This is a genomic window from Lachnospiraceae bacterium (assembly GCA_025758065.1).
In the GTDB taxonomy this organism is placed as follows: Bacteria; Bacillota; Clostridia; order Lachnospirales; family Lachnospiraceae; genus Enterocloster.
The window spans coordinates 948,358-1,006,028 of record CP107199.1 but is presented as its reverse complement, the minus strand read 5'-3'; the positions used below and the strand labels follow the sequence as shown (position 1 = coordinate 1,006,028).

Below are 57,671 nucleotides of genomic sequence, written 5' to 3'. Positions count from 1 at the left end.
ATATTTATGAAGATCGCAATGGGCAATGATCATTCCGCAATTGAACTGAAGAACATTATCAAGGAATTTGTAGAAAGCAAAGGATACGAGGTGATCGATCTGGGAACCAACAGCACAGAAAGCTGTGATTATCCTGTTTACGGCGAGAAAGTAGGCCGTGCAGTAGCTTCCGGCGAAGCTGATCTGGGTATTGCTATCTGCGGTACCGGTGTAGGCATCTCTTTAGCAGCAAACAAGGTAAAAGGCATCCGTGCCTGTGTATGCAGCGAGCCATATACTGCAAAGCTTTCCAGAATGCATAATAACTCCAATGTACTTGCATTTGGCGCAAGAGTTGTAGGCAGTGAGCTGGCTAAGATGATCACAGAAGCATGGCTGGATGCAGAATTCGAAGGCGGCCGTCATGAGCGCCGTGTCCAGATGTTAATGGATATTGAAAACAGATAATGGATGAACTTTGCGCTAAAACGCACAATAACTGCAAACGATCAGGCGTTCCGAATAAGATCAGGTTTCGGAACGCCTGAAATTATATAGGGAAGAGATCATTATTATGGTAGATGTAACCTATTTTAACATGCTCTTAAATATTGGGCTTCTTGTACTGATCGCGGCTCTTCTTACGAATCTGGAGTTTGTCAGGACGCTGTTTTTAGAGGAACAGAGCAGTATATTTTCAAAAACAGCACTTGCGGTGATCTTTGGTATCATCAGTATCGTATCTACATACACAGGGACGTACACAGATGGGGCGATCATCAATACCCGTGTGATTGGTGTACTGGCAGCAGGACTTTTAGGCGGACCCTATGTGGGGATGTTAACAGCACTGATCGCAGGTATTCATCGATATCTGTTTGATATTGGCGGTTTTACAGCTGTATCTTGTGCTGTGTCTACTTTGGTTGAAGGGATTTTGGGGTCTGTATTTTCTGCAAGGTTTAAATCAGGGAAAATGAAGCAGGCAGAAATCTGTGTTTTGACAGCAGCAGCGGAAGTGGGGCAGATGGTCATTATCCTTCTGATCTCAAAACCTTTTGATGCAGCCTGGCATTTGATCCGTCAGATCGCTGTTCCTATGATTATGATGAATTCTTGCGGTATGCTTATTTTCTTAAGGACCTTTGATATGGTATTTATCCGGAAAGAAGGGCAGTTTGCAGAAAAAATGCGCCTGTGTTTCGGGATCGTGGATCAGAGTTTGCCACATTTGAGAAAAGGCCTCAGAAGTAAAGAAGATATGGAAGCAGCTGCACAGATTATTTTTCACTCAATCATCTGCTCGGCAGTTGTGATCACAGATATGGAAAAGATACTTGCGATCCGCACCAAAAAAGCCTATGAGTGTCTGGCAGATCCAGGTTTTCTTACACCTGTGTTACAATCGGTCACAGATCTGAAACCTACGTATTTTCAACAGGCAGATTTTCCTGACAATATGAAAAATGTGTTAAAGGATCAGATTATTGTAACGGCACCATTGTTAGAAGGAGAACATGCCATTGGCGGGCTGACAATTGTGCTAAAAAAGCGCAGGCATGCTGTACAGATGGACTTAAAATTCATGGAAGAGCTTGCAAGGCTGTTTTCTACCCAGCTGGAATTATCCAATCTGGAATACCAGAAGAAACTTCGCAGGCAGGCAGAATTGAAGGCACTGCAGTCCCAGGTAAACCCTCATTTTCTTTATAATGCTTTAAATACGATCTCCTTTATCTGCCGTGAAAACGCTGAAAGAGCACGGGAGCTGTTGCTTACTCTTGCTTCTTATTACCGGCAGACACTGGAAAATGAGCAGTATATGTTAAACTTACATACAGAGCTTTATCATATAAATACATATCTGGAGCTGGAGAAAGCCAGATTTGAGGAGAAACTTCAGGTGACTATGGATATAGAAGAAGATTTTGACTGTATGGTACCTTCCTTTATCCTTCAGCCTCTGGTGGAAAATGCCATCCGCTACGGAGCTGATAGAAATGGGATTCGTACGGTTATGATCTGTGCCTGTTATGCAAAAGATACCTATGGGCATAAATGCGTTCATATTGCAGTAAAAGATAACGGAAAAGGATTTCCAAAAGAAATGCTGGAGCAGTTTTACTGTGGAGAAAATGGAAACAGAGTAGGACTTAAGAATGTACACGAGCGTTTAAAGAGCATTTACGGAAATGAAAGTGGCCTTCTGCTTCAGAATACACAAGAAGGTGCCTGCGTTTCTTTTGACATACCAGAAGCAACACATGCAGAATAACACTTGAAAAGGGAAAAAGCCAGAAAAAGAGGAGAAAACAAATGAAAATAGCAGTTGTTGATGATGAACGTCCGGCAAGAAAAGAACTGATCAGCCAGATTTTAGATATAAAACCGGATTGCATTGTAAAGGAAGCAGACAGTGGCGGGAGCGCTTTAGAACTATTTAATAAGGAAGATGATTTTGATATGCTTTTTATTGATATCAACTTAAATGATATGGAAGGAACAACTTTGGCAGCAACGGTAAAAAAACTTTTTCCCCAGGCAAAGATTGTGTTTGCTACTGCCTATTCCCGCTATGCAGCCAAGGCATTTGAAATGGAGATCGATGATTATATTTTGAAGCCTTTTGATCCGGACCGGGTACGTCATGTAATTGAAAAATGTATGAAAGATCCTGAACAAAGCAAAGAACAGGCAGAGGCAGTCCGGGGAATAGCAGTGGGGGCATCTGTCAGGATTCCGGTCCAGGTAAATCACAGCATCCGTTTTTTAGATATATCTCAGATCATATATGGGGAAACACAGGGGAGGGGGACACTGCTTCATACAAAAACAGGAAGCTACGAGGTAAATCAGTTGCTAGGTGATCTGGAGAAAAAGCTGCATCTATATGGCTTTTTCAGGATTCACAAAAGCTATTTGGTAAATCTGGAATGCATTACGGAAATATTTCCGTGGACAAGAAATGGTCTTGCTCTGAAATTAAAGGGATATGAAAACACAGTTCTTCCTGTGGGAAGAGAAAAGCTAAAGACTTTAAAACAGATCTTAAACATATAATACGGACCTGGCTGCTGTTTATTCCTTCAGGATTGCCGTTTATGTATGACAGACTGCCGTTCATGCAAAAACTCTTTTAAAATTGTTTTTATTGAAGTACAATGAGGACGCTCAAAGAAAAAAATGGGCAAAATAAACAATTTATAAGGAGGGGACATATGTTAAGTTTTATCATTTGTCTGGTTTTGCTGATCGGAGGTTATTTTGTTTACGGCAATATTGTAAATAACATTTTCAGCCCCGATGATCGTGAAACGCCGGCGGTAAAGATCAATGATGGTGTAGATTATGTAGTCATGCCTCAGTGGAAATTGTTTCTGATCCAGTTATTAAATATCGCTGGATTAGGACCGATCTTTGGTGCACTTCAAGGCGCACTCTGGGGGCCTGTGGTATTTTTATGGATCACATTTGGTACTATCTTCGCTGGTGGTGTCCATGATTTTTTCTCTGGTATGATGTCTGAAAGAAATGATGGTGCATCTATCTCCGAAGTATGCGGTATTTATCTGGGACATCTGATGCAGAATGTAATGCGTGTATTCAGTGTAGTACTTCTTGTTATGGTAGGTACTGTATTTGCAGTAGGACCTGCAGGTCTTATTGTGACATTGTTTGGAAACAGCGGTGTAAGCGGACTGGCAGCCAATAAAGAATTGTGGCTGTGGATCATTCTGGCTTATTACTTTATCGCAACATTCATTTCCATTGATAAGATCATTGGTAAGATATACCCGATTTTTGGTATCTGTCTGATCATCATGGCACTGGGCGTTGCATTTGGTATTTTCACAAAACCGGAATATACGATCCCAGAGATTTGGACTAATTTTAGAAATATGCATCCAAGTGCAACTCCAATATGGAGCTTTATGTTTATTACTGTTGCATGCGGTGCAATTTCCGGTTTCCATGCAACACAGTCTCCGTTGATGGCACGCTGCATGAAGTCAGAAAAGCAGGGACATTTTGTATTCTATGGTGCCATGGTATGCGAAGGCGTTATCGCGCTGATATGGGCTGCAGCTGGCTGTTCCCTGTATGAGGTAACAGGTGGATTAAATACAGGTCTTGCTGAGATCATGAAGAATGGTCAGTCAGCAGCAATCTATGATGTATGTAAGAAAACAATGGGTGGTGTTGGTATTGCCCTCGCAATGTTAGGTGTTATCGCATGCCCGATCACTTCTGGTGATACAGCATTCAGAAGTGCCAGACTGACACTGGCTGACTGGTTTAAGATCGATCAGAAACATTGGAAAAATCGCTTATATTTGTGTGTTCCGCTATTAGGTATAGGTGCTATTGTTGGACATATGGATTACAGCATTGTATGGAGATATTTCAGCTGGACCAATCAGACGCTGGCTATGATCGTTTTGTGGACTGCAGCAATGTATCTGTATAAGGCAAAAAAGAATTACTGGATCGCAGCAGTACCTGGCACTTTTATGAGTGCGGTATCCATGACGTATTTCTTCTGCGCACCAGAGTGCCTGAATCTGGGGGTTGGTGTTGCATATCCGGTCGGTTTGATCCTGGCAGTTGTATTCCTGGGGATTTTCCTTCATGCAACAAAGAAACAGCAGCAGGCTGCATAACTATAAAAGATGTATAAAAAAGGGAGGCGGATCGGTATGTTCTTAAAGCCGCAAAAACTTGGAAATGATGGATTATCTGAAGAAGAGCTTCTGGCAGACCGGAAAAACTGCAAAAAGATCGGTCCCTGCGGGGTTGGTAAAAAGGCACTGTATCTGAACAGCTTTTATATTGACCGCCAGTATTATATACCGGTCAGATCCGTTTCCCGTGTTTTTAAGCGTGTTGCTATGAGCAAAGGAGGATTCAGCGGGAAAGGTATGTTTGCTACGATCCCTTATCTGGTAGTTGTATATGAGGATGGTAAGGAAAAGCAGTGTAACTTTAAATATGAAGATCAGGTGGACATATTTCTTTCATGGATCCGGCAGGATTTTCCCCAGATCAAAACAGTCAGTCATGCAGCGGAAGTCCGCATGGCAGAAGAAGAGAAACTAAAGAGGCAGAAAAAAACAGTACCACTAAGTGAAAAAGCAGGGGAAACAGTAGAACAGCTGCTTGAGGCAAAAGAGTATCTGGAACAAAAACCAGTGCTTTTTACAGAGCTTTCCAATGCGGCCCGTAAAAAACGTACATATGAACAGACAAAACCTTATTATAAATGGGGAGCGTTATTTTTCGTTCTTTTAGGTATAGCAGCTTTGACATACGGTGTTATTTCCCTAAGGACGCAGGCACCTTTTGCAGTATGGTTTGTTTTGTTTGGTATTGCAGCGATCTTTCTTTTTTCTGGAGCCAATGTAATGCCGACCAGCCGCAATAACCGGGAAGCCATTGAAAGCCGGCTTGCAGCAGCAGAAGAGGCAGTGGAAAAATATGGCAAAGATTATACTAAAGGAATGCAGATCCCATTTCGTTATCTGCATCCTGTTACTCTTCAATGGATGATCCAGGTGATCTGTCAGGGACGGGCAGACAGCCAGATAGCAGCCTTGGAACAGGTAAAAGCAGACCTGAAACAGGTTAATTCCCAGGTTCAGGTATCTCAGGAAGAGTATGATGAGATTATGGCCATAAAGCCATTGTTTCTTATAAATGATTATCAATAAATATTTCCAGCGGGATCTGTCTTGACAGAATCCCATCTGTTCTTTATACTGAAAACTGTATTAGGCAGAAGCCTTGATCCACGTCTGTTAGGGAAAATTCCCTGACAGGCGTTTTTTTTGCCAAAGCATATGGAGAACACGCCAGTGGCGCGTTCACTGATTCAGGAGGAGGTTACGATGGAAACAAAAGCAGAAAACTGGAAAGACCATGCACAGAAAGCAGGTTCCCTGGCTGTGGTCATATTGGGAAATATATTGTATGCACTGGCTGTGAAACTGTTTTTAATGCCGGCGGGGCTGCTGACAGGCGGAACTACAGGTATTGGTCTGGCATTAAACCGTACCTTTGGAGTGCCGGTAGCTTCTTTTGTATTTATATTTAATGTGACCATGCTTCTTATCGGCTGGAAGGTTATGGGACGTAAATTTGCCCTTACAACGGTTGTGAGTACCTTTGTTTATCCGATCGCCCTTGGATTTTTTGAAAAGCTTTTCGGCGATCTTGTATTGACACAGGATCTGTTTTTATGCACTGTTTTTTCGGGACTTGGCATTGGCGGTTCATTAGGGATCGTGATCCGTGCAGGCGCATCTACTGGTGGTATGGATATTCCCCCTCTGGTGCTGAACTATTATTTCAAGATCCCGGTCTCTGTTTCCATGTATGTGTTTGACTTTTGCATCCTTTTGGTCCAGGCAGTAGGAAATCCGCCGGAAAAGGTACTTTATGGTCTGATCCTGGTCATGACCTATACACTGGTTTTAGATAAACTGATGTTAATGGGAACTACCCGTACAGAAGTAAGAGTCATCAGCGAACATGCTCAGGAGATCCGCGAAGCCATCCTGGCAGAAATGGACCGGGGCGTGACAATGTTATCTGGTGAGACCGGCTATTTAAAGAAGCAGACCCAGATGATCTTCAGTGTGATCTCCAACAGGGAAGTGCCAAAGATTGAAAAACTGATCCATACCATCGATCCTGAAAGCTTTATGGTTGTGAACCGTGTCAGTGAAGTCAGCGGACGTGGATTTTCCATGAAAAAACGGTATAGATAAAAATATACAGATAAAAAGCCGGAAAACAGGATTAAACCTGTTGACATTTTGCCGCAGGTTGTGTTATTTTAAGTTCAGATATCAGGGAGTAGTTCACACCGGTTTTTGGTGTTGTGCTGGTCGTCATCACGCAGCAGGATAGTGAAGATACATTAGACCTGCAGCCGGACAGTACATATGTAAATGGAGCGAGACTTTTATTGCATATTTTTTGTGCAATAAAAGTCCCGCTTTTTTGATTTTAAAGGAACTTTTCCTGGCATACTAAAAGATGTCCTCTCGGAGTCTTCTCATAAAATCAGGTACAAAAAGATTCTGGGAGAACATAAAGAAGGAGTGGAGCATTATGACAGAAAAAAATATGTGGAACCTGTCGCCTGAAGAGGCATTAAAGGCCTGTCAGACATCAGAACAGGGACTGACTACAGAGCAGGCGGGAAAAATACGTCTGGAAGCAGGAGAAAATATGCTCAAAGAGGGCAAAAAGAAAAGCCCGTTTCAGGTCTTTTTAGATCAGTTTAAAGACCTGATGGTAGTGATCCTGATCGGAGCAGCTATTATATCCATGTTTTCCGGAAATGAGGAAAGTACCATCGTTATTTTCGCTGTCCTTGTAATGAATGCAGTCCTGGGAACCATACAGCATGTAAAGGCAGAAAAATCACTGGCGAGTTTAAAACAGCTGTCAGCACCGGCGGCAAAAGTAATAAGGGATGGCATAAAACAGGAAATGCCGGCCAAAGATGTGGTGCCGGGAGATATCCTGGAATTAGAAGCAGGAGATATGGTAGCTGCAGACGGAAGGATCCTTCATAATTATTCCCTTCAGGTAAATGAAAGCTCCCTTACAGGAGAATCTACCAATGTAGATAAGCAGGAAATGGCCCTGGAAGGGGAAGTGGCGCTGGCAGACCGCACCAACATGGTTTATTCCGGAAGCCTGGTAGCATACGGAAGAGCTACTGTCCTGGTCACAGCTACAGGTATGAATACAGAGATCGGTAAAATAGCCGGACTGATGAACAGCGCGCAAGAGCGGAAAACACCCCTTCAGAAAAGTCTGGATCAATTCAGCGGGAAGCTGGCAGTGCTGATCATGATAGTCTGTGCGCTGGTGTTTGCTCTTTGCATGTTCCGGAAAATGACTCTTCTGGATTCACTGCTTTTTGCAGTGGCTCTGGCAGTAGCAGCCATACCGGAAGCCCTGACTTCCATTGTGACCATTGTCCAGGCCTTTGGTACCCAGAAAATGGCAAAAGAAAATGCTATTATCAAGAAGTTAAAGGCCGTAGAAAGTCTGGGCTGCGTATCTGTGATCTGTTCTGATAAAACAGGTACACTGACCCAGAATAAAATGACGGTCCAGCAGGTGTATGTAGACGGAAAAGTCATAAATGGCATAGACATGGATATTACTGACCAGACCCAGAGGTATCTGCTTTATGATGCAGTGCTTACCAATGATTCCAGCATTGTAGATGGAAAAGGCATTGGAGATCCTACAGAATATGCTCTTCTTGAAATGTTCCGCAATATACAGGTACTTCCGGAAAGCTATTTAGGAAAAATGGGGGTTCATGAGGATGCCCTGCGAAATGTGATGTGCCGTATGGAAGAGGTTCCTTTTGATTCAGACCGGAAACTGATGAGTACAAAATATTATATCCACGGTGTTCCTACGATCCTTACAAAAGGAGCTGTGGATGTGCTGCTGGACCGCTGTGTTAATGTGCGCTACAGTGACGGCATCCGTCCGATGACAGAAGAAGAGAAAGAAAAGATCCGCCTGGAGAATCAGAAATTTTCGGAAAACGGACTTCGTGTGCTGGCATTTGCCTATAAAGAGTCAGAAGAGGTTCTGTGCGTGGACACGGAATGCGGCTATACCTTTTTAGGACTTATTTCCATGGTGGACCCACCAAGACCGGAGTCTGTAAAGGCAGTGGCAGAGGCCGCCCAGGCAGGTATCAAAACGGTTATGATCACTGGTGACCATAAGGTAACAGCTACCGCTATTGCCCGCCATATTGGTATTTTCAAGGATGGTGATATGGCTCTTACAGGAATGGAGCTGGATGCTCTAAGTGATGCAGAGCTGGATGAAAAGATCGATAAAATATCTGTTTATGCCAGAGTTTCACCGGAAAATAAGATCCGTATCGTAGATGGCTGGCAGAGGCGCGGAAATATTGTGTCTATGACCGGTGACGGCGTAAATGATGCCCCGGCATTGAAGAAAGCGGACATTGGCGTAGCAATGGGCATCACAGGAACGGAGGTTTCCAAGGATGCTGCAGCTATGATCCTTGCAGATGATAATTTTGCTACGATCATCAAGGCGGTTGCAAACGGACGTAATGTATACAGAAATATTAAAAATGCAGTGCTGTACCTGCTTTCTGGAAACACAGCTGCTATTTTCACTGTACTGTATACATCCCTTATGGCACTGCCAGTGCCGTTTGCCCCGGTTCAGCTGCTGTTTATCAATCTTCTTACGGATTCGCTGCCGGCTCTTGCCATCGGCATGGAACCGGCAGATGAAGGTCTTTTAAGAGAAAAGCCAAGAGATCCTAAAGAAGGTCTTATGACAAGGGATTTTATGATAAAAATGGTATCCCAGGGTGCAATGATCGCAGTTGCAGTCATCACCGCTTTTTATCTGGGCTTAAAAAATGGTGGTGCGGCTATGGCTTCTACCATGGCATTTTCCACGTTGACTCTGGCAAGACTGTTCCATGGCTTTAACTGCAGAGGCAAACAGTTCATTTTTAAGATGGGCTTTACCACTAATCCTTACAGTATTTACGCATTTGCGGCAGGAGCTGCATTCCTTGGACTGGTTATTTTTATTCCGGGATTGCATGGACTGTTCCAGATACAGACTATGCCTGTAACAGCTATGGTCCAGGTGGCAGTGCTGGCTTTTATTCCTACAGCCATTATCCAGTTAAGACGTAAGATCATAAATGCGTAAAGCAGTGAGTGATCTGATGTCAATGGTATCAAATAAGGAAAAATGTAAAAAAATGTAAAAAATGTGAAAAACTACTTGAAACCCACTTGAAAAGTGGGTAATATAAAAGGCAGCCGTTTTATGGGCTGCCTTTTATACTTTTGCGCTTTTGTGCGAAATGGGCAAAAAGAAAGCGCTTACAAAAAATAAATTGTGCAAATTACAGGAAAACACTATTGACATTACAGAAAATAAGGTCTACAATGACTATAATAATATTACAAAGAATATTAAAAAGAATATCAGGAGGAACAGTAAAATGACAAAGCGTGAAAGAGTAATTGCGGCAATTGAAGGAAAGCATGTAGATGCGATCCCATCATCTTTTTCCCTGCATTTCCCAAAGAATCAGGCAGTGGGTGATGAGGCAGTAGCTGCTCATTTAAAATTCTTTAAAGAGACCGATACAGATATTGTAAAGGTTATGAATGAGCATTTGGTACCTTACTATGGAATGATCCGCACTCCAAAGGATTACTATGAACTGATCCCATCTTTCAGCAGAAATACCAATATCATTGAAGATCAGATCGAAATGACCAAGAAGATCTTAGATGGCGCTGATAAGGATGCTTTTACCATGGGTACCTTACATGGTATGTGCGCTTCCGGTATCCATCCATTAGAGAGAATGGGTGAAGGTTACAATTACGATCAGGTTCGTCAGATGCAGGTAGATTTCCTCCGTTGGGATGAGAAAAAGATGTTAGATTCTATGGAGAGGATTGCTGATGGTATGTGTATCCTGGCAGAAAGATACATCAAGGATGCAGGTGTTGATTCTGTATATTACGCAGGCTTAGGTGCAGAGACCAGATGGTATACAGACGAAGAGTTTGCAAAATGGATCAAGCCATTTGACTTAAAGATCATGAAAGCCATCAAAGATGCAGGCGGCTACTGCTTCTTACATATGTGCAAGAGTGGACTGAACATGAAGAGATATGATGAGGACTACGCTGCACTGTCTGACGTTGTAAACTGGGGTGTATATGAAGCTCCAATGAGCCTGGAAGATGGCAAGAAGCAGTTCCCTGGAAAGACCATCCTTGGCGGATTAGAGAACCGCAGTGGTGTTCTGGTAGATGGTGATGAATATGACGTAAGAAGAGAAGTTATTAAGGTTGTTGAAAACTTCGGAAGAGACAGCTTTATCCTTGGCGCAGACTGCACACTGGCAACAGAGCAGGATCTGAAGCTGGTAAGAGCTGCAGTAGAGCAGGCAAGAAGCTTATAATACACAGATCTTAAGTTAAAGCATGCAGTTGGTTTTGGCCCCGGTATCCCAGGAAAAGAGAAGCGTTTTGGCACAGAAAGAGGCGGTGCCCATCAGGCAGATGAATATATTGAGATTGAACATTTAAAGAAAGCTTTTGAAATTTATGTAGAAGCCATCAAAAAGCTGGATGAAGTAGTTGACTGATCAGAATATATTTTTCTGGGAACTTGACAAAACAGGCTTTTCAGTGGAAAATAAAACATTGGGTGCGAAAGCATTACTAAATCGATCGTAATGTAGGGGAATGTATGCAAAAAGAAACTTTAAAAGAGAGAGTTTATAGAGGAATCTACGAGGCTGTAACAAATGGCGAATATAAGTCAAATGATATTCTTACGGAAAATCAGATGATTGAAAAGTTTGGTGTGAGCAAGTCACCAGTAAGGGAAGCACTGGTAGAACTCTGTAAAGATGGGATTTTAACAAACATTCCCAGAATGGGTTACCAGGTACGGGCTGTTACATTAAAGGAGATCATTGATATTCTGGAATTCAGAGTAGATGTAGAACTTGGGGGATTGAGAAAAAGTTTTCCGATCCTTACAGAGGAAAATATAGCCATGCTCCGGCAGATCGCAGAAAGGCACTCGGCAGATGTAGACCGGGTGGTATTTAAAAACTGGCAGAGGAACTATGAATTCCATACCTATCTGTACTCATTAAATAATAATGTTTACGGCTGTGAGGCATTACAGCAGATGATACACCAGTGTTCACGCTACATTTCCCAGTATTTCCTGTCTGCATGGCAGCGGAAGAATGAGTCCAATGGCCGTTATCATATAGCTGTTGTAGATGCATTGGAAAGACGGAATATTGACGAAGCATGTATGTACCTGGAAAAGGATATACTGGCAGTCAAAGAAGAAATCCTAACGCTGCATTCAATGAACATGTAATGAGCGCAGGGAAAAACAAGCGTCTGCGCAGCAGACATTTGTTTTTCACAAGCCATTAACGAAGATCCCGCCTGCGAAAGCAGGCAGTAGAGCACGCCAGTGCGTGGATCTGAGTATAAAAAAATGAGCGCAGGGAAAAACAAGCGTCTGCGCAGCAGACATTTGTTTTTCACAAGCCATTAACGAAGATCCCGCCTGCGAAAGCAGGCAGTAGAGCACGCCAGTGCGTGGATCTGAGTATAAAAAAATGAGCGCAGGGAAAAACAAGCGTCTGCGCAGCAGACATTTGTTTTTCACAAGCCATTAACGAAGATCCCGCCTGCGAAAGCAGGCAGTAGAGATCTGAGTATAAAAAAGCTCCAGTCCAACCGGACCGGAGCTTTTTTCAGGAATTTCTTTTTATCAAAGCGGATCAGCCAAAGTATCTCTTTAACAGACCCTCGAATGCTCTGCCATGACGAGCTTCATCTTTAGCCATCTCATGAACGGTGTCATGGATCGCATCCAGGTTAGCTGCTTTTGCTCTCTTAGCCAGGTCAAATTTACCAGCAGTAGCGCCGTTCTCAGCAGCAACTCTCATTTCCAGATTCTTCTTGGTAGATGGGGTAACAACTTCACCTAACAGTTCAGCAAACTTAGCCGCATGCTCAGCTTCTTCGTAAGCTGCCTTCTCCCAGTACAGGCCGATCTCAGGATAGCCTTCTCTGTGAGCAACACGAGCCATAGCCAGATACATACCAACCTCTGAACACTCACCTTCAAAGTTAGCTCTTAAATCAGCCATGATATCTTCTGGGGAACCCTGGGCAACACCTACTTCATGTTCACATGCCCAAGAGATCTCATCAGCAGCCTGCTCTTTGAACTTGGAAGCAGGAACGCCGCACTGTGGACATTTTTCAGGTGGATTTTCTCCTTCATAAACATAACCGCATACTGTACAAACCCATTTCTTCATAATGATATTCTCCTTTTCTCTTTTAGATTAAATTTAATAGTATAGGAAACCAGATTTTTCTGGTCACCGTAATATTTTTTCTTGTAATCAATAATAGTAATGATTACTGATATTAATATAATACATTTCTTTTAAATTGTCAAGAGAAATTCTCATTTATTTCTCTTTTTATCCAGTGCTTTTTAGCTGCTTTTTTTAAGAGTATTTTCCGTCTTGTCTTTTTCCATGCACTGATAGCAGTGGCCATAAAATAAAATAGAATGGCTGTCGATCTTTCCGGGGGCTTTTGACTGGACAGAAGCATTCAGACCGGTCATCTCATCCAAATCGATATCGTAGACCTGTCCGCATTCCCTGCATACAAAATGATAGTGAGGTGCGGCATTTCCATCGTAGTGATCCGGACCGTTTCCGCAGGTCAGTTTCAGGATTTCACCCGTCTCCACCAGCAGGTTCAGGTTTCTGTATACAGTCCCCAGACTGATATTTGGAAATTCTTCGCGGATGCTGGCGTATAGGGCGTCTGCCGTGGGATGATCGCGTCTGCTCATCAGGTTGGCTTTGATGGATTCTCTCTGACGGCTATACTTTAATGTTTTCATAGGCGTCTCCTTAATGATAAAACTTAATAACAATAATTGTTACTGTTTTAATATAACAAAAAAGAAAGGAAAAGTCAAGGGGGAGATTTCCTTTCTTTTGACAGGCAGCTGTAACAACAGGATGATTACAATAAATTGCAGACAGATGCCAGGGAGTTATACATCTGTACTTAAGGGCAGTCCGGCAGCGGACGGAATATGCTCCAGGGCAGTACGGATAAACTCATGGGTTGCCCGGGACATGTAATGTCCTTTGTGATATCCGATGGCCAGTGTACCATGGGCTCTTGGGTAGTTTAAAGAAAACAGGTTAAGACCTGCCTGTTTCATCAGGGAGTCATGGTAAGCCTTTAAGTTTTGTTTGGAGGACATGAACATACGGGGATAAAAGGTGATCCCCATTCCCTGTACACTTAAAGCAAGTACTGTTTCAATATTTTCTGTTTCCAGTACAATGTGTGGAGTGATCTGCGTATCTTCAAAGAGCTCGTCTGCAATGGTACGCACCCGGTTTCCTTTTTTTAACAGGACAAAGGGGCAATTTTCTAAAAGCCGTACGTCAGCAGACTGGTACAGTTTTTTCTTGATCTCTTCAAAACGGTCCGGATAGGCCTTGTGGATCACTTCGTCGGGAACAATTAAAAGGATCTCTTCCCGGCAGATGGGTACAGTAGCTACATTTTCCGCTGTAAAAGGAAGAAGGTCGATCATCAGGTCAATATTTCCGTGGAGAAGGTCATTTGCCAGTTCACTGGAATTTCCCTCCACCAGATGCAGTTCAATTCCCGGAAATTCCCTTTGATAGGTAGGAAGGATCTCAGGAAGGATAAAACGTCCTCTGGTATGGGAAACACCAATAGAAAGCTGGCCGGTAGAGAAATCCTTAATATCAGAGATTTCCTTATAGGTCTCGTCTTTTAAGTCCAGAAGCTGTCTGGCCCGGGTCTGAAGGGCCTGTCCCGCATAGGTCAGTGTCAGTGGTGAAGTACGGTTAAACAAAACAACGTCAAATTCCTTTTCCAGGTTGGAAATATGGTTGCTTAATGACTGCTGGGAGATATAAAGGCGTTTGGCAGCGCGGGTAAAGTTTAACTCTTCGGCAGCTACCAGAAAATATTCCAGGTTCAGAAAGTTGATCATAGGGCAGTGTTCCTTTCGGCAGCTTTTCGGAATGCTTCATTTTCAGCAAGGAGCTGTTTTAATTTTGGAATATAGGCGGCAGCTTTTTCTAAAGAAGTATTGACGATCAATTCTTCAGGAAAGCCGGTTTCCTCTAAAAGTGCATGAGCCAGAGTATGATTTCCCACATCTGCTTCGCAATGGGCGTCACTGTCAATGATAATAGAAGTGCCATAGCGCATACACGCTGTTAAAAGCTCTTTATAATTTTCTCCTGCACCTTTGCGGGCACCTAAAGGATTTAAGGAAGCATTATTTACTTCCAGCAATTTATGGTTTCTGGCGGCTGCCTTTGCCACTTCTGCCCAGTCAGCAGGCAGTCTGGAATCATCAGGATGTCCTATGATATTTACATAAGGATTTTCCATTACATTCAGATAAGCCCGTGTATAATCGGCAACAGAGCCGTTATTGTCAATACAGGGAGTGTGAAGGCTGGCAACTGCATAGTCGATCTTCTTTAAATAATATTCACTCAGATCTATATTTCCATCAAAATCCAGGATGTTCAGTTCCGCGCCCATAAGCACAGGCACACCCCGGATCACTTTTGGGATCACCTTAAAATTGGTAAAATAAAATTCGTGGCAGGTGCCTGGCATAGCAGGGGCATGTTCCGTACAGCCGTAAAGTGCCAGTCCATTATCAGCTGCAGCCTGTGCCATTTCATATAAAGTATTGTAAGCATGGCCACTGGCAATAGTATGTGTGTGAAGGTCTAAAATATCTTTCATGGATGTAAAATACCTCTTAAATTAGAAAATTATATGTTTTTTGGAATCTTTCTGTACTGAATCAAGTATAGCATAGCAAATTAAGGGAGAAAAGGGCGAAAAAAAGAAAAAACTGACGCAATTTTCCAAATAAAACGGTGGAAATATAAGTGCCATATAAGATATAATGTAATGAGTGAAGGGAAAAACAAGCGGCTGCGAAGCAGACATTTGTTTTTCACGAACCATTAACGAGTGAACCCGTCTGCAAAGCAGACAGTAGAGCGCAGGTTCATAAGTTACGCTGGAAAATAGAATGGCGGAGGAAAAAATAATGAGTGAAGAAATGAACAAACAGCAGGAAGCAGAAGTAAAAGCAGAGGCACCGGCAGAGACCATGGAAGATTATGCAGCAGAGCTGGAAGCTTCTTATAAGGCATTTGATGAAAGACATTTTGAGCTTCCGGAGGCAGATGATGCAGAAGGGGAAAAGTGGGCAGAGTTTGCACAGATGATGGCTGATCGCACCATTGTAAAGGTTAAGATCACAGAAGCTGTAAAAGGCGGTGTTGTCGCATTTGTAGATGAAGTAAGAGCATTTATCCCGGCATCCCAGTTATCTGCAGAGTATGTTGAAAAGCTGGAAGACTGGCAGGGAAAGAGTATTGAAACAGTGATCATTACCGTTGATCCGGAAAAGAAGAGACTGGTGCTTTCCGGCCGCGAAGTTGAAAAGGAGAAAAAGGCAGAAGCACGCAAAGAGCGTCTGGCTCAGTTTAAGGCCGGAGATGTAGTAGAAGGAACCGTAGACAGTATTAAAGATTATGGTGCATTTGTAAAGCTTGCAGATGGCATTGATGGACTGGTACACATTTCCCAGATCAGCACCCAGCGTATCAAGCATCCAGGCGCAGTTTTAAAAGAGGGACAGACTGTAAAAGTAAAGATCTTATCTATTGCAGACGGAAAGATCAGTCTGAGCATGAAGGCTCTGATCCAGCAGGAAACTGAGGAAGAAGAACACGAAACATTTGATTATAAAGAAACAGCCTCTGCTACAACAGGACTGGGAGATCTGTTAAAAGGACTGAAGCTGTAGAAAGGGGCCTAAATGTCAGTGATCCCCAAAACCAGTGATCAGGTGGACCAGTGGCGGTCGGTGATGTTTCTTTATGATTCGGCTTTAAAGAAGCTGAATACGAAAATAGAAATATTAAACAATGAATTTGTAAACCGCTACGATCATAACCCGATCGAACATATTAAATCCAGACTGAAGACAGCAGACAGCATTGTAAAAAAGCTGAAAAAAGACGGATGCGAAGTGACCATCGACAATATGATGAACCATTTAAGCGATATTGCCGGTATCCGCATTATCTGTTCTTTTACTTCTGATATTTACCAGATTGCAGAAATGATCGCGGCCCAGGGTGATGTTACAGTGATCCATGTAAAAGACTATATTAAGAATCCAAAGCCCAACGGATACAAAAGCTACCATATGGTAGTAACCGTACCGGTCTATCTTACAGATGGGCCGGTAGAAACAAAGGTGGAGATCCAGATCCGCTCTGTAGCTATGGATTTCTGGGCCAGCTTAGAGCACAAGATAGCCTATAAGTTTGAAGGCAATGCACCGGAAGGATTGCTGCACGAGTTAAAAGACTGTGCAGATGTGGTAGATATGCTGGATAAAAAGATGTTTTCTTTGAATGAGGCGATCACCGCCTATGCAAAAGAACATCAGGAGACAGACCCGGATCGGGAACAGATATGAAATTATTTTTGAAACTTACAGATGAAGTGATCAAACAGAACCTGCGCCAGCTGGTATTATTTACGTTTTTATACCGGCTGGTCGCAGGTATATTCTATATTAAAACAGTAAACAGTATTTTAAGGTTCTCACTGCATATGGCGGGGTACAGCTACCTTACCACAGGCAATCTGAGGGCTTTTCTGCTGCGCCCTGTTACTGTTTTTGCTGTTATCTTTATCCTGTTTTTAGGAATGGCATTTATGCTGATCGAAACAGGAGCCATGATAACAGCCTATCATTCTTCTATTTATTTAAGAGGGATAAATGTTGTATCCGTTTTTTTAGGCGGAATGGGAGCAGCAGTGAATGAATTTCGGAAAAAAAACTGGCGGCTGTTATTTGCTGTCCTTGGAAATTATATTTTGATGAACTGCTATTTTCTTGTGCGTATACTGACTCGCATGAAACCGGTAAATTTCGTATTATACGAAATCTTACATACCGCAGGGACCAGAATGGCACTGGTAGTGGGAAGTGTCTTTCTCACTGTTTTTTCTGTACCTGCCATGATGGTATTTTTTGCCTGTATGCTGGAACAGAAAAATTTTAAGGACGGGATTGCAGAAAGCAGGAGGATCTTAAAAGGAAAATGGCCAAGGGCCGTACTGCTTTTAGTAGTGTTAAACCTGTTTCTTATTTTAGGACTGGTCCTTACATACGGTGTAGTGATGGTGATAGCAGCGGTCCTGGTGACTTTATTTGCAAAGGCTTATACAGCCACAGCTGTAATGGCCACAGTTAGTTACCGCATTGAATGGCTGCTGCTGTTTATAGGTTCTGCGGTGGCAGTTGTAACAGATTTTGGCGCAATGACGGTATTGTATCATCAGTTTGGCGGCGCGTCACCGATCCCGGTAAATGAATACGATTTTCCAAAAAACCAGGAAGGTTATTCCAGAAAACGGTGGTTTTTTACATTGACAGCTGTTCTTTCAGGAATTTCTGCTTTTATGGTCTTTGATATGGTGTACAATGGAAATTCCCCGGATCAGGCGATTTTGTCCCAGGTGGAGATCACAGCCCACAGAGGCAGTTCTAAACATGCTCCGGAAAATACCATGGCGGCGATCAAAGCAGCTATTGATGAAATGGCAGATTACAGTGAGATTGATGTGCAGCTGTCAGAAGACGGTGTGCCTGTGGTCTGTCATGACTTGAACCTGGCCCGTGTGGCTGGTGTGGACGTGTCCCTGAAAAACCTTACCTTTGACCAGCTGGAGCAGCTGGATGTGGGAAGCCATTTCAGTTCCCAGTTTGCAGGAGAGAAGATCCCGTCTCTGGAAGAGGTTCTGGAAGCCTGCAAAGGACATATCCGCTTAAATATCGAATTAAAAAGCATAGGCGCGAAAAGCCCACTTCCTGAAGCGGTGGCAGAAATGATCCGGAAAATGGAAATGGAAGATCAGTGTGTGATCACTTCAGTTTCCCTGGATTATCTGAAACGCATAAAGGAAGCAGAGCCGGAGTTAAAGACAGGTTATATTCTGGCTGCAGCCTATGGCTCTTATTATAAAAATGAATTTGTGGATTTTATCAGTATCCGATCCAGTCTGGTGACAAAAAAACAGATCCAGGCAGCTCATGAATACGGTAAAGCGATCCACGTATGGACGGTAAACAGCCGTTCGGAGATTGAACAGATGGCTCTTATAGGTGTGGATAATATTATTACCGATTATCCTGCAAGAGCAAAAGAAGTGCTGTATCAGCCGGATGTGGCGAAGAATTTATTAGCATATATCCGGATGGTGATGAAATAGGAGGAAAATACATTGAGAGCAGTATTGCAGAGAGTGGCCAGAGCAAGTGTCACAGTAGAAGGAGAGGTTCTGGGAAAAATTGGAAAAGGATTTATGATCCTGTTAGGCGTAGAAGATGCAGATACAGAGGAGATCACCGACAAGATGGCGGACAAGATCTGCAAGCTGCGTATTTTTGAAGATGAAAATGGAAAAACAAATTTAAGCCTGGCAGATGTAGGGGGAGAATTACTGGTGATCAGCCAGTTTACGCTTTATGCAGACTGCAAAAAGGGCAACCGCCCAAGCTTCGTAAAAGCAGGTGCGCCGGATATGGCAGAACGTTTATACGAACATTTTATGGACCGGTGCAGAAACTATGTGGATGTAGTGGAAAAGGGGCAGTTTGGCACAGATATGAAGGTGGAGCTGTTAAATGACGGACCATTTACGCTGATGTTGGAAAGTGAGCAGCTTTTTAAATAAACGGCGCGGTCAATAGAAAGGACAGTTATCTTAGAAAGGACAGTCATGGAACTGGTGTTATATTACAGTACGGGAGATCCCCGAATGAAAAAACAGGAAATGATGATGAAAAGCGTTCTGGTGCGTATGGGAGTGAAGATACGCAATGTGGCCCCGGACCAGGTGATGGAATCAGTAGGATATCTGGCAGGTGTACCGGGCTTTGAAAAAAGGGAAGTATTACAGCAGCCGGAAGCAGAAGAAAAAATACCCCAGATCACAGAGCAGATGCTGGTAATGAAGGACTTTACCAGCCGGCGTATTGATACTTTGCTTTTGAATCTGCGTAAGGCGAAAGTGCCGAAGATCAATTTAAAAGCTATTGTTACAGAGCAGAATGCAGGCTGGAGCTTTTATCATCTTTATGAAGAGATCGGGGAAGAACACCGCAGGATGAATGGAGGCGCACAGTAATGGAAAGTCCCACCAGGCAGAGGCAGCTTGAAGAACTAGATCAGGTAGAGCTTTGTACCCGTATTTTGTACCAGTCACGGAATGAATTGTATGTAAATATGCATTTTCTGGATGTATCTTTAAGCAGTCTGGGCTTTGAAGCAGACTGGAACAGAAAGGGGATCGCCTGTGACGGGGCAGTGATCTATTATGGTCCTGCATTTATTTTAGACCTTTACAAAAAGGGGCGTCAGGTGGTAAACCGTTATTATCTCCATGCATTATTCCACTGTCTGTTCTGCCATCTGTATACAAGAAAAGGCAGAGAGAAGGAAATGTGGGATCTGGCCTGTGATATTGCCATGGAATCTGTACTGGATGGAATGTATGAAAAATGCATCCACATCCCCCAAAGTCCTTTGAGAAGAGAAACTTATCTGCGTATCCGCAGGTTTTTAACGGGAAACAGGACCGCAGGTGCTTCCAGCGAGGAGGAACGGAATATCGTTCTTACAGCTGAGCGGGTCTATCATGCCCTTATGGAAATGGCTCTTCCGGAGAGAAGATTACGCCAGCTTCAGGCAGAATTTCATTTAGATGACCATGATCTGTGGGAGCAGGAAGCAGATCCATCGGCTGCCATGACCAGGCAGAACCAGTGGAATGACAACAGGGAGCGGATGCAGACCCAGATGGAGACTATGGGATCTGAGGAAGAGTCAGAGAATGAACAGAGCCTGCTGGATTCTATTCAGGTGGAAAATGAAGAACGGTATGATTACCGGCAGTTTTTAAGGAAATTTGCGGTCCTGCGGGAAGAAATGCAGACAGATCCGGATTCCTTTGATCAGGCATTTTACACATACGGCCTTTCCCTTTATGGGAATATGCCTCTTATAGAACCTTTGGAGACCAGAGAGGTGCAAAGGATCGAGCAATTTGTTATTGTCATTGATACCAGTATGTCCTGCTCAGGGGAGCTGGTACAGTGGTTTTTAGAGGAAACCTATGATGTGCTTTCCCAGTCGGAGACTTATTTCAGAAAAGTGCAGATCCATGTGATCCAATGTGATGACAAGGTGCAGTCAGATGTGGTCCTTACCTGCGCTGATGACCTGAAATCCTATATGGAGCATTTTCAGATCAAAGGATATGGAGGAACAGATTTCAGACCGGCTTTTGAGTATGTAAATACTTTAAAGGCAATGGGGCAGTTAAATGGGCTGAAGGGACTTATTTATTTTACAGACGGAAAAGGTATTTATCCGGTGGCGGCACCGGTTTACGATACGGCTTTTGTGTTTATCAGGGAGAGGTTTTGCGAAGAAGGGTTTCCGGCATGGGCTATGCGGGTAGTGTTAGATGATAATGAGTGCAGGCAAAAACAAGCGGCTGCGTCAGCAGACATTTGTTTTTGACAAGCTATTAACGAGCAGACCGCCTGCGTAAGCAGGCAGTAGAGTGCGCCAGCACGGGGTTCGTGAGTATAAAGAAAGGAACAGATCCAGTGAATATTAAACGAGCGAAAGAAGAGATAAAAGATACCATTGCAGCTTATCTTTTAAAAGATGAGTTTGGAGAATATAAGATCCCGGCGATCCGTCAGAGACCGGTACTGCTTATCGGCCCCCCTGGAGTAGGAAAGACCCAGATCATGGAGCAGATCGCCAGAGAATGTGAGATCGGCCTGGTGGCTTATACCATTACTCATCATACACGGCAAAGTGCAGTGGGACTGCCCTTTATCCAGCATAAAATTTATGGTGGGAAAGAATATTCTGTTACAGAATATACCATGAGCGAGATCATTGCTTCTGTGTATGACCGCATACGGGAAACCGGTTTAAAAGAAGGTATTCTTTTTATTGATGAGATAAACTGCGTGTCAGAGACGCTGGCACCTACCATGCTCCAGTTTTTACAGTGCAAGACCTTTGGAAGCCATAAGGTGCCGGAAGGCTGGATCATCGTGGCAGCGGGAAATCCGCCGGAATACAATAAATCCGTCCGGGAATTTGATGTAGTCACATTGGACCGTATTAAAAAGATCATCATTGAACCAGATCTGGCAGTATGGAAGGAATATGCTTATGCCCAGAATATCCACCCGGCGATCATGTCTTATCTGAATATCCGTCCCCAGTATTTTTGCACAGTGGAAACTACTGTAGACGGAAAAAGGTTTGCCACTCCAAGAGGCTGGGAAGACTTGTCCCAGCTGATCCAGGTATATGAGTCATTGGGGAAGAAAGCGGACAGGGATGTAGTAGGACAATACCTGCAGCATCCTAAGATCGCCAAGGATTTTGCCAATTATCTGGAGCTTTATTATAAATATCAGGATCAGTACCAGGTAGATGAGATCCTTTCCGGCACAATAAGAGAAGAGATCTGTGATAAACTGGATAAAGCTTCCTTTGACGAGCGTATGGCGGTAACAGGTCTGCTTCTTGCAAAGCTGACGGACGGATTCAAGGCATTAAAGCTTATGAATGCAGAAATGACTCTTTTGATGGCACAGTTAAAGCAGTTTAAAAAAGAATCAGATGGGGCAGATGTTCATGGGCCGGCTCCGGTCATGATCTTAGAAAGCATCGGTGCTGAGTTAGAAAGCATCCGTATCCATAAAAAAGAGAGCGGACTTTCAGACCGCACACAGGACCGTATCTACCGGAAGGTGAAAGAGGCATTGGAGCAGTACGTACAGCAGATGAAGGCATTGTCCTTACAGGAGAAGGAGGATAGCTGGAACTGGCTGCGGCAGCAGTTTATGGAAAAAAGCGATGCCTATGAGGAGAAAAAGGAGTCCTGCGGTAAACAGTTAGAGCATGCCTTTGACTTTATGGAAGCAGCCTTTGCAAATGGTCAGGAACTGGTGATCTTTGTGACCGGTTTAAATACTGGGGAAGCCAGTGTAGAGTTTTTAAAGGAATATAATTGTGAACGTTACTACCGCTATAACAGAGAGCTCCTGTTTGATGACCAGGAGAGCAGAATGAAAGAAGTGCTTGAAAAATGATGATGAAAAAAGAGAAAACAGCAGGGAAAGCAAAAACTGTGGGGACTCTTTTTACAGGGGATGATCTGAAAAAACTGATCTTTCCTCTGATCATTGAGCAGATACTGGCGGTTTCCGTTGGTATGGTGGATACTATGATGGTTTCCAGTGCAGGAGAAGCAGCTACTTCCGGTGTTTCTCTGGTAGATATTATCAATGTACTTATTATCAATATTTTTGCTGCTGTGGCAACTGGCGGTGCAGTAGTTACATCCCAGTTTCTGGGACAGAAGCGAAAAGATAAGGCATGTCAGTCGGCAGACCAGCTGATCCTGGTAACAGGAGTGGTTGCGCTGGTGATTATGGCTTTAAGCATTCTGCTGCGCTGGCAGATCTTAAACCTCATTTATAAGGGTGTTACAGAAGAGGTAATGAAAAATGCAGTGATCTATCTGACTATTTCAGCCATTTCTTACCCGTTTTTAGCTGTGTACAATTCCTGTGCGGCGCTGTTCAGGTCTATGGGAAATTCAAAAATATCCATGCAGGCGTCTATTATCATGAATGTGATCAATGTGATCGGCGATGCACTGTTTATCTTCGGATTCCACTGGAGTGTGGCAGGCGCTGCAGGTGCGTCACTGATCTCCCGTATGATCGCCTGTTTCATTCTTATGTGGAGACTGAGGGATCCGAAGCTGGACATCCGTATTGGCACGACTAAAGGTGTAAATATGCGTATGATAAAGCAGATCCTGCATATCGGTATTCCTAATGGCATTGAAAACAGCATTTTCCAGCTGGGTCGTGTGCTTACAGTGAGTATTATCGCCATGTTTGGTACGACACAGATCGCTGCAAATGCCATTGCAAATAACTTAGACAGTATGGGAGTTCTGCCGGGAACAGCCATGTGTCTGGCGATCATTACTGTAGTGGGACGCTGTGTGGGAGCCGGTGATTTTGAACAGGCAGAATATTATGCAAAAAAAATGATGAAGCTGACTTATATCATCAACGGAATCTGCTGCCTGGTGGTGATCCTTACCATGCCTGTTACTTTGCGGTTGTATGGAGTTTCAGGGGAAACAAGACATTTAGGAGCTGTTCTGGCCCTGATCCATAATGGCTGCGCTATCTTTTTATGGCCGGCAGGTTTCTGCCTTCCAAATGTGATGCGTGCAGCTAATGATGTAAAATTTCCGATGTGTGTATCCATTGCATCTATGTTCATTTTCCGTATCGGTTTAAGCTATGTGACCGGTGTAGCCTGGGGGATGGGGGCTATTGGTGTGTGGATCGCCATGATCATAGACTGGATCGTACGCATTACCTTCTTTGCAATACGGTTTTTCAGCGGAAAGTGGAAAACCTTTTATCACGGTGAATAAACGATAGAGGAATTTCAGGATTTAAGAGAACATTAGGGATAAAGGAGAGGAGTCATGAATTCCAAGACAAAAGGTATTTTATGTATTGTGACAGCGGCATTTTGTTTTGCTTTTATGTCGCTGTGCGTCCGGCTGGCGGGAGATCTGCCATCTATGCAGAAGATATTGTTCCGTAATCTGCTTGCATTTTTTATTGTAGGCGCAGGTTTGGTCCGCAAGCCGGAAAAGCTGGAAATACACAAGGGGGATCTTAAATTTTTGTTCCTGCGTTCTATCTGCGGAACAGTTGGTATTGTATGCAATTTTTATGCCATTGACCACCTAGTGCTTTCCGATGCCAATATGTTAAATAAGCTGTCTCCTTTCTTCACCATTATTTTTTCTTATTTTCTTTTAAAAGAAAGACTGACCCTGTTTCAGGGAATTGCAGTTGTAGTAGCATTTATGGGAGCATTATTTATCATCAAACCTACAGGAAATATGACGGATCCGGCAGCGCTTATTGGAATGCTGGGGGGTGCGGGAGCCGGTGCAGCCTATAGCTTTGTGCGTGTACTGGGAAAAAGAGGGGTGAATGGAAAGCTGATAGTCATGTTTTTCTCAGCCTTTACCTGTGTGTTTGCACTGCCATTTCTCATTGGACATTTTGCTCCTATGAAATGGTGGCAGGTTGCAGCTATGATCGCAGCCGGATTTGGCGGTGCAGGCGGTCAGATCTTTGTGACGAAAGCATATTTTTATGCTCCGGCAAAAGAAATTTCTGTTTTTGACTATTCGCAGATCATGTTTTCAGCTCTTATGGGATTTCTGGTCCTGGGACAGAAGCCGGATATGCTTAGTCTTTGCGGATATATGATCATCTGTACTACGGCAGTCTGTATGTATTTTTATAATAAGAATCGGAGTATATTATGATGTCCTCTCGGAGAGAACATTGTGATGTCTGGAGGGGAGAACATGAAAGTTACTTATATCCACCACAGCAGTTTCCTTGTAGAAACTGATGAAAATTACTTTTTATTTGACTATTTTGAAGGAGAACTTCCGGAATTTAAGGAAGACAAGCCTCTTCTGGTTTTTGCCAGCCATCGGCATGGAGATCATTTTTCACCGGTGATCTTTGAATTAGCAGGAAAGCATAAAAAGACCGGTTTTGTACTTTCTGATGATATCTGGAAGCGGAGAGTGTCGGAAGAATTTCTTGGAAAAACCTATTTTACCGGTCCGGGAGAAGAACTGGAATTGACAGTACCTTTTACAGGAGAATCCGGTGTGAAGATCCGGGCTTTTAAATCCACAGATGAAGGTGTTGCGTTTCTGATCGAAACGGAAGGAAAGCGGATCTATCATGCAGGAGATCTGAACAACTGGGTATGGGCTGGAGAACCAGAAGCAGATAATAAGCGGATGAGTGAAAATTTCCATAAAGAGCTGGAGAAGATGAAGGGCATTCATATAGATGTGGCTTTTATGCTCCTTGATCCGAGACAGGAAAAGGATTTCTATCTGGGAATGGACGACTTTATGAAAATGGTGGGAGCCGATGTGGTGTTCCCTATGCATTTCTGGGGTGATTTTGAAGTAACAGACCGGTTTAAGGCACTGGAGTGTGCAAAAGACTATAAGGACCGGATCGTAAAGATCCATAAAAAGGGAGAACGTTTCCTGATATAGAAAACCGGCTGCAAAAGCAGGCACAGGAAAGACTTTGAGAATACATTTTAAGGAAGAGAGGATAAGAACATGCTGCTGATCAAAAACGGACGGGCGATCGACCCGGCAGGAAAAAAGGAAAGAAATGCTGATATTGTTGTAAAAGATGGAGAAATTGAAAAAATATATCCAGAAGGAACATTACCCCCAGAGGCAGAAGCAGCTGCGGATCAGGTGCTTGATGCAAAAGGCCTTGTAGTAGCACCAGGTCTGGTGGATGTCCATGTACATTTCCGTGATCCGGGACTGACTTACAAAGAAGATATCCATACAGGTGCTGCGGCTGCTGCCAGAGGAGGTTTTACCACTGTTGTGTGTATGGCGAATACAAAGCCTATTGTGGATAACGAAGAAACTCTTAGATACGTGCTGGAAGAAGGAAAGAAGACCGGTATCCATGTACTTAGCTGCGCTGCTGTTTCCAAGGGCTTTGAAGGAAAAGAAAGAACGGATATGGAAGGACTGTTAAAGGCTGGTGCAGCAGGCTTTACAGATGACGGTATCCCGTTAATGGACGGAATGTTTGTAAAAGAGGCTATGGAAGAGGCAGCCAGACTGGATACAGTTTTAAGCTTCCATGAAGAAGATAAAACCTTTATCAAACAGAACGGCATTAACCATGGTAAGGTATCTGAACAGCTGGGAATTTACGGATCCCCGGCGCTGGCAGAGGACTCTCTGGTAGCAAGAGACTGTATGATCGCACTGGCTACCGGTGCAAGGATCGATATCCAGCATATCAGTTCCGGTCATTCTGTGGAAATCGTACGCCTGGCGAAGAAAATGGGTGCAAATGTATGGGCTGAGGTAACACCACATCATTTTACCCTTACAGAAGATGCAGTTCTGGAACATGGCACTCTGGCAAAGATGAACCCGCCTCTGCGTACTGAGTGGGACCGCCAGATGCTCATTGAAGGCTTAAAAGACGGCACTATTGACATGATCGCCACAGACCATGCACCTCACAGCAAAGAGGAAAAAGAAAAGCCCATTACCGAAGCACCAAGTGGTATTACCGGCCTGGAAACATCTCTGGCACTTGGCATTACCAGCCTGGTAAAACCGGGATATCTGACTTTGATGGAGTTAATGGAAAAGATGAGCTTAAATCCTGCAAAGCTTTACAAATTAGACTGTGGCCGCTTAGAAGAAGGGGCAGCAGCTGATCTTGTGATCTTTGATGAAAATGAAAAGTGGGTAGTAGACGGATTTGCCTCCAAGGCAACCAACAGCCCGTTTCTGGGGGCAGAGCTGACTGGCAGAGTGAAGTACACGATCTGCGATGGGAAGGTTGTGTATAGGCAGTAATTGTAGTGTCTGTAATGCTGCCAATACCAGCGTGTCCTGTATGATGCATCATTTGTACCAGATTCTCATATACTTGCGAAAAAGGTCCACCGCTTTGTCGGCTGGACCTTTTTCAAATTTCCTCTTTACAAAAACACTTTAGTATGCTACCATGATAGCGTGTCAAAACGATAGCAGATTAACTCGCCTGCCACCTGTGTCAGCAGGAGGCGGAGCATGTAAGTGCGGGGGCGTGAGTTACGATATAAGAGGAGGAAACTTATTATGAAGAAAAGAGTTTTATGTGCAGCAATCGCATCTATGATGGTATTATCCATGGCAGCCTGCTCATCAGGCAGTACCGCTGCTACAACAGCTGAAACAAAGGCTTCTGAGGCAGAAACAACTACAGTGGCAGCTTCTTCTGAAAAAGCAGAAGATGCCACAGCTGCAGGTACAGAGGGCGGCACACTGATCGTTGGTTTCGACCAGGATTTCCCACCAATGGGATTTTTAGGAGATAACGGTGAGTACACCGGTTTTGACCTGGAACTGGCACAGGAAGTTGCAAAGCGCCTTGGTCTGGAATATCAGGCACAGCCAATTGCATGGGATGCAAAGGATATGGAACTGGAATCCGGAAACATTGATTGTATCTGGAATGGATTTACCATGACAGGCCGTGAAGATGATTACACATGGACAAAACCTTATATGGCAAATACCCAGGTATTTGTAGTAAGAAATGATTCCGGCATCGAAGGAAAAGACGGTCTTGCAGGCAAAGTAGTAGAGTGCCAGGCAGATTCTTCCGCAGAAGCAGCATTAAAAGAAGATCCGGATCTAACTTCCACCTTTGGACAGCTTTTGACCACCGCTGATTACAACACAGCATTTATGGATCTGGAGCAGGGCTCTGTAGATGCCATTGCCATGGACGTGATCGTAGCAGGATATCAGATCAAACAGAGAAATGCAGATTTCACTATTTTAGATGATTCCCTTTCCGCAGAAGAGTACGGCGTAGGCTTCAAAAAGGGCAATACTGAGTTAAGAGATAAGGTTCAGGCAACTCTGGAAGATATGGCAAAAGACGGAACCATGAAAGAGATTTCTGAAAAGTGGTTTGGTGAAGACGTTACTACCATTGGAAAGTAATAGGTTTCAGGCCTGAAACAGATATAAGTTGCAGTTTGGCTGAACTGTAAGAGATATGAATTTAGGATAATAAGCGAGAATCCTCGGTTATTCAATTGCCGAGATGAAAGCGTCTGAAATGCAAGCAAAATCGAAAATATGTTCGATTTTGCTTGCATTTCTTTCCATATAATAGTATACTATGTGTATGAAAGAGAATTTAATACATTCAAGAACTTGTGTATATAATATTAATTACCATGTGGTATGGTCTGTGAAATATCGCAGGAAAATTTTATCAGCAGAGATTGAGATTTATCTGAAAGAGCTGGTTCAGAAGATAGCATGCGATAAAGGTTTTACGGTTCATCTTTTTGAAGTTGGTGAAGGTGATCATATCCATTGCTTTGTTTCTGCACCGCCGAAACTGTCAGTGACAGATATTGTAAAGTATTTAAAAGGAATTACCGGAAGAAAACTCTTTGAAAAATATCCGGCGATCCGCCAGAAACTTTGGAAAGGTCAGCTTTGGAATCACTCATATTATGTAGAAACAATCGGTTCGGTGTCGGAAGAAAATATCCGACGCTATATCGAGCATCAGAGCAAATCTTACTAGAAGGAGGGAAAATATGCTGTTAACACATGAAACAACCATTGTATTAAATAAAAATGATGCAAATATTGTTGGACACATGTGTTATGCGGCTTACAAGCTTTGGAATGTTTGCAATTATGAAAGAAACAACTACAAAAATCTGGGATTGGAGAAATATCCTGACTGGTATTATCAGAAGTCCAAGCATAAAGATGATCTGTGGTTCAAATCACTCCCGTCACAGACTGCACAGGAAATCTGCAAGCTTTTGGACAAGTCATGGAAATCTTTTTACCGGTTAAAAGAAAGTGGAGGTATCGAGAATCCGGGAACACCAAGATATAAGAAAGATAAAATGCCGATTACGTATATGCAAAATGGTATTCAACATGAAAACGGATCTTATAATGTAAGACTTTCTTTACCAAAAAAGCTGAAGGAATATATGGCTCATACCTATGATATTCGTGCTGCATACCTTTATTTGAAAAATCCTGTTTTTTCAAACATGGATATCATAAAACAGATAAAAATATATCCTCCGGCAAATGACGGAACCAGCAGGATCCTTGTTATTTATGAGGTGGAAGATGTTTTGCCAGAAGAGGATAATGGACATTATCTGTCGATTGATCTGGGCTTGCATAATCTTATGACTTGTTATGATAATGTAGGGAAAACTTTTATTATTGGAAGGGAATATCTTTCTCTTTCTTATTTTTATAACAAGGAAATCGCGAGAGTCCAGTCACAATGGGGCCGGATCCAGGCTGCAAGGGAAATGGAGGATCTGAAAACATCTAAGCATCTGCAGAAACTCTATCGAAAGAAAAATGACTGTATCAAAGATTATATTCATAAGATGACACGATATATCACGAACTATTGTGTAAAGAATGATATTCATACAGTTGTAATTGGAGATATAAAGGGGATTTGTAAAGAGAGAAACCTGGGGAGGAAAACCAACCAGAAGCTTCACAGTTTGCCATATGCCCGTATCTATATGCAGTTAGAATATAAGCTTAAAATGAAAGGGATTTGCCTGATAAGACAGGAAGAAAGCTATTCCAGTCAATGTCCGCCGCAGTCAGAAGAAGTATCGCACATTTATGCAGAGAAAAGAAATCGAAAAAAGCGTGGCATCTACATTGTAGATACCGTGATCTACAATGCAGATGCAGTAGGAGCTTATAATATTTTGAAAAAGTATCATGCCGTATCCGGCAAAGAAATTGATATGCCCGTAACCGGGCTGAGCAGTACAAAAACAATAAAAGTAGCTGTGTAACCCATCTGGGTAGCAGTACGGGTGTCATGGACGCACCTCTGAAGCTATGGAGCTATGCTTCGTAATCAGATGCTCGGTAATTCAATTGCCGATGTAGTTCACGGGAGTGCAGTTAATCGCTGCGCCCCCTTGTTGAGTGTATATATTAAAAATGCGCTAGTGGCACATTTGAAGATTCTATGATATAGTATCTCTGAGAAACGTCCGCACCATGCGGACACAAAAAGAAACACGTAAGAAACATTTTGAAAGCAGGTACAGATATGGGTAAAATGACACTCCAGCAGATCCTTATGCAGCTTGCAGGAGGTATGGGAACCAGTATACAGATTTTTGCAGTGACCCTTGTTTTTTCACTGCCCTTAGGTCTTTTTGTGGCTTTAGGGCGTATGTCAAGAAATAAGATCCTTCAGGCGGTCATCAAAGTTTATATCTCCGTTATGCGTGGAACACCGCTGATGCTGCAGCTGCTGGTTGTTTATTTCGGCCCTTACTATATGTTTGGCATGCGTGTAAGCAACAGCTACCGTCTGTGGGCTGTATTTATCGGTTTTGTGATCAACTATGCAGCCTATTTTGCAGAGATCTATCGCAGCGGCATCCAGTCCATGCCGGTAGGACAGTATGAAGCAGCAAAGCTGTTAGGTTACAGTAAGTCACAGACATTTATCACCATTATTCTTCCACAGGTGATCAAGCGCATTCTTCCTTCTGTTACCAACGAAGTGATCACTTTGGTAAAAGACACTTCCCTGGCATTTACATTAAGTGTTATGGAAATGTTCACCACAGCAAAAGCGCTGGCTTCTTCCCAGGTAAGCATGATGCCTTTCGTTGCAGCAGGCATTTTCTATTATGTATTCAACCTGATCGTTGCCATGTTCCTTGAATGGCTGGAGAAGAAACTGGATTATTACCGTTAGTGTGTAATTATGTACAGGAGGAATATTGATAATGAAATTATTAGAGATCAATCATGTGGAAAAGTCATTTGATAATCTGACTGTCCTGAAAGATATATCATTAAGCGTGGAAGATGGCGAGATCGTTTCCATCATCGGACCGTCCGGCTCCGGAAAATCTACCTTGCTGCGCTGTGCCACCATGTTAGAGACTATGGACAGCGGTGAGATCCTTTATCTTGGAAAAAGGGCAGTATGGAGTGATGAAAGCGGAAAGCTGAACTACGCAGACAAAAAGGATTTAAAAGAGATCCAGAGCCAGTATGGTCTGGTCTTCCAGAACTTTAACCTGTTCCCACATTTTAGTGTGATTAAAAACATCACAGATGCCCCCATCCGGGTGCAGAAGCGCAATAAAGACGAAGTCTACAAAGAAGCAAGAGAGCTTCTTAAGAAAATGGGCCTGGAAGACAAAGAAGACGCCTATCCATGCCAACTCTCCGGCGGCCAGTGCCAGCGTGTAGCTATTGCAAGAGCCCTGGCATTAAAGCCAAAGATCCTTTTCTTTGACGAACCAACATCTGCCCTTGATCCGGAGCTGACAGGCGAGGTTTTAAAAGTCATTAAATCTTTAGCAGATCTGCATATCGCCATGGTCATCGTAACCCACGAAATGGCTTTCGCCAAAGACATTTCCCACAGAGTTATCTTTATGGCAGGCGGTGTCATTGTAGAAGAAGGAACACCGGAAAAGGTATTTGCTTCTGATAATGAAAGAACAAGGAATTTCCTTGGTAGGTATGGGAATTTGCTGTAGAGGTTATGCGTTCATTTAGATTCCTAAAAAATGTGCAAATGCACGAAAATTGGGATTTAGTTCAATAGGGTCCGAAAGGGCTCCTCCATGTATAAACGCATTCACGGCAATTTTGTCCATTTTGCTCCGCAGCCGATTAGTCAGGTCTCCGGCAAACTCGCTCACTGCGTTCGCTCAAACAGTGCCTCCAACCTGCCAGCTATGCTCACAAAATGGACAAAATTACCTACCGAATGCTTATCATACATGGAGGAGCCCTTTCTACTGTATTAGATATGTCACATAAAAAATGCCGTACTTAAGTACAATCCCCCTCCTGCATGAAAACTGTTTATTGGTTTGCTCCTACATTTTTTATTGCCAATAACGTAGAAAGCCGCCGGTGCATATGACAGAATAAGCATTTGTTTGAAAATCCGTGAGTGGGCGCGCATAGCGTCAGAACGGAGAACCACTGTTTGAGCACGCAAAGCGTGCGAGTTTGGTTCGCAGTTCTGACAATAGGCGGCGCAAGCCCACGAACAAAGGATTTTCTCCCAAATGCGCATCTGTCATGTGCACCGGTGGCTTTCGGACCTTAGTCAACAATATCCTAATTATGAAGATATATTTGAAATAATAAAAACGAGTGGTGATCTATAAAACTACCACTCGTTTTTTCTTATCTTGCATCTACAAAGAAGCTAAAGCTTTATTTCCCTTTGCGTATCTCCAACGGGAAATTCGCATTATCAGAAGTAACGTAAGTGACGATCACAGAATCCCCGCTGTCACTGGTAAGTGCATCTTCGTCAGAAGGACAGTTATCTTTGATAAAGCCGATCTCTCTGCCATCTGTTGTCTGGATCATGAAGGTACTCATGGCATTGCTGGTGGTGATGCCTTCATCGGTAGAGATGGTCCATTCCTCCTGCTCCGGGAAGGCACAAATGTAGGTGTTTTTTTCGGGATCACCAGAAGGATCCTTCATACAGGCGATGGCAATCTGGGTGTTCTTTTCAATCTCTGTTTCTACATCATGAATATCAGAAAGAGCAATCTTATACTCTTTTCCGTCGTCAGCCAGTAAGGTAAATGCAGAGTCGTTTTTTTCAGTTTTTGTAATGGTTCCCTGGAGCATATAGAATTTGCTGCTTTCTGTATCTTCCGGAACCTGCGTTTCAGATGAAGATTCTTCCGGGCTGGAAGTTCCTTCGGCAGAAGTCTCAGTTTGGCTTTCGGTCTGTGCAGGTACTGTTTTATCAGCAGGCACATCTGTTTTTTTGCCGCAGGCGGATATCATAATACTACCGGCTGCAAGCAGGATTGCAAGATTATATGCATGTCTTTTTTTCATGATCATAACACTCTCCTTTATGTTCTTATATCTCAGTTTGTTTCAGAATAGTTCCAAAACAGGTGATATAGGTGATTCTATGTTGATGGTAACATTCTGGTAAAGAAAATTCAATTAAGATTCCTTTAAGGTTTTTATTCCTTGAAACTATGTAAAAAAAATGTAAATTTCTGTTTCCATATTACTTTAAAATATACTTGTAATATGTTATAATATGACATTATTTTAACAGGAAAATATTGTAGAAAGTGACATTTTGGCAGACGGAAATGGAGGGGCATAAAAATGGTAGCAGAAATGATCACAAAAATAGGGATACCGGCAGATGCAGAATTGTTTTTGCGTGTTATTGTAGCCAGTATATTGGGGTACATGATCGGCTATGAACGAAAAAACCGTGATAAAAGCGCAGGTATGAGAACCCATGCTATCGTAGCGCTGGGGGCGGCGCTTATGATGGTAGTATCCAAGTATGGTTTTTACGATGTAGAAAAGGTAGATTCATCCCGTGTGGCGGCACAGATCGTATCTGGTGTAGGTTTTCTGGGTGCAGGTGTGATCTTTGTGCGAAATAATACAGTAAGCGGTCTGACTACAGCAGCGGGACTTTGGACTACAGCTGGTGTGGGAATGGCAGTGGGAGCCGGAAAATATGGCATTGGTGTCTGCGCCGGTATCCTGGTAGTGGCGATCCAGGAGATCCTTCACAGAACTTCTTTCCTTACTGCGGAGCCGATCCGCGGCTTTCTTAAAATGACCTGTACGGATTATGAAAATGTGATCGTGGATATCCAGACGCATTTTTCAGAAGAAAAGGTCAAGATTTCAAATCTGAAGGTGGGAAAAGGCAAGAATGGCACAAAGATAGAACTGGAAGTAGTGTATCCGCCTTTATATGATAAGAATGCAATGCTGTTAAAGCTGGCAGCTGATGAACGGATCACCGGCATCAGCGGATAACTGACGGAGAAACAGCTTATGAATAGTCTGCAAATGGGAAATTTCCTGTAAAAAGACCTTGCAAAATGCGGTGTTTCCCTGTACAATCTGATATTGAGCGAAGAATGTATTTTCAGGTTATCCTGTAAGTACATAAGACAGAAAAGAGGGGACAGCAAATGCCCCCTCTTTTAGCGGAAACAAAAACAATAGATTTATTTATAAGAAAGGTAAATGACATGATAAGTGCGAATAATATTTCCCTTCGTGTAGGAAAGAAGGCATTGTTTGAAGATGTAAATATCAAGTTTACAGAAGGCAACTGTTATGGACTGATCGGTGCAAACGGCGCCGGAAAGTCTACATTTTTAAAGATCCTTTCCGGACAGTTAGAGCCAACCAGCGGTGATATTGCCATTACTCCGGGACAGAGACTTTCCTTCTTACAGCAGGACCATTTCAAATATGATGAGTATACCGTTCTGGATACTGTTATCATGGGAAATGCAAGATTGTACCAGATCATGAAGGAAAAGGAAGCCATCTATATGAAGGAAGACTTCACTGATGAGGATGGCATCAAGGCAGCAGAACTGGAAGGCGAATTTGCTACCATGAATGGATGGGAAGCAGAGTCTGATGCAGAAAACCTGTTAAATGGTCTGGGCATCGGAACTGAATTCCATTATGCACAGATGAACACTCTGTTAGGTGCCCAGAAGGTCAAAGTTTTACTGGCACAGGCACTGTTTGGAAATCCTGATATCCTGCTTCTTGACGAGCCTACCAACCATCTGGATCTGGATGCTATTGCATGGTTAGAGGAATTCCTGATCAACTTTGAGAATACCGTTATCGTAGTATCCCATGACCGTTATTTCTTAAATAAGGTCTGCACACAGATCGCTGATATCGACTACGGCAAGATCCAGCTGTATGCTGGTAACTACGACTTCTGGGTTGAGTCCAGCCAGCTGATCATCAAGCAGATGAAGGAAGCAAACCGCAAGAAGGAAGAGAAGATCAAGGAATTACAGGAATTTATCCAGCGGTTCTCTGCAAATGCTTCTAAGTCCAAGCAGGCTACTTCCCGTAAGAGAGCCTTAGAGAAGATCCAGTTAGATGACATTAAGCCATCCAGCAGAAAGTATCCATATATCGACTTCCGTCCGGCCCGTGAGATCGGAAATGAAGTTCTTACAGTAGAGCATTTAAGCAAGACTATTGACGGCGAGAAGATCTTAGATGATATCTCCTTTATCCTTGGAAGAGAGGACAAAGTTGCTTTAGTTGGACCAAACGAGCGTGCAAAGACTGTATTATTCAAGATCCTTTCCGGCGAAATGGAACCAGATGAAGGAAGCTATAAGTGGGGACTTACAACTACCCAGTCTTACTTCCCGAAGGATAACTCTGCTGAGTTTGCAAATGATGATACCATTGTTGAGTGGCTGACCCAGTATTCTCCTGAGAAGGACGTAACCTATGTACGTGGATTCTTAGGACGTATGCTGTTTGCAGGTGAAGACGGCGTTAAGAAGGTTAAGGTATTATCCGGTGGTGAGAAAGTCCGCTGTATGTTATCAAAGCTGATGATCTCCGGTGCAAATGTACTGATGTTAGATGAGCCGACTGACCATCTGGATATGGAGTCTATTGACGCATTGAACCGCGGTATGATCAAGTTCCCGGGTGTGATGATCTTCTCATCCCGTGACCACCAGATCGTACAGACCACTGCCAACCGTATCATGGAGATCATCAACGGCAAGCTGATCGATAAGATCACTACCTACGATGAATATCTGGAAAGTGATGAAATGGCACGTAAGAGATTTACCTTCACTGTAACTGAAAGTGACGAGGAAGACGATTAATACGATAACTATCAGGGCGGCGGGAAGTCTGACACAAAAAGCAGTGTCAAGTTTGCTTGTAGCAGCTTTTTGTGTCAGATTTCACATCGGAGTGATCTTTGATGCTTCTTGTACGGCTACGTCGTGCAGGAATATGCACCGCCTGAAAAGAGATATAATGCATAAAGAACGATAAGAGTAAGGAGGGCAGGAACCGGGAATTGCTGGGACCTGCCTTTCTGCCATTCTCAGGGAGTATTTCTCCATATTGCAGGAATATGCAGCACTGGAAATGTAAGGAAAAATAAGCGGAAAACAAGAGAAGAATTGAAAGAAAAGAGGAAATGACCATGGAAAAGATTGCAAGTTTCACCATCGACCATATTAAATTACAGCCGGGAGTTTACGTGTCCAGAAAGGACAAAGTGGGTGGCAGTACTGTTACCACCTTTGATCTGCGCATGACTTCCCCCAATGAAGAGCCTGTTATGAATACCGCAGAAATGCACACCATTGAGCATTTAGGTGCAACTTTTTTAAGAAACCATAAGGAATTTGGGGATAAGACTGTATACTTTGGACCAATGGGCTGCAGAACCGGTTTTTATCTCTTGCTGGCAGGTGATTATGAGTCAAAGGACATTCTGCCTTTAGTGGTGGAAATGTACGGATTTGTCCGTGATTTTGAAGGTGAAGTACCTGGGGCATCACCAAAGGACTGCGGCAATTATCTGGATATGAACCTTGGCATGGCAAAATACCTGGCAGTAAAGTATCTGAAGGTGCTGACACATATTGATGAGTTCCCAGAGTCAAGATTAGTGTATCCGGAATAGTACATCGTTTCGTAAATGATGTACTAGGAATAATTGAGTACCTTTGCCCCGCTTCGCAGGGCATTGGAGCACAACTGGTTTCCCCATCATAAGGCGGGGAAATTGATATACAGCAAAGGAGAACATCATGAAAAAACTCATATCCTGGAATGTAAATGGTCTGCGTGCCTGTGTGGGAAAAGGTTTTATGGACTTTTTCAATGAGGCAGATGCAGATGTATTCTGTATACAGGAAAGCAAGCTGCAGGAAGGACAGATCGATCTGGATCTGCCGGGCTATTACCAGTACTGGAACTATGCTGAGAAAAAAGGATATTCCGGCACAGCTATGTTTACAAAGGAAGAGCCGATCTCTGTTTCCTATGGTCTTGGCATTGAGGAGCATGACCACGAAGGCAGAGTGATCACAGCTGAGTTTCCGGAATATTACATCGTTACCTGCTATACACCAAACTCCAAAGACGGTCTTGCCAGACTGGACTACCGTATGACCTGGGAAGATGCATTCAGGGCATATCTGAAGACGTTAGAGGAAAAAAAGCCGGTGATCTTCTGCGGAGATTTAAACGTAGCCCACAAGGAGATCGATCTGAAAAATCCAAAGACCAACCGGAAAAATGCGGGCTTTACAGATGAAGAAAGAGGCAAGTTTACGGATCTTTTAAATGCCGGTTTTATTGATACCTGGCGCTATTTTTACCCGGATACAGAAGGAATCTACTCCTGGTGGTCCTACCGTTTTAAAGCAAGGGAAAAGAACGCAGGCTGGCGCATTGACTATTTCTGTGTCAGCGAGAGCTTAAAAGATGACTTAGAGAGTGCAAAGATCTATACAGAGGTGTTTGGTTCCGACCATTGTCCGGTGGAATTAGTGATCAAAAGGTAGCCGCGGTTTTTTCTTTGTGCTATACTTTTTTTGGAGACTAAAACGAAGAAATAATGAAGAAATAATGAAGGAATAATCACCGCATGAATTTACTTACCATAGAACATTTAACAAAATCCTATACAGAACGCCTGCTGTTTAATGATACTGCATTTTCCATCAACGAAGGGGAAAAAGTAGGTCTTATCGGCATCAATGGCACAGGAAAATCTACGTTGCTGCGCATTGTGGCAGGTTTAGAGGAGCCGGACGGCGGTACGGTTGTAAAGGGGCGCAGCCTGTATGTCCGCTATCTGCCCCAGATCCCGGAGTTTACCCCTGGAGATACCATTCTTGACAGTATTGTAAGGGACAATCAAAATGAGCCTCATTTCAGCTCTGTGGAAGAATTAAAGGCTTCTGCAAAGTCCATGTTAAATCGCCTGGAGATTGAAGATTTTGACGCAAAAGTGGAGACTCTTTCCGGTGGTCAGAGAAAGCGCGTGGCTCTTGCAAGCGTTCTTTTAAGTACAGCGGATCTTTTAATACTGGACGAGCCGACCAACCACCTGGACAGTCAGATGGCTGACTGGCTGGAAGGTTATTTAAAGTCCTTTAAGGGTGCACTTTTAATGATCACCCATGACCGTTATTTCCTGGATAGTGTTACCAACCGTATTGTTGAGCTGGACAAGGGAAAGCTGTACAGTTATCAGGGCGGTTATGAGAAATATCTGGAATTAAAGGCAGAACGTTTAAGCATGGCAGAGGCAGCAGAACGCAAGCGCCAGTCTATCCTGCGCACAGAGATTGCCTGGATGCAGCGCGGTGCAAGAGCCCGTTCTACCAAGCAGAAAGCCCATATCCAAAGATATGAGCAGCTGCGTGACCAGGAAGGTCCGGAGTATGACAGAAATGTACAGCTGGAGTCTATTGGAAGCCGTCTGGGACGTACCACTGTAGAGCTGAAGGATATCTGCAAATCATATGGGGATAAGGTGCTGATGAAGGATTTCACCTATATCTTTTTGAAAAATGACCGTGTAGGTATTATCGGCCAGAACGGAAGCGGAAAGTCTACGTTGATGAAGATCATTGCCGGCTGGGTAGAACCGGATTCCGGTACAGTAGAGATAGGACAGACTGTAAAACTGGGCTATTTCTCCCAGGAAAATGAGGCCATGGATGAGAGCCTGAAGGTGATCGACTATATCCGCAATGCAGCAGAATATGTAAAAATAAAAGACGGCAGCATCAGCGCCAGCCAGATGCTGGAACGTTTCCTGTTCCCATCCAGTATGCAGTATACAACCATCGGAAAGCTTTCAGGAGGTGAAAAACGTCGTCTGTACCTTCTGCGTATCCTCATGGAAGCGCCAAATGTACTGATCCTGGACGAGCCTACCAATGACCTGGATATCCAGACATTGATCTTACTGGAAGATTACCTGGATACATTCCCGGGTATCGTTATCACTGTATCTCATGACCGTTATTTTCTGGATCGTGTGGTAAACCGTATTTTCGCTTTTGAGGGAAATGGGGTGGTGCAGCAGTATGAAGGCGGTTTTACCGATTATCAGCGTGCATGGAATGAGCGTCATCCACAGATCAGCGGAAATGCAGGTTTGGGCAAAGCTTCAGACAAAAATGCCGTTGAAGATAATGATCCGAACGCAAAGGCAGTGAATAAAAACAACTGGAAGGAGACTTCCGGAGCCCAGAAAAAGCTGCGTTTAAGCTATAAAGAGCAGAGAGAATGGGAGACCATTGAAGGAGATATTGCAGGTCTGGAAGAAGCTATAGCAGCCCTGGAAACAGAGATTGAAAAGTCTGCCAGCAATTATACACGTCTGAATGAGCTGATGAAGGAAAAAACAGAAAAAGAAGCACAGCTGGAGGAGAAAATGGACAGGTGGATGTATCTGACGGATCTGGTGGAGCAGATTGAAAGCCAGAAATAGGCCAAAATCTGAGAGGCGGCTTCCTTGCGGCAATGCCGCGCAGCGGGATTTGATAGCGCAAATAAAGGAAATGGGATTGAAAGGCGCAATATATGAAAAGAGAGTATAGCATAGAGACAAATGAGGGAAAAATCTATCCCCTGGGAGTGACAAAGACTCAGGGGGGATTTGATGTGGCATTTGTTTCTGAGAAAAAACCGGCATTGCTGCTTTTTGAAAAGGGAAGCAGAAAACGGATGGCCAGACTTGCATTTCCGGAAAATGCCCGTATGGGAAATGTGCATTATATGACGGTAAAAGGAGATTTTACAGGTCTGGAATATGCCTTTGAGGAAGAAGAAAAAGAAATTCCAGATCCATTTGGAACCTGTTTTACAGGACGGGAAAAATGGGGAGATGAGAAGGCAGCAGCACGGGCGCTGCACACACCTTTTGAAGCAGTGAAAGAAGACTTTGACTGGGAAGAGGACAGACGGCCTAAAATTCCGGCTAATGAGTGCATTGTATACAAGATACATCCAAGAGGGTTTTCAAAGCATGCTTCCTTTAAAGGGGAAAGCTGGAAGCGGGGAACATTTGGAGCGGTCGCAGATAAGATCCCTTATATGAAAGAACTGGGCATTACCACAGTAGAAATGATGCCGCCTGTAGAATTTGATGAAGTCATGGAAGATGTTCCCGGAAAGGTAAATTACTGGGGCTACTGCTGTGGACACAGCTTTGCGCCAAAAGCTGCTTATGCAGGCGCGGCACCTGGACAGAAAAAAGACCCGGTAAAAGAGTTTAAGACTCTGGTAAAAGCATTACATAAGGCAGGACTGGAACTGGCCATTGAGTTATACTTTGATGGGACACAGTCGCCTTCCTATGTGGTAGATGTGCTGCGCTTCTGGGCGGCAGAGTATCATGTAGATGGTATACATATAGTGGGTTATGCTCCTTTGGAAACTATTGTAAAGGATCCTTACCTTGCTGATCTGAAGCTTTGGGCGAAAAACTGGGACGAAGTGAGGCTGGAAAAGGGAACAGACAGAAGCAGCAGATCCAAAGAAGAAAAGAAAGGTCCCGGTCGGCGTCTGTCTGCTTACGAGACAGGATTTATGCTGGATATGCGCAGCTTCTTAAAAGGCGATGAAGGTATGTTGAACCAGGTGGCTCTTCATGTAAAGGACAACCCGGATACAGTAGCTTCTATTAACTACATGGCAAATACCAATGGCTTTACGCTGTTAGATATGGTTTCCTACGATCACAAGCACAACGAGGACAATGGCGAGGAAAATCATGATGGCACTGATTACAACCAGTCCTGGAATTGTGGTGCAGAAGGTCCGGTGCGAAAGAAAAAGATCCTTGCACTGCGCAAACGCCAGCTTAAAAATGCCCTTACCATGCTCTTTTTAAGCCAGGGAACACCGCTGATCATGGCAGGTGATGAATTTGGCCGCACCCAGAAGGGAAATAATAATGCTTATTGTCAGGACAATGAGATATCCTGGTTAAACTGGAATTTATCAGATGCCCATAAGGGACTTTATGAGTTTACAAAAGAGCTTATTTCATTCCGCAAAAAGCACAGTCTGTTCCACCGCAGCACAGAACCTACATTAATGGATCATAAGTCCGTAGGCCTGCCGGATGTATCTTTCCATGGGGAAAAGGCCTGGTGTCCGGACTTTGAACGCTACAGCCGCCAGCTGGGGGTATTTTACAGTGCTTCTTATGGGGAAAATGCAGATGGCAGCGAAGAACCGTACTTTTATACTGCCTATAATATGCATTGGGAGCCACATACATTTGCACTTCCCAATCTTCCTTCAGGATACAGCTGGCATCAGGTATTAGATACGGCAGAAGATAACATGAATGGATTTTTTACGGAAGGCAAAGAAAAACTTCTGGATGACCAGAAAGAGGCTCTAGTTCTTGCAAGATCTATCCAGGTATTTGCCGGACTTAAATGTCCGGAAAAGAAGGCTGTAGTTCAGATCCAAAAGCATTCAGGAAGCAGGGCAGGGAAAAGGATAGAAATAAAGGCAGAAATAAAAACGGAAATAAAAACAGAAGCAGAAAATGCAACAAAGACGGAAACAAAAGCGGAAACAAAAACAGAAATAAAGGCAGAAATGAAAAGAAAAGGTCCTAAAGAGAACCGGAAAGAAGGAATGTAATATGTTAAGCGAAGCTATGGAGCGTTTTATCAAGGAACATGAAAAAGAGGCATATGACCTGCTTCTTACCATTGCAAAGATCCCTTCCCCATCTAATCATGAGGAAAAAAGAGCCCAGTTTTGCTGTAACTGGTTAAAGGAACAGGGAGCAGAGGGAGTCTATATTGATGAGGCATTAAATGTAGTTTATCCAGCTGTTTTAAGGGATAATGTGGATGTTTATATGGCCCATACAGACGTAGTTTTTCCAGATGAGACGGAACTTCCTTTAAAGGTGGAAAATGGACGTATCTGCTGTCCGGGCGTAGGTGATGACACTGCCTGCCTTGTATGTGTCCTTCTGGCAGCAAAATATACTGCTCTTATGATAAAAGAAAGCAAACTTAACCAGATCCGGTCGGAAACAGAACCTGGACTGATCTTTGTATGCAATTCAGGAGAAGAAGGTCTTGGAAACCTGAAAGGCGTTAAAAAGATCTGCGAAGATTACGGCAGCCGTATGAACACTTTCTGCACCTTTGACGGCAGCCTGGAGCATCTGGTAGATGAAGCAGTGGGATCTAACCGTTATAAAGTGACGGTACGCACTCAGGGCGGACATTCTTTTGGCAATTTCGGCAATGATAATGCCATTGAAAAACTGGCAGGTATCATTGAAAAGCTGTATCAGATCAAGGTGCCGGAAGGCGGAAAGACCACTTACAACGTGGGTACTATTTCCGGTGGCACTTCTGTTAATACCATTGCCCAGGAAGCTTCCATGTTATACGAGTTCCGCTCTGACAGAAAAGTAAATCTGGCTTATATGGAAGAAAAATTTGAGGCAGCAGTAAATGAGGCAAAGGCAGCTGGTCTTAATATTACTTATGAGATCCTGGGCATTCGTCCATGCTCCGGTGATGTAGATAAAGAACGTCAGGCACACCTTCTTGAACGTGCAAAAGCAGCGGTAGAAACAGTGACAGGAATCTGCCCTGGAGTTGGTTCAGGTTCTACAGACTGCAATATCCCGCTTTCTATGGGTATCCCAAGCGTGTGCGTGGGCTGCTACAGTGGAGCCGGCGCTCATACAAGAGAGGAATATGTAGAGGAAGCTTCCCTTCCTTTAGGATACAGAGTTGCTTTTGAAATGATATTTGGCGGCAGGTCATAAGCCTGTTTTTTCCTGCATAAAGATAGTATTATCAAAAAAGAGACAATATATACATTCAGATGAGGATGCTGTAAAGACCAGGCTGGTCAGGGCATCCTCATTTTTTTCTATATGGGGTTTGCAGGGAGGCAGGAATGGAACAATGGTATGGTCTGACTCAGGAGGAAGTATTAAAACGTCTTAGTACCAACAGGACCGGGCTTAGTGAGGAAGAGGCAGAAAAACGGCTTGAAGTATATGGGGAAAATATTTTAAAAGAGCAGGAAGAAATGCCCTGGTGGCAGATATTTTTGGGACAGTTTAAGGACCTTTTAGTCATGATCCTTATTGGCGCAGCAGGGGTGTCTATGGTCACAGGAGATCCGGAAAGTGCTCTGGTGATTTTTTCGGTCCTTTTATTAAATGCCGTTTTAGGGACTGTTCAGCACCAGAAAGCCAGAAGATCCCTGGAAAGTTTAAAACGTCTGGCATCTACAGACACACTGCTCCTTCGGGAAGGGCGGATCTGCATGGTACCTGCTTCCAAGGTGGTTCCCGGAGATATCCTGGTTTTGGAAACAGGAGGGATAGCGGCAGCAGACGGCCGCATTTTACAGGCAACAGGCCTTACTTGCAATGAAAGCTCCCTTACAGGGGAAGCTTTAAATGTAGAAAAAAACGAAAAAAGCCTGTTTCCACAGCAGGAAGATATTGCTCTGGGAGATCAGAGCAATATGGTCTTTTCTGGTGCTCTGATCACAGGAGGCAGAGGAACAGCAGTGGCAACAGCTACGGGGATGGATACCCAGATCGGGAAGATCGCTTCTTTAATGAACCGCACAACAGAAAAGAAAACGCCGCTTCAGGTCAGTCTGGACCAGTTTTCCGGGCATCTGGCATTGGTGATCATGGGAATCTGCAGCGTGGTCTTTCTGATCAGCCTATATCGCAGGGAACCGGTTCTGGATGCCCTTATGTTTGCGGTGGCACTGGCAGTTGCGGCTATTCCGGAAGCTCTCGGCTCCATTGTGACCATTGTCCAGGCAATGGGAACACAGAAAATGGCCAAAGAGCATGCAGTTATAAAGAATCTGAAGGCAGTGGAAAGCCTTGGCTGCGTATCTGTGATCTGTTCAGATAAAACAGGAACGCTGACCCAGAACCGTCTGAGGACAGAGGCTGTGTTTTTAAATGGAGAAGAAGTGCCGGTAAGACAGCTGAAAAAACATGAAAATTTCCTATTTCTGGAAACTGCGGTACTTGCAAATAATGCATGGGGCGGTTTGCCGGAAGAAACATCAGATCCTTTGGAGCAGGCTCTTTTAGAGATGACAAAGGAAGCAGGAGAAGAACCGGAAATGATACGGAAAGGCTGGAAACGCCTTCTGGAACTGCCCTTTGATTCTAAAAGAAAGTATATGGGGACACTTTGTATAAAGGGAAGAGAACAGGTTCTATTCGTAAAAGGAGCAGCCGATGTATTATTGCCCCGATGTGCTTATGTGGTCAATCCGGTTTTTTCAGGAAAGCGCAGGCCGGAAAGTGCAGAAGGCACTTCCTGGGGGCGGCCCATGTTATTTTCAGACAAAAACCGAATTTTGCAGCAAAATGCAGCCTGGGCAAGAAAAGGTATGCGTGTCCTTGCACTTGCATGCAGACCATTAGATGAGAGAAAAGCAGGGGAAGACCTGGCGGAAAATCTTATTTTTCTGGGTCTTGCAGCTATGTCTGATCCACCAAGACCTCAGTCGCGCAGGGCCGTTGCAGAGGCGAAAAAGGCGGGGATACGGACGGTGATGATAACCGGTGATCATAAGGCAACAGCAGTGGCAGTGGCAGCTGATATAGGGATCTTTGTTTCCGGGGATCTGGCGGTAACAGGAGCGGAACTGGAGCAGATGGATGAGCAGGCACTGGAAAGAAAACTGGAACAGATCAGCGTATATGCCAGAGTGTCTCCGGAGCATAAGATCCGCATTGTAGAAGCGTGGCAGAGAAAAGGGCATATTACGGCTATGACCGGAGACGGGGTCAATGATGCCCCTGCATTAAAAAAAGCGGATATCGGCATTGCCATGGGAAAGTCAGGAACAGAGGTTTCCAGAGATGCAGCGGATATGATACTGACAGATGACAATTTTGCCACGATCATCAAAGCAGTGGCAAATGGTAGGAATGTATATCGGAATATTAAAAATGCGATCGGTTTTTTGCTGTCTGGAAATATGGCAGGTATTCTTTGTGTATTGTATACATCCATAAAAGCATTGCCGCTGCCATTCGCACCTGTACATCTGCTATTTATCAATCTGCTGACAGATTCTCTTCCGGCTATTGCCATTGGGATGGAACCGGCTGACAAAGATCTTCTGTGTCAGCTGCCGCGAGATCCAAAGGAAGGGATACTGACCTGTTCTTTTGTGGCTAATGTTCTGGTTCAGGGGGTTCTGATTGGAGGCGCTACCATGTGGGCATGGGAAAAAGGCTATGAGAATGGGGGCGAAGCCATTGCCAGCACTATGGCATTTACCACGCTGATCCTTGCAAGACTGCTCCACGGTTTTAACTGCAGAGGAAGAAAAAGCCTGTTTTCGCTGGGGATAAGGAGCAATCTCTGGTGCGTAATGGCACTTTTAGCAGGACTTGTATTTATGGGGGCTGTGCTGTTTGTACCCCAGTTGCAGAAGGTATTTCTGGCAGCAGATCTGAGCAGGGATCAGCTTCTGGTTGTGGGGGTGGGGGCATTGGCACCTACTGTTGTTATTCAGGCTTATAAGGTAATATGTGAACTTACATTAATTTTTTAGAAAGTCCACGCAACAATTGGTAATTCTGCACAAAAATAGTTTTTGAATTTAGTTATAAAAGTATATTTACAAACTAAGCTGTAGAATATATAATGTGGATATCAGTTAAGAAATCAACACTTCCGTTTGAGGAGAGGAGAAAAGCGTATGGAGAGAGGAAGTGCAGGTCAATTATTAGCTGTCAATACCTTTGTGTGGGTGACTACAGCACTGTATGCACCGTTTATCGGCGCATACTATGCGGAGCAGGGGATTACTCCATTTCAGGTAGGCGTGCTGACCGCTATTGGACCAGTGGTTTCCACATTGATCCAACCTTTGTGGGCTTACATAAGTGACCGGCTGGGAAAACGCAGAAGAGTTCTGATGATTGTGACTATAGGAAGCGGCCTGACGATTCTCACCTATCTGCTCCATGTAAGTTTTCATGCGTTTGTGGCAGCAACTTTATGCTTTACGGTATTTCAGACATCTATTCTGCCTCTGGCAGATGCATTGGTTACACAGGAGGCGGCAAGACAAAAGGCAAACTTTGCAAAGATCCGTATGGGTGGAACAACCGGCTATGCAATTACAGCTTTAGTTTTGGGGAATTTTTTGAAAGCTCGACCGGAATTAATCTTTGTTTTAGGAAGCTGCGGTTTCTTTCTGCTGACATTTTTTCTCCGGCTGCTTCCGGAAGATAAGACCAGGCAGTCTGTTGAGATAAAAAAGCAGAAATTCGGGGGGGAAATTTTTAAGACAAAGCAGATTTATCTGGTTCTGCTGCTGGCATTTGTTATGCAGCTAGGGCTTAGCTTTACAGGAACCTTCTATTCAGTCTATGTAATGTCCTTAGGTTACGGGCAGTTTATTGTGGGACTTTCCAGCTGTATATCTGCAATGAGCGAGCTGCCAGTGCTGTTGTTTGCCGACCGTTTGGTAAAAAAGTTTGGTGCGGTGCGGTTGCTGGAATTTTCTGTATTCATGATGGCGACGCGGCTGCTGCTGGCAGGCAGCGGAGTGCTTCCACTGATGTTGGCTTCTCAGTTGCTCCAGAGCGTGACTTATATGACTACATATTATAGCTGTGTGGTGTTCATCAGCGAGAATGTACAGGAAGGAAAGATTTCACAGGGACAAAGCCGGCTGGCTATGGTTCAGGCGGGAATCGGAGCGGTAGTCGGAAGTATTTTAGGAGGCTGCATGACTGAACGGTTGGGAGTATCTTTATCTTTCACGGTATTAGCGGCAGGAATGGTAGCTGTAGGATTGGTAAATATTTTGATAATTTATTACATAAACAAAAAAAGAAAGAAAGGTGGCGTTATACATGAAATTTGAAGTGGTTGGGATTGACTGTCCTTGCGTTGATCTGGCGGTAAACGTAGATGTTTATCCGGATTCAAATGGAGCTGAGCAAATCCAGAACATTAGCTGGCAGGGCGGTGGAAAAGTAGCGACTGGAATTGTGGCTGCTGCCAGATTAGGGGCAAAGGGGGCTGTCTTAGGTGCCGTGGGAGATGATTCTTACGGAAAATTTGTTGATGAGGATTTCATCCATCATGGCCTGGATACTTCCTACTTAAAAAAGAGGGAAGGAAAGACGACTAATTTCGATATTGTGCTGAGCAACCGTGAAACTATGGGAAGATGCATTCTTTATTATCCGGGTACGGCAGAGCAGCTGCAGGCAGAGGAACTTCCACTGGAATATCTGACCAATACAAAATATTTGTTTATTTCTATGCTGAATCCGGTGGTGGATTTAGCAGTAGACATTGCCAGAAAGGCTGGAGCAAAAATCTTTATTGATGCAGATTCCGACTCTGAAGAACTGCGTCAGATGATTCCAAAAATTGATGTGTTCGTTGCATCAGAATTTGTTTACAACGCCATGTTTGATGGCGGAGATCGCCGGGAAAACTGCAAAAAAGTCATGGAGATGGGGCCGGAGATCGTAGTGTTTACTTTCGGTGAGAAAGGCTGCATCGGAATGACGAAGGGCGGTTACTTTGAGCTTCCGGTATATAAAGTGGATGTGGTGGATACAGTGGGAGCCGGTGATGTGTATCATGGAGCATTTTTGGCAGGATTGTTAAAAGGGTATTCCGCAGAATATACGGCAAAGCTTGCCAGCGCTGTATCAGCTATCAAATGTACCAGAATTGGGGGACGGGCCGGTATTCCGGATCTGGAAACTGCACAGCATTTTATGGAAACTGGTGTTATTAACTATACGGACATTGATGCCCGTGTAGAATTTTATAAAAGGGGGATTTAATATGTATAAGCAGAAAGTAGTACTGGGAGTGGCACCTACCAAAAGAAGTTTTCTCAGCATGGAGGAAGCTAAGCGCCAAAAGGACAAATTTATGGCTAGGATTCGAGCTATAAAGCCTGAAGCAGTGGAAATCATCGATGTAGATGAGCTGTGCGAAAACGGAATTATGTGGGATACAGCCAAGATTCCTGCAGTTGTGGAAAAATTCCGCCGGGTCGGCATTGATGCGCTTTTTCTTCCATTCTGCGATTTTGGTGAAGAACAGGTAGTGGCTCAAATTGCAGGGGCATTCAAGGTACCAACTCTGGTATGGGGGGCAAGGGATGAACGCCCCAATAGCGATGAAGTCAGGGGAAGAGATACCCAATGCGGCATGTTCGCAGCGACCAAGGTACTCAGACGGTATGGAGTGAAATACAGCTACATCTGGAACTGTGAGACGGAAAGCGACGATTTTGCAAAGGGCTACGAAAATTTCATTCGCGTGGCAGCGGTTCTGAAAGCCCTGAAGAATCTGCGTGTAGCTAAGATTGGTGAGCGTCCAGTACCTTTTATGAGTGTTATGACCAATGAGGCAAATCTGATCAACCGGATTGGAATTACTACTGTACCAATTTCTCCATTTGCAGTAGCAGAGCGTGCTAAAAAGCTGATCGAGGACAACAATGCGCAGTATGAGGCCTATTATCAGGATCTGACGGCAAGGCTTGACTGTTCCGCTATGCCAGAGGAGAATGTAAAGAAGGTAGCAGCAACCAAGCTGGCAATTGAAAGCTTAATGGAAGAGAATAACTGTTCAGTGGGAGCATTTGAATGCTGGTCTGCGTTCCCGGCAGTGCTGGGAGTATGTCCTTGTACGGTATTAGGTGAGATGGCTGACAGCGGCTATCCTTTGGCTTGTGAGACTGATGTAAACGGTGCTATCACATTAGCGATTTTAAGGGCCTGCAACCTGTATGAAGATTCTGAGTTTTTGGCTGATCTGACCATCCGTCATCCTCAGAATGACAATGCAGAACTGCTGTGGCATTGCGGACCGTTCCCGTATTCACTGAAAGCATCAGAGAGCCAGGCCAGAATGGTGGACGGACAGGAACGTTTTGAACTGAAACAGGGACATTTAACACTGTGCCGTTTCGATGACATTGATGGAAAGTATTCCTTATTTGTTGGAGAAGCGGATACGACTACAGGACCGGAGACTAACGGAACATATGTGTGGATGCAGACAGATGACTGGAAGCGCTGGGAGGAAAAACTCATGTTCGGTCCATATATCCATCACCTGGGCGGTACTTACGGAAGTTATCTGCCGGTATTACGGGAAGTTGCCAGATATCTGGAGATTGAGTTTGATAATGCGCATGAGCAGGGAATTCACAGCTTATAAAATCGTGGACTAATGTTCCATAAATAATATGAAGTTGCAATTATAATTATTAAGGAGGATAATTTTATGTATACAATTAAAGCAAAACAGCTGACAGCAGAGGCATTCCGCAAATATGGAACTTACCAGAATCTTCTGGACAATGAAGAGATGAAGAAAAATTCTATTTTCCCGGAAAACTTTTTTGCGGATTTAGTAACACTTGATTTCGGTACATCTACCTTACCAACCATTTCCATCTGCCATGTAAAGAAACAGGAGAAAAACATTGTGGCTTTTCTGGAGGCACATAAGTTTACCTGTGAAGGGCTGCTTCCTCTGGACGGCGATGTGATAATTTTCGTAGGAAGTCCTATGGGAGATAAGTTCTCTGTAGAAAATCTGGAGGCATTCTATGTACCGAAGGGAACTTTTGTAAAATTGAATCCGCTGATCGTTCATGGAACACAGTATCCGGTAAACAGTGAAGAGGTACATATTGTATGTATGCTTCCTGGACGTACCTTTAAAAATGATATGATCCCGCAGCCACTGTCAGATGAGGAAAAGGCAGAGATCATTCTGTAGCTTGAAGAGTGGCATCCCCTTCACCGGTCTGCCGGCGAAGGGGAAAGGAGGGAAATATGAGTACAATCATTCCTTTTGGAGTTTTGCCGGGAGGAGAGGAAGTTTCCCTGATTCGCTTGAAAGGCAATGGAGCTGTTCAGGCTGAAATCATCACGCTGGGTGCCATTATAAAAAGTTTGTGGGTACCGGATCGTAAGGATGATCGAAAAGATGTGGTTTTGGGTCAGGACAGCTTAGAAGCGTATTTGAATAATCAATCTTGTTCCGCAGCGGTTATTGGCCGGGTAGCCAACCGCATTGGTGGTGCTAGCTTTTCCATCGTGAAAGAGAAGTATCAGTTGGAGGCCAATGATCGTGGCAATTGTCTCCACAGTGGCAGCGGAAATTACGCTGCACAGAATTTTCAGGTGGAGGAGATCAGGGAAGACAGGGTACGCTTGTCTTTGGAGGACTTTGGAAAGGGCGGATTTCCCGGCATGGTACGGGTAACGGTGGAATATCAAATAGTGGGTGCTGCATTGGAGATCACCTACACGGCAAAGCCGTCAGCAGACACGCCTATTAATCTGACAAACCACTGCTATTTTAATTTGGGGGGGCATGATAGTGGCATGCCCAGATATCATCGAGTAATGATCTGCGGGGATTTTTACACAGCAGCAGACCAAAACTGCCTTCCGACAGGAGAAATTTTACGGACAGCAGGTACAGCCCTTGACTTGCGGGAACTGGTCCCATTAGGAGAGAGTCTGGAACGGCTGGAAAAAAGCAATCTGAGCTTTAACGGCTTTGACCACAACTATGTGGTTGCTGGCCGGGGGTTCCGTCTTGCGGCAGCAGCAGAAGATCCGGAGAGCGGACGGAGAATGGAAGTTTGGACCGACCGTCCGGGAGTGCAGTTTTATACAGCCAATCATCTGGACGGTCAAACGGCTTGTAAAGAAGGCATGTTATACAATAGACATTGCGCTTACTGTTTTGAAACCCAAAATTTTCCCGATGCCGTTCATTGGTCTCATTTCCCAAATCCAATCGTGTCGGCGGGAGAAACATGGAGAAGTCATACAGCATTTCGCTTTTCTATCGTGTAAAATCTAAATTTAATGGAGGAAGGTTATGAATGGGAAAGGTAGATTGAATAACAAAACAAAGTATTCATACATGTTCGGCGATCTGGGGTGTTGCCTGATGAACTACATGCTTATTAACTACTTTATGTTTTATTGTACCAACATGTTAGGAATATCCATAGCTGCCGTGGGAATGATCATGTTCATTGCCAGGATCTGGGATGCAATCAACGATATTGGCGTTGGAGCTCTCGTGGATCGTACCCATACCAAAGTGGGAAAAGCCAGACCGTGGATCAAATGGTTTGCATTGCCATGCGCTCTGTCATGTTTAATGATGTTTTCAGCTCCTGCTGGTGCTTCTAATATTGTAAAAGTCAGCTGGGTAGCATTTGGATATTTTCTGTTTGCATTATTTTATACCACTGTGAATTTGCCATATGGATCCATGCTGCCGCTAATGACAAAAAATTCAGTGGACCGAGCATCCTTGTCAAGCTTTCGTATGATCGGTGCTTACATCGGCATCTTTATTGTAAATGCTACAGCGCTTCCAATGGTTGCTTTTTTTGGAAATATGCTGGGCGGTCGTGTGTACGCATATACCCTTGTAACAGGCATCATGTGTGTAGGTGGTGTGATCAGTTTCTTTATTCTTTACCGGAATTGTCCGGAGACTGTGAAGGAAGATACATCTGCTTTAGAAGGGCTGAGCCGTGAAGAAATTAAAAGAAAGCACAAAGAAAATGCAATTCCGATCACACAGAGTGTAAAATATCTGCTCAAAAACAAGGCATGGATTTTAGTATTTACAATCACCATGATAAATTTCCTGCGTCAGCCATTTACCAGTACATCCATGGCATATTATTTCCTGTACTACTTTAAGGTAGATGAAACACGCAGCGCACTGTTTTCTTCCCTGGGTCAGCTGGCTGGCTTGGTGGTGCTGCCCTTTGTACCGGTGATCATTAAAAAGTTTGGCTATAAAAAGAGTCTTATGACAAGCTATTTCTTATCAGCTATCTTTGGTTTTTGCGCATTTTTTGCAGGAAAAAATATCTATACCGTATTGGTATTTTATCTGTTAAGTACGGCATCCGGTGCCCTGACTGGCGTGGCTGTCCTGTCTATGCTGGCTGATACCCTGGAATACGGTGAATTAAAATTTGGTGTTCGTCTGGATGGTCTGGGTTTTGCAGCCAACAGTTTTTCAACTAAGGTAGGTCCTGCTGTAGGTGGTTTACTGGTAACTTTGGTATATGTAATCGGAGGATTGGATACATCATTGGTTCTGGGACAGGAGCAGAGCGGCAGTGCTATTTTAGCTCTTCGTCTGGCTATGTTTGTAATTCCTAATGTACTGGCACTGGTTCAGGTTATCCTGTCCTGCATGTATCCGCTGAGTCAGGAAAAGATGGAGGAAGTGAATACGGAACTGGAGATGCGTCACAGCAATCCGAATCATGTACCGGTAGATGTGCAGCTGTAGAGGTTCAGTACCGGAAAGTATACAGAATGGCATTAATTATCAATTAGCATTTATAAAGAATTTTTCCCAAGAAGAACAGATTTGTACTCCATTGAGATATTGACAGTTAAAAAAAAATAGGTGATAATAAAAATCTTGAATGAGAGTACAAATACAAGGCTAATGCAGACAGCAGGAGAAGAGCTCGAAAAAAGCCGAGGATCAAGGCTGGAACATATGGTATCAGGTTCATCCAAAACAGAGTTTTTTGAGAGATTTTTCGTAAGAAGAACAGGGTTGTACTCCATTGAGATATTGACAATATTAAAAGAGATGATCATGAAAATCTAGAATAGGAGTACAAAAGCCCATGGGAAACAACGAGAAATACAGTTTGGTCAGTTCTAGCAGGAAGCCGCGAAATATTAAGCTGCATAATCAGAAGTTGGTTCTGTCCCTGTTTCGAACTATGACAACAGCCTCGGTCAGCGAGATTTCCGAGAGAATTAATTTAAGTACCACAACTGTAAGCAAAATACTTGCAGTACTTCAAGAGAACGGACTTATTAAATCTATAGGAAAGGGAAGTTCTACGGATGAAGGGGGAAAAAAGCCGGAATTATTTGCGCTAAATGAGACATTTAAGTACGTGATTGGCTGCTATGTGGGAGCCGATCATGTAAAAATAATCCTGATGAATTTGAAATGTCAGAAAATAGCTAGTAAAAGCAAGTGGTTCTCACAGCCCGAGAGTCCGCACAAATCAATGCAGGAGTTGGCAGCCACAGTACGTCAGTTAGTGGAGGAAAACGGCCTTGAGGCAAAGGATATTTGCGGTATTGCGGTAGGATTTGATGGTATTGTTGAAGCAAGAAGCGGCGCCATCTACTATCCCATTCATAACGAAGACTGGGGATGCAATATTCTGATCCGAGACATATTGGAGGAACAGCTGCCAGAGTTTGAGAACATCTGGATCGACAACAGCGGCCGGTTCGGCGCTTATGCAATATTTTTGATCTGGCCGGAATTTAAGGAACAGAAAATGTTCAATCTGTTTGTTGGGGAAAATTCGGTGGGATGTTTGATTGACCGGGGAAAGATAGAACGGGGAGCCAATGGTTTTTTGGGAGAAGTTGGACATATGATCATTCTGCCTAGCTATCGCAAGAGAAGATGTGTCTGCGGCAGCTACGGTTGCTTCGAAAATCTGGTTGGTATTGATCATATTTTGGATATAGCAAGAGAAATAGGAGGAGAATGCGGCGATGATCAGCTTTTCCCCAGGATATTAGCAGGACGGTGTGGCTATAAGGATATTTTTGATGCATCGGAGCTGGGAAACCCATACGCGTGCCGAGTTGTAGACGAGATTGTGAAATATTTTTCCTATCTGATTCGTAATCTGCTTTTGTCTTGTGATCCGCAGATCATAACTATTACTGGTCCATATGCCAGCGCGGGAAAATACTTTGAAGATGCGCTTCAAAAAAGAATTCAATCAATTTCATTTTTTAAGATTGAGGGGCGGGTTAAGATTGAGTATTTAAAAGGGGACGGGGTATGTGACAGCCAGTTGGGCGGTGCATTATATGCGATGGACCAGTATTTGAGTACACTGGAACTTGGCTGACCTCATTATCAGCTGCTGGTTCACTTATAAAATTAGACCATGGTGTTTTTTTATCAATTAATCAAACTTTGTTTCAAAACTAAGATTTTAAAAGGAGTGGAATTATGAGATATAAACAGTTTAAAAATGCAGGTGTGGAGGTATCATCTTTAGCAGTAGGAACCTGGGCAATCGGTGGTCAGAACTATGGAGCCGTTGACCGAAATGATTCCATCAAAGCTATCCGGACTATGCTGGACTGCGGCGTAAATCTGATCGACACAGCACCCTGCTATGGAAATGGTTCTTCTGAAAAGATTGTAGGTGAAGCAATTCAGGGACTTAAGAGGGATGAGATCCTGATCTCCACCAAATTTGGCCTGATCACGGACGTGTATTCCGGAGGATATAAGAAATGCGCTACTTATCAGAACACCATGCGTGAGGTAGAAAGTTCACTTATGAATCTGGGCACAGACTACATTGATTTTTATTTTGTCCACTGGCCGGATGTAAATACCCCTATTGATGAAACCATGGCTGCTCTGGCTAACTTAAAGAAACAGGGTAAGATCCGTTTTGTTGGTGTATCCAATTTCTCAGAAGAGCAGATCGAGGAAGCTGAAAAGTACCTGCAGATCGACGTGCAGCAGCCGCCATTCTCTATGGTAAACCGTACATTTGTGGATCTGATGAAATGGGGAGCTGCCAAGGGAATCGACTCAATGACCTACGGTTCTCTCGGCTCTGGCATCTTATCCGGTGCCATTCGCACACTGCCGGATTTTGCTCCGAATGACTTGCGTCTGACCTTTTATGATTTCTTTAAGGAGCCTAAGTTTTCCAAGATCATGGAACTGCTGAAGGTGATGGACCAGGTAGCGGAAAGTCATAAAAAGCCGGTAGCCCAGGTAGCGGTTAACTGGAGTACCCAGAAGGATTATGTAGGTACTGCCCTGGTTGGTGTGCGAAATGAGCAGGAGGCCAGAGAGAACTGTGCTGCTTTTGACTGGGAGCTGACCGATCAAGAGATCCAGTTACTGGATGACGAGATTAAACGCCTGGGAATCTAATATGTTTGGGAGTAAGGAGGAAATTATATGCCAAGAGTTCATGTAAATACACTTTTGAAGCATGCCACTGAAAATAAATATGGTGTTGCTGCAGTAAATACGCTGAATGTGGAGACAGTAAAATATATCATCGAAGCAGCAGAAAGAGAGCGGGTACCGGTAATTGTCCAGTTCTATCCGGGCTTTGAAAACTATACAGCCTTAAAACATATCGCATTTGCAGCTTGTGACATGGCAGAGAAAGCAACAGTGCCGGTGGCAGTACATCTGGATCACTCTGCTACCTTTGATATTGCTGTTTCTGGTATCCGAGATGGATTCCCATCGGTAATGGTGGATGGTTCGTCACTGCCTTTTGAGGAGAACGTAGCATTGACCAAGGCTGTGGTTCGGACAGCTAACGTGTTCGGCGTAGACGTAGAGGCAGAGCTAGGACATGTAGGAAGTGGAGCCAGTGAGGATGATATTACGAATACAGATCATTACACGAGAGTAGATCAGGCAGTCGATTTTGTGGAGCGGACTGGCTGCGGTTCTCTGGCTATTGCTGTTGGAAATGCACATGGTCCTTATGTGAAGGTTCCTAACCTGGATTTTGACCGAATCAAAGCTATCCGGGCTAAGGTGGACGTACCTCTGGTGCTTCACGGTTGTTCAGATATTCCGGAAGAACAGCTGAAGGAGGCTGTGAATCTGGGAATGAGTAAATTTAATATTGCCACCGAATACTTTAGGGCTATGTATCGGGCCATGGAAGCAGACATTAAGTCTCAAAAGTTTGATGGAGATGGCGTAGGGCTGATGTTTGATATCAGAGAAGCCATGATTGACTTTGTGGTGAAAAAGATCCGCTTGTTAAATCCTAACAAATTTTCAATCTGATTTTTGAGTTTTTTGCAGTATGTTTTTTTTCAATTAACCAAGTTTTGTTTCAAAACTAAGATTTTAAAAGGAGCGGAATTATGAGATATAAACAGTTTAAAAATGCAGGTGTGGAGGTATCATCTTTAGCAGTAGGAACCTGGGCGATCGGTGGTCAGAACTATGGAGCCGTTGACCGAAATGATTCCATCAAAGCTATCCGGACTATGCTGGACTGCGGCGTAAATCTGATCGACACAGCACCCTGCTATGGAAATGGTTCTTCTGAAAAGATTGTAGGTGAAGCAATTCAGGGACTTAAGAGGGATGAGATCCTGATCTCCACCAAATTTGGCCTGATCACGGACGTGTATTCCGGAGGATATAAGAAATGCGCTACTTATCAGAACACCATGCGTGAGGTAGAAAGTTCACTTATGAATCTGGGCACAGACTACATTGATTTTTATTTTGTCCACTGGCCGGATGTAAATACCCCTATTGATGAAACCATGGCTGCTCTGGCTAACTTAAAGAAACAGGGTAAGATCCGTTTTGTTGGTGTATCCAATTTCTCAGAAGAGCAGATCGAGGAAGCTGAAAAGTACCTGCAGATCGACGTGCAGCAGCCGCCATTCTCTATGGTAAACCGTACATTTGTGGATCTGATGAAATGGGGAGCTGCCAAGGGGATCGACTCAATGACCTACGGTTCTCTCGGCTCTGGCATCTTATCCGGTGCCATTCGCACACTGCCGGATTTTGCTCCGAATGACTTGCGTCTGACCTTTTATGATTTCTTTAAGGAGCCTAAGTTTTCCAAGATCATGGAACTGCTGAAGGTGATGGACCAGATAGCGGAAAGTCATAAAAAGCCGGTAGCCCAGGTAGCAGTTAACTGGAGTACCCAGAAGGATTATGTAGGTACTGCCCTGGTTGGTGTGCGAAATGAGCAGGAGGCCAGAGAGAACTGTGCTGCTTTTGACTGGGAGCTGACCGATCAAGAGATCCAGTTACTGGATGACGAGATTAAGCGCCTGGGAATTTAATATGTTTGGGTCAAAATACTTTTTGGCACAAACGCAGGAACAGGCAAAAAAGAATAATTAAAGCATTACAGGCGCAGTGGATTTTACTGCGCCTGTTGTGATGTGAGTAATTTATATATGTGCAGGAAAAAGCAGGCAGCTGTGTCAGGGCAAGAATCTGCAGAACGTCTGAATTGTTTGCCAAATCCCCTGAAATTATGTAAAATATATGCGGAAATATAGATAAATTCGGAAAAATGTGATAAAGTAAGCATTAAGAAATTGCTAATTAGAATGGTAAGGAGGCTGTTATGAGGCTTGTTACATATGAAGTAGAGCATAAAGGCGGTCTGGGTGTGATCAGCAAGGATGGAAAATGGGTCTATCCTCTTCGCTCCCTGGATATGGATTATAAGACGATG

At 43.8% G+C, this 57,671-nt stretch carries 50 protein-coding genes (2 of these 50 only partly in view); 45 read left to right on the top strand and 5 right to left on the bottom strand.

All coding sequences use genetic code 11. The features are described 5' to 3' along the window. The 10 genes from aroC to OGM16_04620 form a co-directional block, all read left to right on the top strand. Position 1: a 1-nt sliver of a chorismate synthase gene (gene aroC / locus OGM16_04665; protein UYJ47570.1), read on the top strand. It extends 1,112 nt beyond the left edge of the window; only 1 of the gene's 1,113 nt is visible here; its start codon lies beyond the left edge, outside the window; only part of the stop codon is in view: it crosses the left edge, with 1 base visible at position 1. A gap of 17 nt (positions 2-18) precedes the next feature. Beyond that, positions 19-447, top strand: coding sequence for a ribose 5-phosphate isomerase B (rpiB, locus tag OGM16_04660; GenBank protein UYJ48391.1), 429 nt, complete (start codon positions 19-21; stop codon positions 445-447). Between the two features lie 106 nt (positions 448-553). Then, positions 554-2,254, top strand: coding sequence for a histidine kinase (locus OGM16_04655; protein UYJ47569.1), 1,701 nt, complete (start codon positions 554-556; stop codon positions 2,252-2,254). 41 nt (positions 2,255-2,295) lie between these two features. Continuing rightward, positions 2,296-3,039 carry a LytTR family DNA-binding domain-containing protein gene (locus OGM16_04650; GenBank protein UYJ47568.1) on the top strand — a complete coding sequence of 248 codons (744 nt, stop codon included), beginning with the start codon at positions 2,296-2,298 and terminating at the stop codon, positions 3,037-3,039. Between the two features lie 158 nt (positions 3,040-3,197). Continuing rightward, positions 3,198-4,640, top strand: coding sequence for a carbon starvation protein A (locus tag OGM16_04645; protein ID UYJ47567.1), 1,443 nt, complete (start codon positions 3,198-3,200; stop codon positions 4,638-4,640). A 36-nt stretch (positions 4,641-4,676) separates the two neighbouring features. Then, a complete protein-coding gene (locus OGM16_04640) occupies positions 4,677-5,687 on the top strand; it encodes an ATPase P (protein UYJ47566.1) in 1,011 nt (336 codons plus the stop codon). A gap of 177 nt (positions 5,688-5,864) precedes the next feature. Beyond that, entirely contained in the window at positions 5,865-6,746 is an 882-nt protein-coding gene (locus OGM16_04635; protein UYJ47565.1) for a YitT family protein, read from the top strand. 346 nt (positions 6,747-7,092) lie between these two features. Next, the gene (locus OGM16_04630; GenBank protein UYJ47564.1) at positions 7,093-9,723 is read left to right on the top strand and encodes a cation-translocating P-type ATPase; all 2,631 of its coding nucleotides are present in this window, start codon (positions 7,093-7,095) and stop codon (positions 9,721-9,723) included. Between the two features lie 298 nt (positions 9,724-10,021). Then, positions 10,022-10,999 (top strand): uroporphyrinogen III decarboxylase, encoded by a 978-nt coding sequence (locus tag OGM16_04625; GenBank protein UYJ47563.1) that lies wholly within the window; start codon positions 10,022-10,024, stop codon positions 10,997-10,999. 290 nt (positions 11,000-11,289) lie between these two features. After that, the gene (locus OGM16_04620) at positions 11,290-11,940 is read left to right on the top strand and encodes a GntR family transcriptional regulator (GenBank protein ID UYJ47562.1); all 651 of its coding nucleotides are present in this window, start codon (positions 11,290-11,292) and stop codon (positions 11,938-11,940) included. Between the two features lie 412 nt (positions 11,941-12,352). On the opposite strand, the gene OGM16_04615 is transcribed toward OGM16_04620, so the two are convergent. From OGM16_04615 to OGM16_04600, 4 genes are all read right to left on the bottom strand, one after another. Further along, entirely contained in the window at positions 12,353-12,898 is a 546-nt protein-coding gene (locus tag OGM16_04615) for an NADH peroxidase (GenBank protein UYJ47561.1), read from the bottom strand. A 182-nt stretch (positions 12,899-13,080) separates the two neighbouring features. Then, entirely contained in the window at positions 13,081-13,500 is a 420-nt protein-coding gene (locus OGM16_04610) for a transcriptional repressor (protein ID UYJ47560.1), read from the bottom strand. Between the two features lie 156 nt (positions 13,501-13,656). Then, positions 13,657-14,640 (bottom strand): LysR family transcriptional regulator, encoded by a 984-nt coding sequence (locus OGM16_04605; GenBank protein UYJ47559.1) that lies wholly within the window; start codon positions 14,638-14,640, stop codon positions 13,657-13,659. Continuing rightward, positions 14,637-15,413: a phosphatase gene (locus tag OGM16_04600; protein UYJ47558.1), complete on the bottom strand. Its 777-nt coding sequence runs from the start codon at positions 15,411-15,413 to the stop codon at positions 14,637-14,639. The genes OGM16_04605 and OGM16_04600 overlap by 4 nt, the downstream gene beginning before the upstream one ends. 313 nt (positions 15,414-15,726) lie before the next feature. Between OGM16_04600 and OGM16_04595 the strand changes: the two genes are divergently transcribed. From OGM16_04595 to OGM16_04520, 16 genes are all read left to right on the top strand, one after another. Further along, positions 15,727-16,491 (top strand): S1 RNA-binding domain-containing protein, encoded by a 765-nt coding sequence (locus tag OGM16_04595; GenBank protein UYJ47557.1) that lies wholly within the window; start codon positions 15,727-15,729, stop codon positions 16,489-16,491. Positions 16,492-16,503: 12 nt separating this feature from the next. Next, positions 16,504-17,172 (top strand): GTP pyrophosphokinase family protein, encoded by a 669-nt coding sequence (locus OGM16_04590; GenBank protein ID UYJ47556.1) that lies wholly within the window; start codon positions 16,504-16,506, stop codon positions 17,170-17,172. Then, a complete protein-coding gene (locus tag OGM16_04585; GenBank protein UYJ47555.1) occupies positions 17,169-18,974 on the top strand; it encodes a glycerophosphodiester phosphodiesterase in 1,806 nt (601 codons plus the stop codon). The genes OGM16_04590 and OGM16_04585 overlap by 4 nt, the downstream gene beginning before the upstream one ends. Before the next feature lie 12 nt (positions 18,975-18,986). After that, the gene (gene dtd, locus OGM16_04580) at positions 18,987-19,439 is read left to right on the top strand and encodes a D-aminoacyl-tRNA deacylase (GenBank protein UYJ47554.1); all 453 of its coding nucleotides are present in this window, start codon (positions 18,987-18,989) and stop codon (positions 19,437-19,439) included. An 84-nt stretch (positions 19,440-19,523) separates the two neighbouring features. Then, positions 19,524-19,892: a DUF3783 domain-containing protein gene (locus OGM16_04575; GenBank protein ID UYJ47553.1), complete on the top strand. Its 369-nt coding sequence runs from the start codon at positions 19,524-19,526 to the stop codon at positions 19,890-19,892. Next, on the top strand, positions 19,892-21,289 hold the full coding sequence (locus OGM16_04570) for a VWA-like domain-containing protein (protein UYJ47552.1): 1,398 nt from the start codon (positions 19,892-19,894) through the stop codon (positions 21,287-21,289). Before OGM16_04575 ends, OGM16_04570 begins: the two co-directional genes overlap by 1 nt. Positions 21,290-21,378: 89 nt before the next feature. Beyond that, positions 21,379-22,890, top strand: coding sequence for an AAA family ATPase (locus tag OGM16_04565; GenBank protein UYJ47551.1), 1,512 nt, complete (start codon positions 21,379-21,381; stop codon positions 22,888-22,890). After that, complete coding sequence (locus OGM16_04560) at positions 22,887-24,260, top strand: MATE family efflux transporter (GenBank protein ID UYJ47550.1); 1,374 nt, start codon at positions 22,887-22,889, stop codon at positions 24,258-24,260. Before OGM16_04565 ends, OGM16_04560 begins: the two co-directional genes overlap by 4 nt. Before the next feature lie 54 nt (positions 24,261-24,314). Further along, on the top strand, positions 24,315-25,175 hold the full coding sequence (locus OGM16_04555) for a DMT family transporter (protein UYJ47549.1): 861 nt from the start codon (positions 24,315-24,317) through the stop codon (positions 25,173-25,175). 42 nt (positions 25,176-25,217) lie between these two features. After that, positions 25,218-25,934: an MBL fold metallo-hydrolase gene (locus OGM16_04550; GenBank protein ID UYJ47548.1), complete on the top strand. Its 717-nt coding sequence runs from the start codon at positions 25,218-25,220 to the stop codon at positions 25,932-25,934. A 69-nt stretch (positions 25,935-26,003) separates the two neighbouring features. Further along, positions 26,004-27,284, top strand: coding sequence for a dihydroorotase (locus tag OGM16_04545; GenBank protein UYJ47547.1), 1,281 nt, complete (start codon positions 26,004-26,006; stop codon positions 27,282-27,284). Between the two features lie 264 nt (positions 27,285-27,548). Then, a complete protein-coding gene (locus OGM16_04540; GenBank protein UYJ47546.1) occupies positions 27,549-28,421 on the top strand; it encodes an amino acid ABC transporter substrate-binding protein in 873 nt (290 codons plus the stop codon). A 181-nt stretch (positions 28,422-28,602) separates the two neighbouring features. Beyond that, positions 28,603-29,019 carry an IS200/IS605 family transposase gene (gene tnpA, locus OGM16_04535; GenBank protein ID UYJ47545.1) on the top strand — a complete coding sequence of 139 codons (417 nt, stop codon included), beginning with the start codon at positions 28,603-28,605 and terminating at the stop codon, positions 29,017-29,019. A gap of 13 nt (positions 29,020-29,032) precedes the next feature. Further along, complete coding sequence (locus OGM16_04530; GenBank protein ID UYJ47544.1) at positions 29,033-30,289, top strand: transposase; 1,257 nt, start codon at positions 29,033-29,035, stop codon at positions 30,287-30,289. A gap of 263 nt (positions 30,290-30,552) precedes the next feature. Next, entirely contained in the window at positions 30,553-31,212 is a 660-nt protein-coding gene (locus OGM16_04525; protein ID UYJ47543.1) for an amino acid ABC transporter permease, read from the top strand. Between the two features lie 31 nt (positions 31,213-31,243). After that, the gene (locus OGM16_04520; protein ID UYJ47542.1) at positions 31,244-32,008 is read left to right on the top strand and encodes an amino acid ABC transporter ATP-binding protein; all 765 of its coding nucleotides are present in this window, start codon (positions 31,244-31,246) and stop codon (positions 32,006-32,008) included. 691 nt (positions 32,009-32,699) lie between these two features. On the opposite strand, the gene OGM16_04515 is transcribed toward OGM16_04520, so the two are convergent. Further along, the gene (locus OGM16_04515) at positions 32,700-33,344 is read right to left on the bottom strand and encodes a hypothetical protein (protein UYJ47541.1); all 645 of its coding nucleotides are present in this window, start codon (positions 33,342-33,344) and stop codon (positions 32,700-32,702) included. A gap of 285 nt (positions 33,345-33,629) precedes the next feature. On the opposite strand from OGM16_04515, the gene OGM16_04510 reads away from it, so the two are divergent. From OGM16_04510 to OGM16_04420, 19 genes are all read left to right on the top strand, one after another. Further along, the gene (locus tag OGM16_04510; GenBank protein ID UYJ47540.1) at positions 33,630-34,304 is read left to right on the top strand and encodes an MgtC/SapB family protein; all 675 of its coding nucleotides are present in this window, start codon (positions 33,630-33,632) and stop codon (positions 34,302-34,304) included. A gap of 218 nt (positions 34,305-34,522) precedes the next feature. Beyond that, entirely contained in the window at positions 34,523-36,160 is a 1,638-nt protein-coding gene (locus OGM16_04505) for an ATP-binding cassette domain-containing protein (protein ID UYJ47539.1), read from the top strand. 329 nt (positions 36,161-36,489) lie between these two features. Then, a complete protein-coding gene (locus OGM16_04500; protein UYJ47538.1) occupies positions 36,490-36,975 on the top strand; it encodes an S-ribosylhomocysteine lyase in 486 nt (161 codons plus the stop codon). A gap of 127 nt (positions 36,976-37,102) precedes the next feature. Continuing rightward, on the top strand, positions 37,103-37,861 hold the full coding sequence (locus OGM16_04495) for an exodeoxyribonuclease III (protein ID UYJ47537.1): 759 nt from the start codon (positions 37,103-37,105) through the stop codon (positions 37,859-37,861). An 83-nt stretch (positions 37,862-37,944) separates the two neighbouring features. Continuing rightward, a complete protein-coding gene (locus OGM16_04490) occupies positions 37,945-39,804 on the top strand; it encodes an ABC-F family ATP-binding cassette domain-containing protein (protein UYJ47536.1) in 1,860 nt (619 codons plus the stop codon). Between the two features lie 92 nt (positions 39,805-39,896). Next, the gene (locus tag OGM16_04485) at positions 39,897-41,975 is read left to right on the top strand and encodes an alpha-amylase (protein ID UYJ47535.1); all 2,079 of its coding nucleotides are present in this window, start codon (positions 39,897-39,899) and stop codon (positions 41,973-41,975) included. A gap of 223 nt (positions 41,976-42,198) precedes the next feature. Further along, positions 42,199-43,128: a M20/M25/M40 family metallo-hydrolase gene (locus tag OGM16_04480; protein UYJ48390.1), complete on the top strand. Its 930-nt coding sequence runs from the start codon at positions 42,199-42,201 to the stop codon at positions 43,126-43,128. Between the two features lie 134 nt (positions 43,129-43,262). Then, positions 43,263-45,914, top strand: a complete 2,652-nt coding sequence (locus OGM16_04475; protein UYJ47534.1) for a cation-translocating P-type ATPase — start codon at positions 43,263-43,265, stop codon at positions 45,912-45,914. Positions 45,915-46,061: 147 nt separating this feature from the next. After that, positions 46,062-47,237: an MFS transporter gene (locus OGM16_04470; GenBank protein UYJ47533.1), complete on the top strand. Its 1,176-nt coding sequence runs from the start codon at positions 46,062-46,064 to the stop codon at positions 47,235-47,237. Further along, positions 47,227-48,177 carry a carbohydrate kinase family protein gene (locus tag OGM16_04465; protein ID UYJ47532.1) on the top strand — a complete coding sequence of 317 codons (951 nt, stop codon included), beginning with the start codon at positions 47,227-47,229 and terminating at the stop codon, positions 48,175-48,177. The genes OGM16_04470 and OGM16_04465 overlap by 11 nt, the downstream gene beginning before the upstream one ends. Before the next feature lies 1 nt (position 48,178). Further along, positions 48,179-49,567 carry a fucose isomerase gene (locus OGM16_04460; protein UYJ47531.1) on the top strand — a complete coding sequence of 463 codons (1,389 nt, stop codon included), beginning with the start codon at positions 48,179-48,181 and terminating at the stop codon, positions 49,565-49,567. 66 nt (positions 49,568-49,633) lie between these two features. Next, positions 49,634-50,134 carry a hypothetical protein gene (locus OGM16_04455; GenBank protein ID UYJ47530.1) on the top strand — a complete coding sequence of 167 codons (501 nt, stop codon included), beginning with the start codon at positions 49,634-49,636 and terminating at the stop codon, positions 50,132-50,134. A gap of 56 nt (positions 50,135-50,190) precedes the next feature. Next, positions 50,191-51,225, top strand: coding sequence for a galactose mutarotase (locus OGM16_04450; protein UYJ47529.1), 1,035 nt, complete (start codon positions 50,191-50,193; stop codon positions 51,223-51,225). A gap of 25 nt (positions 51,226-51,250) precedes the next feature. Further along, positions 51,251-52,696, top strand: a complete 1,446-nt coding sequence (locus tag OGM16_04445; protein ID UYJ47528.1) for a glycoside-pentoside-hexuronide (GPH):cation symporter — start codon at positions 51,251-51,253, stop codon at positions 52,694-52,696. A 349-nt stretch (positions 52,697-53,045) separates the two neighbouring features. Next, entirely contained in the window at positions 53,046-54,308 is a 1,263-nt protein-coding gene (locus OGM16_04440; GenBank protein ID UYJ47527.1) for an ROK family transcriptional regulator, read from the top strand. A gap of 104 nt (positions 54,309-54,412) precedes the next feature. Further along, on the top strand, positions 54,413-55,360 hold the full coding sequence (locus OGM16_04435; GenBank protein UYJ47526.1) for an aldo/keto reductase: 948 nt from the start codon (positions 54,413-54,415) through the stop codon (positions 55,358-55,360). A 27-nt stretch (positions 55,361-55,387) separates the two neighbouring features. Beyond that, the gene (locus OGM16_04430) at positions 55,388-56,242 is read left to right on the top strand and encodes a class II fructose-bisphosphate aldolase (GenBank protein UYJ47525.1); all 855 of its coding nucleotides are present in this window, start codon (positions 55,388-55,390) and stop codon (positions 56,240-56,242) included. Between the two features lie 80 nt (positions 56,243-56,322). Beyond that, entirely contained in the window at positions 56,323-57,270 is a 948-nt protein-coding gene (locus tag OGM16_04425; GenBank protein UYJ47524.1) for an aldo/keto reductase, read from the top strand. Positions 57,271-57,560: 290 nt separating this feature from the next. Next, positions 57,561-57,671: the 5' portion of a fumarylacetoacetate hydrolase family protein gene (locus OGM16_04420; GenBank protein UYJ47523.1), read on the top strand. 786 nt of this gene lie beyond the right edge of the window; the window shows 111 of its 897 coding nt (coding positions 1-111); it begins with the start codon at positions 57,561-57,563; the stop codon falls past the right edge of the window.

Bases quoted from the DNA above. Each gene is read 5' to 3' on its own strand.
- rpiB (UYJ48391.1), top strand. From the start codon at position 19: ATGGGCAATGATCATTCCGCAATTGAACTGAAGAACATTATCAAGGAA.
- OGM16_04655 (UYJ47569.1), top strand. From the start codon at position 554: ATGGTAGATGTAACCTATTTTAACATGCTCTTAAATATTGGGCTTCTT.
- OGM16_04650 (UYJ47568.1), top strand. From the start codon at position 2,296: ATGAAAATAGCAGTTGTTGATGATGAACGTCCGGCAAGAAAAGAACTG.
- OGM16_04645 (UYJ47567.1), top strand. From the start codon at position 3,198: ATGTTAAGTTTTATCATTTGTCTGGTTTTGCTGATCGGAGGTTATTTT.
- OGM16_04640 (UYJ47566.1), top strand. From the start codon at position 4,677: ATGTTCTTAAAGCCGCAAAAACTTGGAAATGATGGATTATCTGAAGAA.
- OGM16_04635 (UYJ47565.1), top strand. From the start codon at position 5,865: ATGGAAACAAAAGCAGAAAACTGGAAAGACCATGCACAGAAAGCAGGT.
- OGM16_04630 (UYJ47564.1), top strand. From the start codon at position 7,093: ATGACAGAAAAAAATATGTGGAACCTGTCGCCTGAAGAGGCATTAAAG.
- OGM16_04625 (UYJ47563.1), top strand. From the start codon at position 10,022: ATGACAAAGCGTGAAAGAGTAATTGCGGCAATTGAAGGAAAGCATGTA.
- OGM16_04620 (UYJ47562.1), top strand. From the start codon at position 11,290: ATGCAAAAAGAAACTTTAAAAGAGAGAGTTTATAGAGGAATCTACGAG.
- OGM16_04615 (UYJ47561.1), bottom strand. From the start codon at position 12,898: ATGAAGAAATGGGTTTGTACAGTATGCGGTTATGTTTATGAAGGAGAA.
- OGM16_04610 (UYJ47560.1), bottom strand. From the start codon at position 13,500: ATGAAAACATTAAAGTATAGCCGTCAGAGAGAATCCATCAAAGCCAAC.
- OGM16_04605 (UYJ47559.1), bottom strand. From the start codon at position 14,640: ATGATCAACTTTCTGAACCTGGAATATTTTCTGGTAGCTGCCGAAGAG.
- OGM16_04600 (UYJ47558.1), bottom strand. From the start codon at position 15,413: ATGAAAGATATTTTAGACCTTCACACACATACTATTGCCAGTGGCCAT.
- OGM16_04595 (UYJ47557.1), top strand. From the start codon at position 15,727: ATGAGTGAAGAAATGAACAAACAGCAGGAAGCAGAAGTAAAAGCAGAG.
- OGM16_04590 (UYJ47556.1), top strand. From the start codon at position 16,504: ATGTCAGTGATCCCCAAAACCAGTGATCAGGTGGACCAGTGGCGGTCG.
- OGM16_04585 (UYJ47555.1), top strand. From the start codon at position 17,169: ATGAAATTATTTTTGAAACTTACAGATGAAGTGATCAAACAGAACCTG.
- OGM16_04575 (UYJ47553.1), top strand. From the start codon at position 19,524: ATGAAAAAACAGGAAATGATGATGAAAAGCGTTCTGGTGCGTATGGGA.
- OGM16_04570 (UYJ47552.1), top strand. From the start codon at position 19,892: ATGGAAAGTCCCACCAGGCAGAGGCAGCTTGAAGAACTAGATCAGGTA.
- OGM16_04560 (UYJ47550.1), top strand. From the start codon at position 22,887: ATGATGATGAAAAAAGAGAAAACAGCAGGGAAAGCAAAAACTGTGGGG.
- OGM16_04555 (UYJ47549.1), top strand. From the start codon at position 24,315: ATGAATTCCAAGACAAAAGGTATTTTATGTATTGTGACAGCGGCATTT.
- OGM16_04550 (UYJ47548.1), top strand. From the start codon at position 25,218: ATGAAAGTTACTTATATCCACCACAGCAGTTTCCTTGTAGAAACTGAT.
- OGM16_04545 (UYJ47547.1), top strand. From the start codon at position 26,004: ATGCTGCTGATCAAAAACGGACGGGCGATCGACCCGGCAGGAAAAAAG.
- OGM16_04540 (UYJ47546.1), top strand. From the start codon at position 27,549: ATGAAGAAAAGAGTTTTATGTGCAGCAATCGCATCTATGATGGTATTA.
- tnpA (UYJ47545.1), top strand. From the start codon at position 28,603: ATGTGTATGAAAGAGAATTTAATACATTCAAGAACTTGTGTATATAAT.
- OGM16_04530 (UYJ47544.1), top strand. From the start codon at position 29,033: ATGCTGTTAACACATGAAACAACCATTGTATTAAATAAAAATGATGCA.
- OGM16_04525 (UYJ47543.1), top strand. From the start codon at position 30,553: ATGGGTAAAATGACACTCCAGCAGATCCTTATGCAGCTTGCAGGAGGT.
- OGM16_04520 (UYJ47542.1), top strand. From the start codon at position 31,244: ATGAAATTATTAGAGATCAATCATGTGGAAAAGTCATTTGATAATCTG.
- OGM16_04515 (UYJ47541.1), bottom strand. From the start codon at position 33,344: ATGAAAAAAAGACATGCATATAATCTTGCAATCCTGCTTGCAGCCGGT.
- OGM16_04510 (UYJ47540.1), top strand. From the start codon at position 33,630: ATGGTAGCAGAAATGATCACAAAAATAGGGATACCGGCAGATGCAGAA.
- OGM16_04505 (UYJ47539.1), top strand. From the start codon at position 34,523: ATGATAAGTGCGAATAATATTTCCCTTCGTGTAGGAAAGAAGGCATTG.
- OGM16_04500 (UYJ47538.1), top strand. From the start codon at position 36,490: ATGGAAAAGATTGCAAGTTTCACCATCGACCATATTAAATTACAGCCG.
- OGM16_04495 (UYJ47537.1), top strand. From the start codon at position 37,103: ATGAAAAAACTCATATCCTGGAATGTAAATGGTCTGCGTGCCTGTGTG.
- OGM16_04490 (UYJ47536.1), top strand. From the start codon at position 37,945: ATGAATTTACTTACCATAGAACATTTAACAAAATCCTATACAGAACGC.
- OGM16_04485 (UYJ47535.1), top strand. From the start codon at position 39,897: ATGAAAAGAGAGTATAGCATAGAGACAAATGAGGGAAAAATCTATCCC.
- OGM16_04480 (UYJ48390.1), top strand. From the start codon at position 42,199: ATGGCCCATACAGACGTAGTTTTTCCAGATGAGACGGAACTTCCTTTA.
- OGM16_04475 (UYJ47534.1), top strand. From the start codon at position 43,263: ATGGAACAATGGTATGGTCTGACTCAGGAGGAAGTATTAAAACGTCTT.
- OGM16_04470 (UYJ47533.1), top strand. From the start codon at position 46,062: ATGGAGAGAGGAAGTGCAGGTCAATTATTAGCTGTCAATACCTTTGTG.
- OGM16_04465 (UYJ47532.1), top strand. From the start codon at position 47,227: ATGAAATTTGAAGTGGTTGGGATTGACTGTCCTTGCGTTGATCTGGCG.
- OGM16_04460 (UYJ47531.1), top strand. From the start codon at position 48,179: ATGTATAAGCAGAAAGTAGTACTGGGAGTGGCACCTACCAAAAGAAGT.
- OGM16_04455 (UYJ47530.1), top strand. From the start codon at position 49,634: ATGTATACAATTAAAGCAAAACAGCTGACAGCAGAGGCATTCCGCAAA.
- OGM16_04450 (UYJ47529.1), top strand. From the start codon at position 50,191: ATGAGTACAATCATTCCTTTTGGAGTTTTGCCGGGAGGAGAGGAAGTT.
- OGM16_04445 (UYJ47528.1), top strand. From the start codon at position 51,251: ATGAATGGGAAAGGTAGATTGAATAACAAAACAAAGTATTCATACATG.
- OGM16_04440 (UYJ47527.1), top strand. From the start codon at position 53,046: ATGGGAAACAACGAGAAATACAGTTTGGTCAGTTCTAGCAGGAAGCCG.
- OGM16_04435 (UYJ47526.1), top strand. From the start codon at position 54,413: ATGAGATATAAACAGTTTAAAAATGCAGGTGTGGAGGTATCATCTTTA.
- OGM16_04430 (UYJ47525.1), top strand. From the start codon at position 55,388: ATGCCAAGAGTTCATGTAAATACACTTTTGAAGCATGCCACTGAAAAT.
- OGM16_04425 (UYJ47524.1), top strand. From the start codon at position 56,323: ATGAGATATAAACAGTTTAAAAATGCAGGTGTGGAGGTATCATCTTTA.